The organism is Corynebacterium variabile, from assembly GCF_006539825.1.
GTDB lineage: Bacteria > Actinomycetota > Actinomycetes > Mycobacteriales > Mycobacteriaceae > Corynebacterium > Corynebacterium variabile.
Map to the genome: position 1 here is coordinate 1 of NZ_BJNT01000011.1, position 57081 is coordinate 57081.

54 protein-coding genes and 1 tRNA gene (1 of these 55 only partly in view) are annotated in these 57081 nt (G+C 67.8%); 29 read left to right on the plus strand and 26 right to left on the minus strand.

Annotated features, from left to right (window positions below; all coding sequences use genetic code 11):
* Positions 1 to 126: 126 nt before the first annotated feature.
* Complete coding sequence (locus CVA01_RS07175; RefSeq protein WP_014010082.1) at positions 127 to 471, minus strand: VOC family protein; 345 nt, start codon at positions 469 to 471, stop codon at positions 127 to 129.
* A gap of 78 nt (positions 472 to 549) precedes the next feature.
* Here CVA01_RS07175 and CVA01_RS07180 point away from each other — a divergent pair.
* The 3 genes from CVA01_RS07180 to msrB all read left to right on the plus strand — a co-directional run bounded on the left by CVA01_RS07180 (position 550) and on the right by msrB (position 2625).
* Positions 550 to 621: transfer RNA gene (locus CVA01_RS07180), tRNA-Val, on the plus strand.
* Positions 622 to 763: 142 nt separating this feature from the next.
* On the plus strand, positions 764 to 2197 hold the full coding sequence (locus CVA01_RS07185; RefSeq protein ID WP_141329663.1) for a glycosyltransferase family 87 protein: 1434 nt from the start codon (positions 764 to 766) through the stop codon (positions 2195 to 2197).
* Positions 2194 to 2625, plus strand: coding sequence for a peptide-methionine (R)-S-oxide reductase MsrB (gene msrB / locus CVA01_RS07190; protein WP_041630032.1), 432 nt, complete (start codon positions 2194 to 2196; stop codon positions 2623 to 2625). Before CVA01_RS07185 ends, msrB begins: the two co-directional genes overlap by 4 nt.
* Before the next feature lie 25 nt (positions 2626 to 2650).
* Here msrB and hemQ read toward each other — a convergent pair whose 3' ends face one another.
* From hemQ to hemE, 3 genes are read right to left on the minus strand one after another with little or no spacing between them, the layout of a single operon-like run.
* On the minus strand, positions 2651 to 3370 hold the full coding sequence (gene hemQ / locus CVA01_RS07195; RefSeq protein WP_141329665.1) for a hydrogen peroxide-dependent heme synthase: 720 nt from the start codon (positions 3368 to 3370) through the stop codon (positions 2651 to 2653).
* An 11-nt stretch (positions 3371 to 3381) separates the two neighbouring features.
* The gene (gene hemG, locus CVA01_RS07200) at positions 3382 to 4779 is read right to left on the minus strand and encodes a protoporphyrinogen oxidase (protein WP_174775620.1); all 1398 of its coding nucleotides are present in this window, start codon (positions 4777 to 4779) and stop codon (positions 3382 to 3384) included.
* Positions 4780 to 4805: 26 nt separating this feature from the next.
* A complete protein-coding gene (gene hemE, locus CVA01_RS07205) occupies positions 4806 to 5951 on the minus strand; it encodes a uroporphyrinogen decarboxylase (RefSeq protein ID WP_141329669.1) in 1146 nt (381 codons plus the stop codon).
* A gap of 100 nt (positions 5952 to 6051) precedes the next feature.
* Here hemE and CVA01_RS07210 point away from each other — a divergent pair, with 100 nt between their 5' ends.
* Positions 6052 to 6741, plus strand: coding sequence for a DUF3000 domain-containing protein (locus CVA01_RS07210; protein WP_141329671.1), 690 nt, complete (start codon positions 6052 to 6054; stop codon positions 6739 to 6741).
* A gap of 5 nt (positions 6742 to 6746) precedes the next feature.
* Complete coding sequence (locus CVA01_RS07215; RefSeq protein WP_141329673.1) at positions 6747 to 8126, plus strand: HRDC domain-containing protein; 1380 nt, start codon at positions 6747 to 6749, stop codon at positions 8124 to 8126.
* Here CVA01_RS07215 and dxs read toward each other — a convergent pair.
* From dxs to dut, 5 genes are all read right to left on the minus strand, one after another.
* Positions 8067 to 9944, minus strand: coding sequence for a 1-deoxy-D-xylulose-5-phosphate synthase (dxs, locus tag CVA01_RS07220; protein WP_141329675.1), 1878 nt, complete (start codon positions 9942 to 9944; stop codon positions 8067 to 8069). The two genes, CVA01_RS07215 and dxs, sit on opposite strands and share 60 nt — an antisense overlap.
* A gap of 19 nt (positions 9945 to 9963) precedes the next feature.
* The gene (locus CVA01_RS07225) at positions 9964 to 11304 is read right to left on the minus strand and encodes a class I SAM-dependent RNA methyltransferase (protein WP_141329677.1); all 1341 of its coding nucleotides are present in this window, start codon (positions 11302 to 11304) and stop codon (positions 9964 to 9966) included.
* On the minus strand, positions 11301 to 12002 hold the full coding sequence (locus CVA01_RS07230) for a DUF3159 domain-containing protein (RefSeq protein ID WP_244938192.1): 702 nt from the start codon (positions 12000 to 12002) through the stop codon (positions 11301 to 11303). Before CVA01_RS07230 ends, CVA01_RS07225 begins: the two co-directional genes overlap by 4 nt.
* On the minus strand, positions 11999 to 12895 hold the full coding sequence (locus CVA01_RS07235; protein ID WP_141329679.1) for a DUF3710 domain-containing protein: 897 nt from the start codon (positions 12893 to 12895) through the stop codon (positions 11999 to 12001). Before CVA01_RS07235 ends, CVA01_RS07230 begins: the two co-directional genes overlap by 4 nt.
* A 67-nt stretch (positions 12896 to 12962) precedes the next feature.
* Complete coding sequence (gene dut / locus CVA01_RS07240; protein ID WP_014010094.1) at positions 12963 to 13421, minus strand: dUTP diphosphatase; 459 nt, start codon at positions 13419 to 13421, stop codon at positions 12963 to 12965.
* Between the two features lie 23 nt (positions 13422 to 13444).
* On the opposite strand from dut, the gene CVA01_RS07245 reads away from it, so the two are divergent.
* On the plus strand, positions 13445 to 14053 hold the full coding sequence (locus tag CVA01_RS07245) for a DUF3093 domain-containing protein (RefSeq protein ID WP_014010095.1): 609 nt from the start codon (positions 13445 to 13447) through the stop codon (positions 14051 to 14053).
* Positions 14054 to 14166: 113 nt separating this feature from the next.
* On the opposite strand, the gene CVA01_RS07250 is transcribed toward CVA01_RS07245, so the two are convergent.
* Positions 14167 to 14466 carry a DUF4193 domain-containing protein gene (locus CVA01_RS07250; RefSeq protein WP_014010096.1) on the minus strand — a complete coding sequence of 100 codons (300 nt, stop codon included), beginning with the start codon at positions 14464 to 14466 and terminating at the stop codon, positions 14167 to 14169.
* A gap of 171 nt (positions 14467 to 14637) precedes the next feature.
* On the minus strand, positions 14638 to 15591 hold the full coding sequence (locus tag CVA01_RS07255; RefSeq protein ID WP_141329681.1) for an inositol monophosphatase family protein: 954 nt from the start codon (positions 15589 to 15591) through the stop codon (positions 14638 to 14640).
* Positions 15592 to 15656: 65 nt separating this feature from the next.
* Between CVA01_RS07255 and ppgK the strand changes: the two genes are divergently transcribed.
* Together ppgK and CVA01_RS07265 are read left to right on the plus strand one after the other, a co-directional pair.
* Positions 15657 to 16436: a polyphosphate--glucose phosphotransferase gene (gene ppgK / locus CVA01_RS07260; protein WP_014010098.1), complete on the plus strand. Its 780-nt coding sequence runs from the start codon at positions 15657 to 15659 to the stop codon at positions 16434 to 16436.
* Positions 16437 to 16616: 180 nt separating this feature from the next.
* Positions 16617 to 18215 carry an RNA polymerase sigma factor gene (locus tag CVA01_RS07265; protein WP_141329683.1) on the plus strand — a complete coding sequence of 533 codons (1599 nt, stop codon included), beginning with the start codon at positions 16617 to 16619 and terminating at the stop codon, positions 18213 to 18215.
* 66 nt (positions 18216 to 18281) lie between these two features.
* Here CVA01_RS07265 and CVA01_RS07270 read toward each other — a convergent pair whose 3' ends face one another.
* Genes CVA01_RS07270 through CVA01_RS07280 form a run of 3 tightly spaced genes read right to left on the minus strand, consistent with a single transcriptional unit; the run spans position 18282 to position 20663 of the window.
* On the minus strand, positions 18282 to 18623 hold the full coding sequence (locus tag CVA01_RS07270) for a hypothetical protein (protein ID WP_014010100.1): 342 nt from the start codon (positions 18621 to 18623) through the stop codon (positions 18282 to 18284).
* Between the two features lie 28 nt (positions 18624 to 18651).
* Positions 18652 to 20391, minus strand: a complete 1740-nt coding sequence (locus CVA01_RS07275; protein ID WP_141329789.1) for a DEAD/DEAH box helicase — start codon at positions 20389 to 20391, stop codon at positions 18652 to 18654.
* A 17-nt stretch (positions 20392 to 20408) separates the two neighbouring features.
* On the minus strand, positions 20409 to 20663 hold the full coding sequence (locus CVA01_RS07280) for a DUF3039 domain-containing protein (protein ID WP_014010102.1): 255 nt from the start codon (positions 20661 to 20663) through the stop codon (positions 20409 to 20411).
* Between the two features lie 133 nt (positions 20664 to 20796).
* Here CVA01_RS07280 and CVA01_RS15445 point away from each other — a divergent pair, with 133 nt between their 5' ends.
* The 6 genes from CVA01_RS15445 (at position 20797) to galE (ending at position 26646) form a co-directional block, all read left to right on the plus strand.
* Complete coding sequence (locus CVA01_RS15445) at positions 20797 to 21291, plus strand: DUF3099 domain-containing protein (RefSeq protein WP_280528065.1); 495 nt, start codon at positions 20797 to 20799, stop codon at positions 21289 to 21291.
* Positions 21288 to 22937: a DUF7782 domain-containing protein gene (locus CVA01_RS07290; RefSeq protein ID WP_244938193.1), complete on the plus strand. Its 1650-nt coding sequence runs from the start codon at positions 21288 to 21290 to the stop codon at positions 22935 to 22937. Before CVA01_RS15445 ends, CVA01_RS07290 begins: the two co-directional genes overlap by 4 nt.
* Positions 22934 to 23407: a D-aminoacyl-tRNA deacylase gene (gene dtd / locus CVA01_RS07295; protein ID WP_041630036.1), complete on the plus strand. Its 474-nt coding sequence runs from the start codon at positions 22934 to 22936 to the stop codon at positions 23405 to 23407. Before CVA01_RS07290 ends, dtd begins: the two co-directional genes overlap by 4 nt.
* A gap of 250 nt (positions 23408 to 23657) precedes the next feature.
* On the plus strand, positions 23658 to 24851 hold the full coding sequence (locus tag CVA01_RS07300) for a sigma-70 family RNA polymerase sigma factor (RefSeq protein ID WP_014010106.1): 1194 nt from the start codon (positions 23658 to 23660) through the stop codon (positions 24849 to 24851).
* Positions 24852 to 24954: 103 nt separating this feature from the next.
* The gene (locus tag CVA01_RS07305) at positions 24955 to 25641 is read left to right on the plus strand and encodes an iron-dependent transcriptional repressor DtxR (RefSeq protein WP_014010107.1); all 687 of its coding nucleotides are present in this window, start codon (positions 24955 to 24957) and stop codon (positions 25639 to 25641) included.
* Between the two features lie 6 nt (positions 25642 to 25647).
* The gene (gene galE, locus CVA01_RS07310; RefSeq protein WP_141329687.1) at positions 25648 to 26646 is read left to right on the plus strand and encodes a UDP-glucose 4-epimerase GalE; all 999 of its coding nucleotides are present in this window, start codon (positions 25648 to 25650) and stop codon (positions 26644 to 26646) included.
* Here the strand turns inward: galE and CVA01_RS07315 are convergent.
* A complete protein-coding gene (locus CVA01_RS07315; RefSeq protein ID WP_141329689.1) occupies positions 26603 to 27931 on the minus strand; it encodes a DUF4192 family protein in 1329 nt (442 codons plus the stop codon). The two genes, galE and CVA01_RS07315, sit on opposite strands and share 44 nt — an antisense overlap.
* A gap of 144 nt (positions 27932 to 28075) precedes the next feature.
* Here CVA01_RS07315 and CVA01_RS07320 point away from each other — a divergent pair, with 144 nt between their 5' ends.
* Positions 28076 to 29080: a PAC2 family protein gene (locus CVA01_RS07320; protein ID WP_141329691.1), complete on the plus strand. Its 1005-nt coding sequence runs from the start codon at positions 28076 to 28078 to the stop codon at positions 29078 to 29080.
* A 36-nt stretch (positions 29081 to 29116) separates the two neighbouring features.
* Entirely contained in the window at positions 29117 to 31699 is a 2583-nt protein-coding gene (locus CVA01_RS07325; RefSeq protein WP_141329693.1) for a DEAD/DEAH box helicase, read from the plus strand.
* Here the strand turns inward: CVA01_RS07325 and CVA01_RS07330 are convergent.
* Positions 31686 to 32657 carry a hydrogen peroxide-inducible genes activator gene (locus CVA01_RS07330; RefSeq protein WP_141329695.1) on the minus strand — a complete coding sequence of 324 codons (972 nt, stop codon included), beginning with the start codon at positions 32655 to 32657 and terminating at the stop codon, positions 31686 to 31688. The genes CVA01_RS07325 and CVA01_RS07330 overlap by 14 nt on opposite strands.
* 173 nt (positions 32658 to 32830) lie before the next feature.
* On the opposite strand from CVA01_RS07330, the gene CVA01_RS07335 reads away from it, so the two are divergent.
* The 3 genes from CVA01_RS07335 (at position 32831) to hrpA (ending at position 38149) form a co-directional block, all read left to right on the plus strand.
* Entirely contained in the window at positions 32831 to 33427 is a 597-nt protein-coding gene (locus tag CVA01_RS07335) for a peroxiredoxin (RefSeq protein WP_141329697.1), read from the plus strand.
* Positions 33427 to 33951 (plus strand): alkylhydroperoxidase, AhpD family, encoded by a 525-nt coding sequence (gene ahpD / locus CVA01_RS07340; RefSeq protein WP_141329699.1) that lies wholly within the window; start codon positions 33427 to 33429, stop codon positions 33949 to 33951. The genes CVA01_RS07335 and ahpD overlap by 1 nt, the downstream gene beginning before the upstream one ends.
* Before the next feature lie 121 nt (positions 33952 to 34072).
* Positions 34073 to 38149 (plus strand): ATP-dependent RNA helicase HrpA, encoded by a 4077-nt coding sequence (gene hrpA / locus CVA01_RS07345; protein WP_141329701.1) that lies wholly within the window; start codon positions 34073 to 34075, stop codon positions 38147 to 38149.
* Here the strand turns inward: hrpA and nrdR are convergent.
* Together nrdR and CVA01_RS07355 are read right to left on the minus strand one after the other, a co-directional pair.
* Positions 38142 to 38615, minus strand: a complete 474-nt coding sequence (gene nrdR / locus CVA01_RS07350) for a transcriptional regulator NrdR (protein WP_014010116.1) — start codon at positions 38613 to 38615, stop codon at positions 38142 to 38144. The genes hrpA and nrdR overlap by 8 nt on opposite strands.
* A 58-nt stretch (positions 38616 to 38673) precedes the next feature.
* Entirely contained in the window at positions 38674 to 39111 is a 438-nt protein-coding gene (locus CVA01_RS07355; protein ID WP_014010117.1) for a hypothetical protein, read from the minus strand.
* A 269-nt stretch (positions 39112 to 39380) separates the two neighbouring features.
* Here CVA01_RS07355 and lexA point away from each other — a divergent pair, with 269 nt between their 5' ends.
* Positions 39381 to 40142: a transcriptional repressor LexA gene (gene lexA, locus CVA01_RS07360; RefSeq protein ID WP_014010118.1), complete on the plus strand. Its 762-nt coding sequence runs from the start codon at positions 39381 to 39383 to the stop codon at positions 40140 to 40142.
* A 78-nt stretch (positions 40143 to 40220) separates the two neighbouring features.
* Here lexA and ptsP read toward each other — a convergent pair whose 3' ends face one another.
* Positions 40221 to 41951, minus strand: a complete 1731-nt coding sequence (ptsP, locus tag CVA01_RS07365; protein ID WP_082796398.1) for a phosphoenolpyruvate--protein phosphotransferase — start codon at positions 41949 to 41951, stop codon at positions 40221 to 40223.
* A 226-nt stretch (positions 41952 to 42177) separates the two neighbouring features.
* Between ptsP and CVA01_RS07370 the strand changes: the two genes are divergently transcribed.
* Both CVA01_RS07370 and CVA01_RS07375 read left to right on the plus strand, forming a co-directional pair.
* The gene (locus CVA01_RS07370) at positions 42178 to 42954 is read left to right on the plus strand and encodes a DeoR/GlpR family DNA-binding transcription regulator (protein WP_014010120.1); all 777 of its coding nucleotides are present in this window, start codon (positions 42178 to 42180) and stop codon (positions 42952 to 42954) included.
* A gap of 116 nt (positions 42955 to 43070) precedes the next feature.
* On the plus strand, positions 43071 to 43343 hold the full coding sequence (locus CVA01_RS07375) for an HPr family phosphocarrier protein (RefSeq protein ID WP_041630594.1): 273 nt from the start codon (positions 43071 to 43073) through the stop codon (positions 43341 to 43343).
* Positions 43344 to 43376: 33 nt separating this feature from the next.
* Here CVA01_RS07375 and CVA01_RS07380 read toward each other — a convergent pair whose 3' ends face one another.
* Together CVA01_RS07380 and hflX are read right to left on the minus strand one after the other, a co-directional pair.
* On the minus strand, positions 43377 to 44717 hold the full coding sequence (locus CVA01_RS07380) for a uracil-xanthine permease family protein (protein WP_014010122.1): 1341 nt from the start codon (positions 44715 to 44717) through the stop codon (positions 43377 to 43379).
* Positions 44718 to 44727: 10 nt separating this feature from the next.
* A complete protein-coding gene (hflX, locus tag CVA01_RS07385; protein ID WP_141329703.1) occupies positions 44728 to 46179 on the minus strand; it encodes a GTPase HflX in 1452 nt (483 codons plus the stop codon).
* A gap of 94 nt (positions 46180 to 46273) precedes the next feature.
* On the opposite strand from hflX, the gene CVA01_RS07390 reads away from it, so the two are divergent.
* Together CVA01_RS07390 and CVA01_RS07395 are read left to right on the plus strand one after the other, a co-directional pair.
* Positions 46274 to 47059, plus strand: a complete 786-nt coding sequence (locus CVA01_RS07390; protein WP_014010124.1) for a hypothetical protein — start codon at positions 46274 to 46276, stop codon at positions 47057 to 47059.
* A complete protein-coding gene (locus tag CVA01_RS07395) occupies positions 47052 to 47561 on the plus strand; it encodes a hypothetical protein (protein WP_141329705.1) in 510 nt (169 codons plus the stop codon). The genes CVA01_RS07390 and CVA01_RS07395 overlap by 8 nt, the downstream gene beginning before the upstream one ends.
* On the opposite strand, the gene dapF is transcribed toward CVA01_RS07395, so the two are convergent.
* Together dapF and miaA are read right to left on the minus strand one after the other, a co-directional pair.
* On the minus strand, positions 47554 to 48432 hold the full coding sequence (gene dapF / locus CVA01_RS07400) for a diaminopimelate epimerase (protein WP_073883655.1): 879 nt from the start codon (positions 48430 to 48432) through the stop codon (positions 47554 to 47556). The genes CVA01_RS07395 and dapF overlap by 8 nt on opposite strands.
* An 11-nt stretch (positions 48433 to 48443) precedes the next feature.
* Entirely contained in the window at positions 48444 to 49403 is a 960-nt protein-coding gene (gene miaA, locus CVA01_RS07405) for a tRNA (adenosine(37)-N6)-dimethylallyltransferase MiaA (RefSeq protein ID WP_073883654.1), read from the minus strand.
* A gap of 121 nt (positions 49404 to 49524) precedes the next feature.
* On the opposite strand from miaA, the gene CVA01_RS07410 reads away from it, so the two are divergent.
* Complete coding sequence (locus CVA01_RS07410) at positions 49525 to 50859, plus strand: DUF349 domain-containing protein (protein ID WP_041630039.1); 1335 nt, start codon at positions 49525 to 49527, stop codon at positions 50857 to 50859.
* A 29-nt stretch (positions 50860 to 50888) separates the two neighbouring features.
* Here the strand turns inward: CVA01_RS07410 and CVA01_RS07415 are convergent, their stop codons facing one another.
* Positions 50889 to 51656 carry an Rv2732c family membrane protein gene (locus CVA01_RS07415; protein ID WP_141329708.1) on the minus strand — a complete coding sequence of 256 codons (768 nt, stop codon included), beginning with the start codon at positions 51654 to 51656 and terminating at the stop codon, positions 50889 to 50891.
* Positions 51649 to 53139, minus strand: coding sequence for a tRNA (N6-isopentenyl adenosine(37)-C2)-methylthiotransferase MiaB (gene miaB, locus CVA01_RS07420; protein WP_244938198.1), 1491 nt, complete (start codon positions 53137 to 53139; stop codon positions 51649 to 51651). The genes CVA01_RS07415 and miaB overlap by 8 nt, the downstream gene beginning before the upstream one ends.
* A gap of 298 nt (positions 53140 to 53437) precedes the next feature.
* On the opposite strand from miaB, the gene CVA01_RS07425 reads away from it, so the two are divergent.
* From CVA01_RS07425 to CVA01_RS07440, 4 genes are read left to right on the plus strand one after another with little or no spacing between them, the layout of a single operon-like run.
* The gene (locus tag CVA01_RS07425; RefSeq protein WP_073883653.1) at positions 53438 to 54166 is read left to right on the plus strand and encodes an amino acid ABC transporter ATP-binding protein; all 729 of its coding nucleotides are present in this window, start codon (positions 53438 to 53440) and stop codon (positions 54164 to 54166) included.
* Positions 54167 to 54177: 11 nt separating this feature from the next.
* Complete coding sequence (locus CVA01_RS07430) at positions 54178 to 55071, plus strand: glutamate ABC transporter substrate-binding protein (RefSeq protein ID WP_014010132.1); 894 nt, start codon at positions 54178 to 54180, stop codon at positions 55069 to 55071.
* A 20-nt stretch (positions 55072 to 55091) separates the two neighbouring features.
* Positions 55092 to 55781, plus strand: a complete 690-nt coding sequence (locus CVA01_RS07435) for an amino acid ABC transporter permease (RefSeq protein WP_014010133.1) — start codon at positions 55092 to 55094, stop codon at positions 55779 to 55781.
* The gene (locus CVA01_RS07440) at positions 55781 to 56722 is read left to right on the plus strand and encodes an amino acid ABC transporter permease (RefSeq protein WP_141329710.1); all 942 of its coding nucleotides are present in this window, start codon (positions 55781 to 55783) and stop codon (positions 56720 to 56722) included. Before CVA01_RS07435 ends, CVA01_RS07440 begins: the two co-directional genes overlap by 1 nt.
* Before the next feature lie 11 nt (positions 56723 to 56733).
* Here CVA01_RS07440 and CVA01_RS07445 read toward each other — a convergent pair whose 3' ends face one another.
* A protein-coding gene (locus CVA01_RS07445; RefSeq protein ID WP_141329712.1) for a regulatory protein RecX crosses the window boundary here: on the minus strand, positions 56734 to 57081 show its 3' portion. Its footprint extends 270 nt past the window's final position; only the last 348 of its 618 coding nucleotides appear in the window; its start codon lies off the right edge, out of view — the gene reads right to left on this strand; it ends in the stop codon at positions 56734 to 56736.

The following is a 57081-nucleotide window of genomic DNA, read 5'->3' on the forward strand; positions in this document are numbered from 1 at the left end:
ATGCACCGTCTGTGCGGTGCGGGAATGAACTATAGCGGTTCCTCGCATTGGCCACAAACATGCAGGTCACCGGAACTACCGGGGCTCGGTGGCCACACCGGAATCATCCCCTGGATGACATCTCTGTCATTCTGTCTGCCATCCTGTGGCGCGATCACGGTCCCGTCCCGTGCCGGACGACGACTCGGCGACGATCTCCGCCTTGAACCCGGCCGAGTTCTCCAACCATCCTGCGTAGTGGTCCGGCCCACCCACCCAGGGATAGCGCTCCTGATAGAGGGGACGCCATCCGTGTCGGCGGGCCGCACCCACGATCTCATCGACCCTCGCCGGCGATCCCACCCCGAAGGCAAGGTGGTTCAGTCCCGGCGCCCGGCGGTCATGGTCCGGTCCGGAGATATTCGGGGACGTGGTCAGCGTGAGATACGGTCCACCGGCCGTCCACGACTCGACATGATGAAATCCACTCATGGGCCCCATTCTTCCTCTGTGACGTGGGAGTTTGCACAGATGGGTAGGTGAGGTGCTACATTTACTGCCGTTCCCGAGAGTCCCATAGCTCAGTGGAAGAGCGTTCCGTTCACACCGGAAAGGTCGCTGGTTCGAACCCAGTTGGGACTACAGTTCAGACGCCGTTGCCGGCCTACCGGCAACGGCGTTTTCTGTATGCACACACCCAGCACGTACCCCCGTTTCCCGGGTAATACCGACGAAGTCGACCGGGTTGCCCTCCCCAGGGTGATACCCCGATAACATTCACGGCGTGACTGCCTCGACGACGACACCTTCCACAGAGCCCGCGACCGCCCACCCCGCCCCCGTCAGTGGCGGCAAGGCATGCCGGATCCTGACCCGCGCCGCCTGGCCGCTGGCGATCATGACGCTCATCCACCGCGTCGTCATCTCGCCACGCAACGATCGCCCGACCGATGACTTCACCACCGTCTGGTCCGCACTGAACAGGTTCGTCAACGGCACGGCCGTCTACGTCGAGGATTACCACGCCAGCGACGACCCCCACTACCTCTACTCTCCCGGTGGCACTCTCCTGCTCAGCCCGATAGGCATGTTCTCCCAGAGCATGGGCCGCAATCTGCTCATCCTGGCGGACGCAGCCTGCATTCTCCTGGCACTGGCTCTGCTCACTCTCCTGGTGGGACGCCGCCTCACCGGCCCGGTGCTTCCTGTCGCTGTCTTCCTGGTCTTCGCCACCGAGTCCGTGACGAACACCCTGCTGTTCTCGAACATCAACGGTGTCCTCTTCCTGCTCGAGGTCATCTTCCTCTGGCTGCTGCTCGTCGACCGCGGCCAGGCGTCCTGGAACATCCTGCGGGGACGCGGCGACCGCGCGGGTACCTCACCGGGTGCCCCGGGAATCCCCTGGGCAGGCATCATCGCCGGTGTCGCGCTCGGGCTGGCGATCACCGTGAAGCCGCAGTTCATCGTCGTGCTGTTCCTGCCGCTGGTGCGTCGTCAGTGGAGCATCCTGGTCTCCGGCATCATCGTCCCGGTGGTCTTCACCGGTGTCGGCTGGCTTCTGGTGCCGGACACCGACACCTACGTCGACACCCTGCTGCCCTATCTCGGTGAGGTGCGCGATTACGCGAACTCGGCGATCGCCGGCGTCGGCGCCCACTACGGGTGGCCCGGTGCGCTGGTCCTGGTCTGCCAGGCCCTGGCCGCCCTGTGCGTCGCCGTGGCCGTCCTCGGACTGCTGTGGTGGCGCAACTCCGACCCGTTCATGTGGGCGGCGACCTCCACCGCGGTACTGCTGGCCGGGGTCTTCCTCGTCAGCTCACTGGGCCAGATGTACTACTCCATGCTGCTGGTGCCGATGATCTTCACGGTGCTCTGCCGTCGCTCGGTGATGCACAGCGCCCTGATCTGGTTCGGTGTCTACTGCTGCCTGACCTGGGATTCCTGGAAGTCCGACCGTTGGCCGAAGCTCGGCGAGATCCTCCATTACAGCTACGGGACTGTGGGGTGGAGCATCATCGTCGCAGCCTCCGCGGTCACCGTCACCGGCTGGCTGGTCGCCCGCCGGAAAGTGGGTGATCCGGTTGGTGCCGGCGCCCTGGTCCGCGATCTGCTGGGCTCCGGGGCCACGGACGGGGACGCCGGGAACAACTCGGCGTCCGACGGTGCTACACCTGGTAGTGACCAGACCACCGATCAGACTGCGAGGCACCGCCGATGAGTGATTTCAACCTGTCAGACGGAGAGTTCACGGACTTCTCCGCCCTGTCCGACGAGCAGTGGCGACAGCGACTGGAGCCGGACTCCTACCAGGTGCTGCGTCATGCGGCCACGGAGCGGCCCTTCAGTCACGAGTACACGGACGCCGAGACCGAGGGGGTCTACGTCTGCCGCGGCTGTGGCACGGAGCTGTTCCGCTCCACGGAGAAGTTCCACTCCCACTGCGGGTGGCCGTCCTTCTTCGACCCGGCGGACTCCGACGCCGTCATCGAGAAGGTCGACGATTCCCTGGGTGTGAGAAGGACCGAGGTGCTCTGCGCCACCTGTGGCGGGCACCTCGGCCATGTGTTCTCCGGTGAGGGCTACGAGACCCCCACCGACCTGCGCTACTGCATCAACGGGCTCGCACTCGAGCTCCGGGAGAAGTAGCCCGGGACGATTCCGGTCACCGGGCTCAGGGGAGCTCGGTGATGAAGGTGGTGAGGTCCTCCGGGTCACCGTTGACGCGGCGTCCGGTGAAGAAGGGGATCTCCTCACGGACGTGGCGGCGGGCCTCGGTGTAGCGCATCTGGTACATCAGGTCCACGATGCGGTCGAGGGTCGGCGACTCGAAGGCGAGGATCCACTCGTAGTCACCGAGGGCGAAGGCGGGGACGGTGTTCGCCCGGACCTCGTCGAAACCGCGGGCGGCCATGCCGTGCTCGGCGAGGATGGTGCGCCGCTCCTTGTCGGGCAACAGGTACCAGTCGTAGGACCGCACGAAGGGGTACACGGCGATCCAGTCACCGGGCTCCTCCCCCATGATGAACGACGGCAGGTGGGACTTGTTGAACTCCGCCGGTCGGTGCAGGGCGGAGTTCGACCAGTACCCGTCGCAGACCTGGCCGAGGCGGGTCTCCTTGAGGAACCGGCGGTAGGCGCGCTGCAGGTCGTCAAACTTCTCGGCGTGCCACCAGATCATCAGGTCGGCCTCGGCGCGCTGGGCGGTGAGGTCGTAGACACCACGGACGGTGAGTTCCTCGTCGTCGTAGGACGCCAGGAACTCGGCGAACTCCGCGGCGATCTCGGCACGGGCGGCGTCCTCGACGGGCAGTTCACCCTTGCGGACCGTGAACACGGACCACATGGTGTACTGCAGCTTCTCATTGAGTGCCTTGAAATTCAGCTTGGACATGTTTCTCCTGGTCAGGATTGTGAAAGGTCGTCGATGATCTTGAGTGCGGCGTCGCGCCCGGAGTCGGCGCAGGCGGGGACACCCACGCCCTGCAGTACCGATCCGGCCAGTGCCACCCGGGGACTGTCGGCGAGGACGTCGCGCACCGCGGTGATCCGGTCGAGGTGGCCCTCGCCGTAGCTGGGCAGGCCGCCCCACCAGCGCTGGACGAAGGTCTCCACCGGCCGGGCGGTGAATCCGGTGACGGTGGCGAGGTCCTCCACGGCGTAGCCGATGAGGGTCCGGTCGTCGGCGTCGACGAGGCTGGCGTCGGCCAGGGTGCCGAAGCTCGCCCGCACGAACGCCCCACCCCGTTCGGCCAGGTGCGGCCATTTGCGGGAGGAGAAAGTGAACGCCTTGGCGTGGACGCCCGGGGCATCCGTCCCGAGCAGGACACCACTGTTCTGCGGCAGTCCGTCGTCGGTGTCGAAACGCATGCCCACGACCACCGAACTCGCCAGGTCGATACCGCCGAGCAGGGTACCGGCTTCCGGGGCAACGTCACCCAGCAGGACGGCGGCCGTGGGGGCCGGGGTGGCGACGACGACGGCGTCGACTTCCCCGACGGGCTCCAGCCAGAACCGTCCGCGCCACCGGCTCACCGACTCGACCTGGGTGTTGAGACGGATATCGGCGTCGGCGTCCTCGGCCAGGGCGCGGATCAGTGCGCGGTAGCCGTGGACGAAACTGTTGAACACCGGTGCGGGCTTCTCACCGGTCGCGGCGAGGGAGCGCGCGGCGTCCTCCCGCTCAGCCAGCAGTCGGGATACCGCGGTGGACAGCCGTACCGGTTCCCCGGCGGACGCCAGGTCATCGAAGACCGCGGCGAGGGCGGGGACGGTGGCCCGCAGCCCGAGGGAGTCGGCGGACGCCGAGTAGACACCGCCCAGCATCGGTGAGACAAGCCGGGCGACGGCGTCCCCCCCGTAGCGTGACCGCACCAGTGTGCCGACGTTGACGTCGTCACCGACGGACCAGGCGAGCGGCTCGGCGGTGGCTTCGGCGTCGATGCGTGCGGCGGTCTCCGCGGAGACGATGCCGGCGACATCGGCGCCCCGCGCGGGGATGCCCATGATGGTACGGGCCGGGGCGTCCACCATCTGCCCGTCGACGTAGAAACAGCTGTGCAGTCCGGAGGGGACGCGCAGTTCCGCGGAGAGCCCGAGCTCGTCGACGAGTGCGGCGAGCCCGGTCCGGCGGGTGAGGAAGGCCTCGGCGCCCATGTCGACGGGACCGTCGGCGAAGTCCACGGTCTTGAGCTTGCCGCCGAGCCGGTCATAGGCCTCGAGGACGAGGATGTCGGCGTCCGCACCGAGCTGCCGCCGCAGGGTCCGGGCGGCGGTGAGACCGGAGACGCCGCCCCCGATCACGGCGATGGTCGGCGCAGTCGGGGAAGTCACAGCGCATGCACCTCCGCGAAGGCGCGGGTGATGGCGTCCGGGTCAGTTTCCGGCAGTACGCCGTGACCCAGATTGAAGATGTGGCCGGTGGCGTTGCCTGCCGCGATGGCGGCATCGCCCTCAGCGCAGATCCGACGCACATGCCCGGCGATGACCTCGGGGCCGGCGAGCAGGACTGCCGGGTCCAGGTTGCCCTGGATCGCACGCGGGACACGCAGGCCACGGTCACGCAGATCCGCGGTCACCCGGGCGGCGGCGACGTCCAGCGGGGTCTTCCAGTCGACTCCGATGATGTCCGGGCCGACGGCGGCCATCTCGCCGAGCAGTTCGGCGGTGTTGACCCCGAAGTGGATCATCGGCACACCGTAGGGTCGCACGGCGTCGAAGATGCGCTGCGAGTACGGGGCCACGAACTCCCGGTAGTCCTTCAGTGAGAGGAACCCGGCCCAGGAGTCGAAGAGCTGGAGGGCGTCGATGCCGGCCTCGAGCTGGGTGCGCAGGAAGGTGATGACCGTGGGGGTCAGCTTCTCCATCAGTGCGTGCCATGTCTGCGGCTCGGAGTACATCAGCGACTTGGTGATGCCGTGGTTCTTTGAGGGGCCTCCCTCGATGAGGTAGGACGCCAGGGTGAACGGGGCACCGGCGAAACCGATGAGCACCTGGTCGTCCCGCAGCTCGTCGAGCACTCCCCCGATGCCCTCGACCACCGACTCCAGCTGACCGGGCTCCACGGTGGGCAGCGCGGCGATATCAGCCGGGGTGCGCACCGGATGCTCCAGCACCGGGCCACGGCCGGGGACGATGTCGACGGCGACACCGGCGGCCTTGAGCGGGACGACAATGTCGGAGAAGAGGATCGCGGCGTCGGCGTCATGGCGGCGGACCGGCTGCAGGGTGATCTCGGAGAGGAGATCGGGGCGGAAGCAGGAGTCGAGCATCTCCACCCCGGCGCGCAGTTCGCGGTACTCGGGGAGTGAGCGTCCTGCCTGGCGCATCATCCACACGGGTCGCCGGGAGGGGGTTCCTCCGGCGGCTGCGACAAGGAAGGGAGCGTCCGGTGCGGCACGGCGTGCGGCGGTAGCGGCGGCGAGGCCGGCGTCGGTCGGGTTCGCGTCTGGGCTGGCTGAAGTCGGCAGAGTCACAGTCTCCGATTATGCCCCCGGACGGCGGTGTGGGTGTACCCGTCACCGACTCCGGGGGGTTCGGCGCGCCTACCCCTGTTTGGCGACCTGCACCGATAGTGTGCCGGTTGTGAGTCCAGACAGTTCAGCAGACACCGTCACCACTGACACCACTGACACCACTGACACCACTGACACCACTGACACCCCTTCCACCGATGCCCCCGTGAGCTTCCGGGAGGCCGTGGAGTCGATGGCCGCTGCGGATCTCCGGGCGGGGATATCGCTGACGGACATCAGGGCACCCCAGCGGCTTGCCCCGTACAGCCACGCCGTCGGCCTGGAGGTCGACCGGATCACCGCGGCACAGCAGGCCGACGGTTGGGTCGGTGACGGGGACGGGGACGCGTTCGGCCGCCTGATCCTGCTGCATGACCCGGCCGGCGACGAGGGCCCGGGACTGATGCGTCTGGTGGCCTACATCCAGGCGGACATGGATGCGGCGACGGTCGGGGACCCGTTGCTGCCGGACGTCGCGTGGGAGTGGCTGACCGACGGCCTCGACGGCCAGCTGTCCGGCCCGGGGGTGGGCTACAAGGACCTGGGGGGAACGGTGACGTCGACGACCTCGGTGCGCCACGGGGACATCGGGGGTCCACCACGGGCACACCAGCTGGAGATGCGGGCGTCCTGGAGTGCGACGGGAACGGACCTGTCCGGACATGTGGCGGCGTTCTCCGAGGTCCTGGCCTCGGTCGCGGGTCTCCCCCCTGCGGGAGTGGCGGCCCTGCCCTCCCGGGGTGGACACTGAATCCCGTGGAGAACACCGCAGACAACCTGACTGACACCCGCTACCTCGCCTCCCCCCGGGAAGGACTGCCCCCACTCGCCGACACCTCTGATGCCGTCGCCGACGTGGCCGAGGTGCTGGCCACCGGATCGGGCCCGGTCGCGGTGGACACCGAGCGCGCCTCCGGCTTCCGGTTCGACGACCGCGCCTGGCTGGTGCAGCTGCGGCGTGCGGGGGCGGGGACACACCTGGTGGACCCGGCGGTGGTGCCGGACGCCGGGGAGCTGCTGGCGCCGGTGTTGAACGACCTGCCGTGGGTACTGCATGCCGCGCACACGGACCTGCCGGCGTTGACGACGCTGGGGTGGCACACTCCCCTGCTGCATGACACGCAGATCGCCGGCCGGCTGCTCGGCTTCGGGCAGATCGGCCTGGCCGGGATGCTGGAGGAACTGCTGGGGGTGACGGTGGCCAAGGACAAGGGCCGTGAGGACTGGTCCGCCCGACCGTTGCCGACAGACATGCTGACCTACGCCGCGCTGGACGTGGAACTGCTCGTCGAACTGCTGGCCACGGCCATGTCCCGGCTGCGGCGTCGTAGTGAGGCCGAGGGGCTTGACCGTGTCGGCTGGTACCGGCAGGAATGTGACCACGTCAGTGCGGACTGGTCCCGGCCGGTGCAGGCCCAGGACTGGACACGACTGCGGGGCATCGGCGCCGTGCGTGACCCCCGCGGACTGGAGATGGCCCGTCGGCTCACCGATATCCGTACCGAGGTGGCGCGACGCCGCGACACTCCCCCGGAGAAGGTGCTGAGGTCCTCGGTGATCGTGGACATGGCCCGCGCACCGTACCAGGCCGAGGACATGCTCCGTTCGGGACGCGGTGACTCCCGCCGCGGCGTCCGCCACGGCGGACGGGGACGGTCCGGTGGACGCCAGGGCCCGCAGATGTCCCGAGAACTGCAGGCCCGCCTGGTGGCCGGGGTGCGCGATGCACTGTCGGTGGATGCTGCGGTGCTGCCGGACCGGCCTCGGAGCCCCAGAGGACGCCCGGACCACCGCACCTGGGCGAAGGACTACCCGGTGGCGGGTCGGCTGGCCTCCGGTTTCCGGACCGCGGTCGACGACCTCGCCGAACGGCTGGACCTGCACCCGTCGGAACTCGTCGTCTCAGCCTCGGTGCGTTCGGTGGCCTGGGACGCCGCCCAGCTGCTCGAGACGCTGGACGCCGGGCAGGCGTCCGGCTACGCCGAGGACCCCGTCGGATGGGCCGAGGACGCCATGGGCAGTCTTCTTACCGCGCAGGACGCCCGGGCATGGCAGTCAGACCTGCTGATCCCGGCGCTACTTCCCGTGATCGCCGAAGAGATGCCCTGCCCAGTCGAGGACGCGACGGACGACTGACGCCTCGTCAAGGCCGTAGTCGCCCAGCACCTCGTCACGGGTGCCGTGGGTGGGGAAGGTCTGGTCCTCGGCGAGGTAACGCACGGGAGTGTCTACCTCGGCGGTGGCCAGTGCCCGGTGCAGCTGCTGACCGGCACCACCGTGGACTCCGTTGTCCTCGACGGTGATGACCAGGTCGGCGTCGGCCGCGAGGTCCACGACCGGGTCGGCGACCGGCGTCACCCACACCGGGTCGATGAGGGTGACGACGTAGCCGGCGTCGGTGAGGGCCTCAGCCGCCGCGAAAGCCTGTTCAGTCAATGCACCGTAGTTGACCACGAGGATGCTGCGGGCGACTGTGTCCCCGGCGTCCCCGTCTGGTTCGGCGAGGACGTCGTAGTCCGCGGTCTCCCGCAGCGCCGGCACAGCCGGAGGCAGCGTCCCCTTGGGGAAGCGCAGCACCGTCGGCCCGGTGACGCTGGTACAGCGGTCCAGAGCCGCAGTGAGGCGCACACCGTCGCGGGGTGTGGCGATCCTGATTCCCGGCACCACCGCGGTGAGGGACAGATCCCACATGCCGTTGTGACTGGGCCCGTCCGGCCCCGTGATCCCTGCCCGGTCCAGGACGAAGGTCACGGGCAGATGCAGCAGGCCGACGTCCATGAGCAACTGGTCGAAGGCCCGGTTGAGGAAGGTGGAGTACAGCGCGACGACCGGGTGCAGCCCCCCGAGGGCCAGACCGGCCGCGGAGGTGACCGCGTGCTGTTCCGCGATGCCGACGTCGAAGAGTCGGTCGGGGAAGCGCTCAGCGAACTTGGTGAGCCCGGTCGGGTCGGTCATCGCCGCAGTGACCGCGACAATGTCCTTCCGTTCCTCCGCCAGACGCACGAGCTTCCCGGCGAAGACATCGGTCCAGTGGCGGGTCTGCTGCGCCCGGCTCTCCCCGGTGACCGGGTCTGTGACGCCGATGCAGTGCATCCGGTCGGTGTCATCGGCCAGCGCCGGGGCGTAGCCGTGCCCCTTCTCCGTCACAGCGTGGACGATGACGGGTCCACCGTGGTCCCGCGCCCGGCGCAGGGCGTCCTCCAGCGCGTGAAGGTCATGGCCGTCAACGGGGCCGAGATAGGTCAGTCCCAGGTCACTGAACAGGGTCCGTGGACTGACCTCGCCGGCGGGTTGGTGGCGTAGCCCGTGGATCAGGCGTCGGGGGTGCCCGGACGCCGTGCCACGTCCGACACCCCGGTCGCGCAGAGCGGCGAGGGTGTGGGCGAGCCCGCCGACGGTGGGCCGGTAGGACCGTCCGTTGTCGTTGACGACGATGACCACCGGCCGGTCGACACCCTCGGCGATGCTCTCCAGCGCCTCCCAGGCCATGCCACCGGTCAGTGCCCCGTCCCCGATGACCGCGACGACCCGTCGGTCGGTCTGTCCGGTGACGGCGAACGCCTTCGCCAGACCATCAGCGTAGGACAGGGACGCCGACCCGTGGGAGGACTCCGTCCAGTCGTGCGGACTCTCGTCACGGGCCGGATATCCCGACAGTCCGTCACGCTGTCGCAGGGTGTCGAAGAGGTCGCGGCGACCGGTGACGATCTTGTGGACGTAGGCCTGGTGGCCGGTGTCGAAGATGACCGGGTCCGACGGGGAAGTGAAGACGCGGTGGACGGCCAGGGTCAGTTCGACGACTCCGAGGTTGGGACCAAGGTGACCGCCGGTGGTCGAGACCTCTGCCACGAGGAAACTGCGGATCTCCGCCGCCAGCCGCACCATCGTCGGCTCGTCGAGGGAACGCAGATCCGCCGGCGAGGACACGGTCGACAGGATCGGCAGATCGGTCATGGCAGCATCACCTGGACCATCACTCGGTGGCACGGACGTAGTGGCTGAGGACCTCGACATGGTGGGTCAGACCGAAGGCGTCCACCGCGGTCAGGGACACCGGACGGTACCCGGCAGAGGCCAGGGTCGCGGCGTCACGGGCGGCGGTCGCCGGGTCACAGCCGATGTGCAGTACGTGGGCGGGGCGGTGGGCCGCGACCTCCTCGAGGACCCGGTCACCGGCTCCGGTACGCGGCGGATCGAGCACCACTGCCGCCAGTCCCCTGCCGCCGCGCAATTCGGCGATGTGGCTGGCGACATCCCCGGCGACGAAGCGCACGTCCCGGTCAGCGAGTGCCTGCTCCCCGGCGGCGGTGGCCTCGGAGGCGACGTCGACACAGTCGACCTGCGCGCCGGGCAGGGCGGCCGTGAGTGCGGCGGAGAAGACACCGGAACCGCCGTAGAGGTCCCAGGCGGCCGGAGATCCGTCGCCGGGCACTGCGTCTGCTACGCCAGCGTCACCTGCCAGCGTCGAGGTGATCCAGTCACTGTAGAGCTCCGGGGAGGCTACATGAGCCTGCCAGAAGGCTTCCACCGGGACGGTCCAGGTCACACCGTTGACCGCGTGGGTGACGGTGCCGTCACCGCTGAGCACGGTCCGGCGGGTCCGCCGCCGCACCGCCCCGTTACGGCGGCGGTGGTCGCGGCGTCCCCGGGTGGTCTTCCGCCCGGTGGATTCCTTGACCAGCTCCACGACAGACCGCGCCCCGTCCGTACCGACGGCCACGCAGACCTCCGCACCAGGGGTGAGGGTGAAGGACACCAGTTCCTCGGCGAGACCGTCCACAAGCGCCGGGGCCCACTGGGCACAGACCGCCTCGGCGACCGGGATGATCCCGTGACTGCCGGAGCTACGGAGACCGGCCCTGCCCTCGGCATCGACCCCCAGTCGGACCCGGGTGCGGTACCCGGTGAACGGGGCCGGGGACGTGGCGCTCACTGTCACATCCGTGAGGTCGAGGTGCCCGATCCTGGCGAACTGGTCGACGACGACCTGACGCTTCCACTCCAATGACCCCTCGGCGTCCACGAAGTCGAGGTCACAGCAGCCGGCTCCGGCCGCGGCCGCGGCACAGACCGGGGCGACGCGGTGAGCGGAGGGGCCGCCGATCTGTGCGACGTCAGCGAGACGGCCGGTGAGGAACCTCCGCTTGCCGGAGGTCTTCTCGTCCAGGACGACGGGGACGCCGGTCTCGCCGGGCAGTGCCCCACGGACGAAGACGACCTGTCCGGAGCGCTCCCCGGCGTCCTCGCCACACCGTGCAACGGCTGCTCCACCATGGGCGGGACCGGTGATGTCCAGGGTCAGTTGATCGGTCACAGTGATTCCTCGTCCGTTGAGTCTGATTCGGGTGCCACGTGGCGTCCGGTGGATACCGCGGTGGTGTCTTCGCCGCGTTCGGCACGTCCGGCGGTCCGGACCGCCCACACGGTGACCAGGACAACCACCGCGGTGAGGGGAAGTCCCATGAGAATACGGGTGACTCCGAGCGCGCCGACCGCGTCATCCTGGTTGTAAAGCCACTGCTGGACGATGAACCGGGCGAAGAAGACGATCGCCCAGGCGAGGGTGGCCACGGTATAGGCACGCACGGCGGTGCGGTTGGTCCGCCACCGCTGTGTCTCGCCGTTGATGCCGTGCCAGATCAGTCCGACCAGCGGCCAGCGGACCAGGGTGGAGACGGTGAAGACGATGCCGGCGACCAGGGAGTACCAGATGCCGTAGGCGAAATAGCCCTTGGCGTCACCGGTCAGCCAGGCGATGACCGCACACAGGCCCACCCCCATCAGACCGGAGACCGCGGGCATGAGCGTCTCGTGTCGGGCGAGCCGCCACAGGAAGACGGCGATCGACACGGCCACGGCGGCGATGAGGGCAGGGCCCAGACCCCACTTCGCGTTGACCGGGACGAGAACGAGTACCGGGATGACGGTGGAGACCATCCCGGACGTGCCGCCGAGCTGTTCGAGGATGCTCGGTCCGTCGCGGTCGCTGCGTTCCTCGAGTTCTCCGGTCACTCGGAGTCACCCATCTGCCGGGACGCGGTGCCCCCGGTGCGGCGGCGGGCCTGTTCCGGCTGCACCGGTGCATTCCGGGTGGCGTCCCCGGTGGCCTCCGGAGACGCAGCCGGGGCTGACTTCTGCGCCTTCTGTGCCTGGGCCTGCTGCTGCTGGGCGAGGGTGCGCTTGAGCTCGTCGGCCATCGCCTGCGGGATCGCCACCGGCAGGGAGCGACCCGCCGGTGCAGGCTCGGACCCACGGTTGACGAATGTCCGGGAGATGACCTCGTAGGACAGCTCGGCCAACTCCTCAGCCGACGTCGCCGGACCCGCCAGCGTCATCCGCAGCATCCAGCGCGGACCGTCGACACCGATGACGCGGACCACTCCGTCGCCGACGGTGCCGACCAGTTCGACACCCCAGTCATTGTCACGTCGGGTGACCTCCAGTCCGTCGCCCGCCATGCTCTCGGCGAAACCGTCGATGTCCGAGGCCCACTGACCGCCACTGCGGGGAGCCGCGAAGGCCGCCGGGGTGATCCGGCCGAAGGGGGTGAGGATGTGGATCTGGCGGGGGCCTTCCTTACCCATCTCCACCTGGACCTCACCCTTGTGAGGCACCGGGATGAGCATCGAGCCCAGGTCAAGGCCGCCCTTGGCGAAATCGGAGAAGTCGAAGTCCCTGTAGTTGACGGAGTCACCGTCGAAGGGGCCGAAGCTCCCGTTGACCGGGTCGTAGGAGGAGGACGCCGTGCCCTGTGCCGCGTCCTGTGCCCTGCCCTGTGCTCCCGCATCCGCGGCGGGCGCACCGGTCTCCGGAGTGGCGTCGGCGACCGCGCCGGAGTGCGGTGACTCCACCGTCTCGTTCTCGGGGCGGGCGGAGGAGTTCCTGCTCTTACCGAATGGCCACATGGTGGTCGGTCCTTTCCTCGGTACTGCTGTGCGTGCTTGGTGTGCGTCGGTGACTGTGCCGGGCGTGTCAGAGGCCGGTGGAACCGTGACCGCCGGTGCCACGGACCGTGTCTCCGAGCTCCACGGGGCCGGTGACCTCCACGACATCGCAGAGGCTGACCTGCTGGACGAGCAGCTGGGCTATCCGGTCTCCCCTGGTGATCTCCACGGGCTCACGCGGGTCCAGGTTGATCAGACACACCTTGATCTCTCCACGGTAGTCCGCGTCGACGGTCCCTGGGGCGTTGACGATCGACAGACCCTTCTTCCACGCCAGGCCACTGCGGGGGTGCACCAGCCCCACTGTTCCCACGGGAAGCGCGACGGCCAGGCCGGTCCCGACCAGGGCGCGCTCGCCGGGGTCCAGTGTCAGGGTCTCCGCACTGCAGAGGTCGATTCCGGCGTCGGTCGGATGTGCCCGCTGCGGCAGCGGAAGCTCCGGGTCGAGCCGGTGGACACGCAAGGGTTCATCGGGGGTCTCGGTCATGGGCCGTAGTCTACCGTCCAGCTATGTCACCCCTTACGGGCCGTCTATGGTCCGCGTCCCCCGGCGGGCTACACTGTGTGGTTGTGAACGTCCCCGACCAGACAGGACATGACGTGGCCCCGGAACCAGCACAGGAGCCGTCCGGCACCAGTTCCCCCGGATCCGGGCCCGCGGTCCTCTATTCCGAGCGCCAACCGGTCCCGCTGTCGTGGTGGCTCATAGGTATCGGCGTTGCCGCGCTCCTCGCCTGGCAGGGTCAGATGAAGCGGGAATGGTACTGGGGTGCCGTCGTCGGCATCATCGCCCTCGCCGCCGTGATCTGGAGCCTGGTGTACGCCTCCCGCAACCGCGTCATCGTCGAACGTGACGAGACCGGTGAGACCTGGCTACGGGTCGGGGACGCCGCCCTGCCACGCTCGGCGGTGTCCCGGACGGTCCCGGTGCCCCCGACCGCACGTCGTGCCGCAATGGGGCGCCAGCTCGATCCGGCAGCCTATGTCGCCCACCGGACATGGATCCCGGCGATGGCGATGTTCGTCCTCGACGACCCGGACGACCCCACCCCCTACTGGTTGGTGTCCACCGCGGAACCCGAGGAACTCCTCAAGGCGTTCGGCGCCCCGGTCTCCTGATCGGCCCTGATCCGCCGGCACCCCGGTACACAGAGGCCCCTCCACCGTGCGGTGGAGGGGCCTTTCCCGTCCCCCGGGAGATCCGGCACCAGTGTCCGGCGGTGTCGGCAGTGTCAGGCGCAGTCGACGCAGATGTACTCGCCGTTACCCTCGTCCTCCGCGATACGGTTGCGGTGCTGGACCAGGAAGCACACCGAGCAGGTGAACTCGTCGGTCTGGCGGGGGATCACCTCACCGCTGAGCTCCTCCCCGGACAGGTCGGACATCGGAATGTCCAGCGGCTCGACGACCTCCCCGTCGTCGGTGTCGTCGATCTCCGGTTCCGCTTTTTCCGCGGCCTTGAGCCCTTCCAGGGAGTCGGTCTCGATCTCATCTTCCGGACGGGTGCGTGGAGCGTCGTAGTCGGTCGCCATGGTGCTGCCTCCTGAATCCCCGAAAAGGGCATCGTGCATGTGCTGTTGTCGTGGAGTGACTCCCGGAGCAGCGCCGGTCAGAACGCGTTCACCGGGGGTTGTCCCGCGCATACTAAATCAGGCGCGGCCGGTTGTCACTTCACTCCTTGACCACCCCCGCTCCACTCCCCCTCACGCGTTGTCGACCATCCGCACAGAAACCGTGTGACCTGCCAGTTCGCCGGCCACCGACGCAGCAGCAGCAAGCACCCCCACACCGTCGTCGTAGCCGGCGGTGAGTACGGGCATGTGCACCTGGGCACCTGCCCGTGCCGCGATCAGTGCTCCGGCCGCGTGGTCCCACGGGCCGAGACCGTGTTCGTAGAAACCGTCCAGTGCTCCGGCGGCCACCGCGCACAGGTCGAGCGCGGCGGACCCGAGCCGACGGATGTCACGGATATGCGGCAGCAGCTCAACCAGCAGGGCAGCCTGCTGCGCGCGACGCGCGGACGAATAGGAGAACCCGGTGCCCACCAGGGCCTCCGACAGACCGGCGGGTCCGGTGACCGGACCGAGGATCCGGGACCGGGGGTGGACGTCACCACCCGCGGCGCTCTCGGAACCGACCTGCGCGGGTCCACCGACACACGCGGAGAACACCCGGTGGCGGGCGATGTCCGCCCCCGCCACCGGCACGCCGTTGACCGTCGCCGCGACGCTCACCGAACTGGCGGGGACGCCGTAGATGAAGTTCACGGTGCCGTCGATCGGGTCGACGACCCAGGTCACCGCGTCCTCCCGGAGCACCCCGCCGTCCTCCTCCCCCAGGATCGCGTCACCCGGGGCCCGGTCGGCGAGAAACCCCCGGATCAGTTCCTCGCTGGACCGGTCGACGGCGGTGACCGGGTCGACGTCCGAGCTCTTCGTCGCGGCGACGGGCACCCGACCATCGGGACCGACGATGTGGCGCCGTGCCTCACGGACATGGCCGGCAGCCGCCGCAGCGACCGTGACCGCCAGTTGACGCAGGTCTTCCGGGGTACGGTCCCCGATAACGGAGACGACGTCCCGACCGGGGACCTCCGTATCGTCGGCGGTGAGCAGGACATGGGCAGGGGAATTCTCTGGGGTAGACACGCTCCCCATGGTGCCAGCCCCCGCCCCCGGCGTCACCGGATGCGCCGGCTGAGACTCCGGTAGCATCGCAGACCATGACGACAGAGACGGCAGGCACAACCGGTTTCGGCATCGACATCGGCGGCAGCGGCATCAAGGGGGCCCGCGTCGACATGGACTCCGGTGAGTTCATCGGAGAGCGCATCAAGATCCTCACTCCCAGGCCCGCCACTCCGGAGGCCGTCGCCGACGTCGTCGCCGAGCTTCTCGAGCAGGCGGAGTGGGACGGACCGGTCGGCATCACCGTCCCCGCCGTGGTCCAGAACCAGACGGCACTGACCGCCGCGAATATCGACCACTCCTGGATCGGCACCGACTGCGCCGAGCTGTTCTCCCGACACCTCGCGGTCGACGGCAAACCCCGAGAGGTGGCCGTCCTCAACGACGCGGACGCCGCCGGACTCGCCGAGGCCCGCTACGGCGACCCGCGTGCCCGTGAAGGCGCCGTACTGCTGCTGACCTTCGGCACCGGCATCGGTTCGGCGCTGCTGGTCAACGGCACCCTTTACCCGAACACCGAGCTCGGTCACCTCATCTTCCCGGCCATGGACGCCGAGAAATGGGCGTCGTCCGCGGTCAAGGAGCGTGAGGAACTCAGCTACCGCGAATGGGCCCGCCGGGTCGACCGTGTCCTGGAGGAGTACCGGAGGATCCTCAACCCGCAGCGCATCATCGTCGGCGGCGGCGTCTCCCGGAAATTCGAGAAATGGGGGCCGCACCTGGCCGTCGACGCCGAGATCTTCCCTGCCGTACTGCGCAACCGGGCCGGCATCGTCGGTGCTGCCGGTGCGGTACGCGACGGTATCCGTCCCTGATCCACCCTGCATCACCGCCCCCGTAGCGGTCCCCCCCGTTGCGTTTTCCCGCTCTGGGTTATAATAGGGGGTCGATTGCGGTTACATCAGCACTCCGCATCGCGCGACGGTATCTGCCCGGCGCCGCTGAAGTGCAACCACGTCATTTTTCTGTCCCCGTCCCCGTAAGAAAGGTCTTCCGTGGCGGTCAACACCTCCCCCACCCCCGGCTCCGACAGCGGTTCCTCACCGGTACGCAAGGTAGCCAAGAAGACGGCAGCCCGGAAGACTGCCCGGACCAGTGCCCGGAAGGCCGCCACCCCGGCCGTCAACGAGGCACCGACGTCGACGGACGCCGGCACAGAAGCCTCCACCGCAGCCGAACCGGCGCGCAAGACCACCGCGAAGAAGACCACCGCGAAGAAGGCCACGGCCAAGAAGACGGCGGCAAAGAAGACCACCGCCCGGAAGGCCGCCACGAAGAAGTCCGCTTCAGGGGCCGTGGAGGCCGAGCAGACCCGTCGGGGTGCGAAGAAGAAGGACGCGGAAGGTTCCGGTGACGTCGATGACGACGACATCGACGATCCCGATCATCCCGGTGACTTTGACGACGTCGAGGAAGACTTCGACGACATCGACGACAACGAAGACCTCGCGGCCGACGATGACCTGGACCCCGACGATGACGACGATGACGACGCGGGTACTCCCGCCGTCGCTGTCGCCGCGGACGCGGACGACGAACACACCGACGACGCCGATGAAGATGCGCCCACCACCGGTGCAGCCGCAGTGAAGGCAGCCACCGACGGCAGCTTCGTCTGGGACGAGGACGAATCCGCCGCCCTCCGTCAGGCACGCAAGGACGCCGAGCTCACCGCGTCGGCGGACTCGGTCCGCGCCTACCTCAAGCAGATCGGCAAGGTGGCGCTGCTCAACGCCGAGCAGGAGGTGTCCCTGGCCAAGCGAATCGAGGCCGGCCTGTACGCCACCTACAAGATGGAACAGATCAAGGAGTCCGGTGAGAAGGTCTCACCGATCCAGAAGCGCGACCTCCGCGAGATCGACCGGGACGGGCGCAAGGCGAAGAATCACCTGCTCGAGGCGAACCTGCGTCTGGTGGTCTCCCTGGCCAAGCGGTACACGGGCCGTGGTATGGCCTTCCTGGACCTGATCCAGGAGGGAAACCTGGGCCTGATCCGCGCAGTCGAGAAGTTCGACTACACTAAGGGCTACAAGTTCTCCACCTACGCCACCTGGTGGATCCGCCAGGCCATCACCCGCGCGATGGCCGACCAGGCCCGCACCATCCGCATCCCGGTGCACATGGTCGAGGTCATCAACAAGCTCGGCCGTATACAGCGCGAGCTGCTCCAGGACCTGGGCCGCGAGCCCACCCCGGAAGAGCTCGCCAAGGAGATGGACATCACCGAGGACAAGGTCCTCGAGATCCAGCAGTACGCCCGTGAGCCGATCTCCCTGGACCAGACCATCGGTGACGAGGGTGACAGCCAGCTCGGTGACTTCATCGAGGACTCCGAGGCCGTCATCGCGGTCGACGCGGTGAGCTTCACCCTCCTCCAGGACCAGCTGCAGGATGTCCTGCACACCCTCTCCGAGCGTGAGGCGGGTGTGGTCAAGCTGCGGTTCGGTCTGACCGACGGTATGCCCCGTACCCTCGACGAGATCGGACAGGTCTACGGGGTGACGCGTGAGCGTATCCGCCAGATCGAGTCGAAGACCATGTCGAAGCTGCGCCACCCGTCGCGCTCCCAGGTGCTGCGCGACTACCTGGACTAGAGTTCCCCGGTCAGACAGACGACCCCCGGCCATGGTGGCCGGGGGTCGTCGTCTGTGCTGTGGGGGTCAGTTGCCGTCGCGCAGGCAGTCGTCGGCCTGGTCGACGGTGGTGGCGCCGCAGTCCTTGATCTTGTCGTCGGCGGCGCTGGTCACCAGGCTCGCGGCAGCGAGGGCGAGTACCGCGATGACCACGGCGATTCCTGGATAGGTCCAGCTGATCTCCGGCACCCGGACGGCGCGGACCAGGGCGACGAGCCCCACGATGAGCACCACCACGGCGATGATGATCCCGAGCACGGGCATGAGTGCCGCGGGAAGAGCCATCACACCGAGCAGCAACGCTGCCAGCCCCAGCCGACTCTGTCGCTGCGGGGGCCGGGACGGGTTCTTCGGACGCTGCTGTGCCATGGTGTCCAGCGTAGCCGACGACCCTGCCTCACCAGTCCCGGAGGTAGGCGATCCGGTCCTGCAGCTGCTGCGCCGAGCACAGGGCGGTGGGCGGGCCGCCGCAGTTGCGCCGGACGTCGTTGTGGATGGCTCCGTGGGGCCGTCCGGTCCGTGCCGATTTCGCGGCGACGAGGGTGTTGAGTTTCTTGCGCAGGGCGGGCAGTTCCTCACTGGCCACCCGCTCGCGGTGGTTGCCGGCACCGTCGGTGCCGGAGAGGCCCTCGCCCCGGCGTCGCGCCTCACGTTCCTGTTCCTTGCGGGCGACCTCCTCGCGGGCCCGGGCGTCGAGCTGCTCGGACTGACGCGCGCGTAGCAGGGTCTTCATCTGGTCTGCGTCGAGCAGTCCGGGAAGCCCCAGGTAGTCCTGTTCCTCCTCGGACCCGGCCATCGTCGCCGTGCCGTAGGTCGAGCCGTCGAAAATGAGACTGTCGAGCTCGGCTTCGGCACCGATGGACTCGTAGCTCTTCTGCTCGTCCGGTTCGGTCTCCTCCCGGTTCGCCTGGACCAGCAGCTCATCGTCCCATCCCTCGTTCGGGCGGTCCGGCTGGCCCAGCACGTGGTTGCGCTGCCGTTCCATGTTGGACGCCAGGTCCAGGAGCACCGGCACGCTGGGCAGGAAGACACTGGCGGACTCACCCCTGCGCCGGGACCGGACGAAACGTCCCACGGCCTGGGCGAAGAACAGTGGAGTCGAGGCGGAGGTCGCATAGACACCGACGGCCAGGCGGGGCACGTCCACCCCTTCGGACACCATGCGCACGGCGACCATCCAGAGATCGGTGCTGTCCGAGAAGTGCCGGATCCGGTCGCTCGACCCTGCCTCGTCGGAGAGCACGACGGTCACCGTGGTGCCGCTGATACGTTCCAGGATCTTCGCGTAGGCACGTGCGGTGGTCGTGTCGGTGGCGATGACCAGCCCGCCGGCGTCCGGAATGGACTGCCGCAGCTGGAGCAGACGGGTGTGCGCTCCGGCGAGGACCGCGGGGATCCACTCCCCCTTCGGGTCCAGGGCTGTCTTCCACGCCCGGGCGGTCTGTTCGGCATTGAGCGGCTCGCCGAGACGTGCCTCGTATTCCTCGCCCGCCGAATCCCGCCACCGGGTGTTGCCGGAGTAGGACATGAAGACCACGGGACGCACCACACCGTCAGACAGTGCCTCGGAGTATCCGTAGGTGTAGTCGGCCTGGGAGACCAGGGCCCCGTCAATCTCCTTGTAGAGGATGAACGGGATCGGTGAGTCATCGGACCGGAACGGGGTACCGGTCAGCGCCAGGCGTCGTTCCGCCTGGTCGTAGGCGAATCGGACACCCTCTCCCCAGCTCTTGGCATCGCCGGCATGGTGGATCTCGTCGAGGATGACCAGCGTCTTGCGTGCTGTGGCGACCTGGTAGTGCTTGGTCGGCTTCATGCCGACCTGGGCGTAGGTCACCACCACGCCGTTGTGGGAGGGGTTGACGGCCGAGGAGTTCGTGAATTCGGCGTCCAGTGAGATGCCGAGACGTGCCGCCGACGCCGCCCACTGGCTCTTGAGGTGCTCGGTGGGCACGACGATGACGATGCGTTCGACGACGCGCTGGTCCAGCAGGACACGCGCCACGGTGAGTGCAAAGGTCGTCTTACCTGCACCGGGGGTCGCCACCGCGAGGTAGTCGCGCGGCGAGGTCTCGAGGTATTTCTTCAGTGCCTCCTGCTGCCAGAGACGGAGCCCGGCGGGCAGGACAGCCGACATGCCGGAAGGGGCGGAGGTCACTTCTTCCGGAGCCCCTGGTAGATCTGCTCGCAGTCGGGGCAGACCGGGGAGCCCGGCTTGGCCTGCTTGGTCACCGGAAATGTCTCACCGCACAGGGCCACGACCATGCGGCCGTTGACTGCGGAGTCCACGATCTGGTTCTTCTTGACGTAGTGGAAGAACTTCGGGGTGTCGTCGGAGGTCTGGTCGTCCGTCCGGACGTCGGGGCGCTCAATCGTTGATGTTCCGGGAGTAGTCACGGGGTCAATCATGCCCCTGCCGCCCGCTCATTTCCACCCGTTCGCCCCACCTGCCCGTCGAACTGCGGAAGGCGGCACCGGTGAGTGACGGTCATCCTGCTGTCCCGTGTGAAGTCGACGGGGTGCAGGGACTACGGTGGGCCCCATGGCAGACGAGGAACAGGACGCGACGCGCCGGCAGAACCCGCGTGCAGGACGCAGACTGTTCGGGCGCCGCCGCGGTTCCGGCGAGACGGTCCTCATCACCTCGGCGAAGAAGTCGCGTCTGACCGACTGGCGTCACCGGCGCCACGTCTACGCCGCCCTCCAGCTCTCCCGGATCCCACTGTTCATCATCGCGGTGATGATCTACGGCTGGCTGCACAATCCCGCACTCGCGGCCTTCGTGGCGGTGATCTCGCTACCGCTGCCGTGGGTGGCGGTCCTGCTGGCCAATGACCCGGGCGAGGCACAGGAGAAGGGCGTGCCGAAGGTGTACAAGCCCGCCCTGGTCCGTGAACAACGCGCCCGGGAAATGCAGGCGCTGGCGGCCCGGTCGTCACGCGCCGCACTCGGCAGTGCCCCGGATTCACCGCAGACCGGTACCCACCGTGACACCCCCGAGATCATCAACGCCGACGAGGAGAACCCCCACCGATGACCACGCAGGACGCCACCGATGCCCCGCGCACCGCAGATCCCCGCCCTGATGCCCTCGGTGACCTCGTCACCGCACTGACCGCCCTGAACTACGGCCGCGACACCGTCACCGGCGTCCTCGGCACGGTGGGATGGCGCGAGGCACTGCAGGGCAACCCGGGTGCCGCCCTGCGCCGGCTCACCCCCGCCGACCGTGACAGCCGTGACAGCCGTGACAGCCGTGACAGTAGGGACAGTAGGGACAGTAGGGACACGGTGATGACCGGCTGCTTCTTCCTGCGGGACGCCACCTCCCGGACTGACCTGTGTGCGCTGTTGGGTGAGGATCTCGTCGACCGCCTCCGCGATGCGGGTGTACTCCTCCCCGGTTCCGGGGACAGCCTGGTCAGCACCGTCGACATCCGTCCGGTCGATGACCCGCACCACGGCACCGACGGGCTGCTCATCGTCTCCGACCCGGACGCGTCCCTCGACGTCCGTGTCCCGGGCCCTGACCATGTCCCCGGTGTCGGACAGGCCCCACTGACCCTGCTCAACCAGGTGCCCGCAGGACGCCCCGGCCGACTGCTCGACCTGGGCACCGGGTCCGGAGTCCTGGCTCTCTCGCTGGATGCCGACGAGGTCGTCGCCACCGACATCCACGGCCGTGCCCTGGACTTCGCCCGGGCCTCCGAACGGAGCGTCCTACGGACCTCCGGGGAGCGTCGTCCGGTCGACTGGCGTGAGGGCAACTGGTTCGGGCCGGTAGACGGCGAATACTTCGACCGGATCGTCTCGAACCCGCCGTTCGTCGTCGGTGTCGGGGAGGTCGGTCACGTCTACCGGGACTCCGGCCTCGAGCTCGACGGTGCGAGCCGGCTCGTCGCCGCCGGAGCTGCCGGGCACCTCTCCCCCGGTGGCACCGCCCACCTGCTCGGTGCCTGGGCGACCGGTTTCACCGAGTCTCCGGCGTCCCGCGTCGCGTCCTGGCTCCCGGAGACCGGGATCCGCGCCTGGGTGGTCCAGCGCGATGAGGTGGACCCCGAGACCTATGTCCGGACCTGGCTGACCGACGAGTCCGTGGATATCCGCACCACTGAGGGCCGCGACCGGACCCGCCGCTGGCTCGACATGTTCGCCGACCACGGCGTCACCCGGATCGGGATGGGTTACCTGCACATGCAACGGATCGACGGCCCGTCGGAAGTGACCTTCGAGGAGATCACCACTCCGGACCTCGGCTTCTTCGGCGACGAGGTCGCCGAGTGGTTCCTGCGTAACGGGTGGCTGTCCGACCGGGACGCCGGGGACATCCTGGACACCTCCTTCGCAGTACGACCGACGGTGGCGAGGGAATCTGTGGAGCTGCCGGACCCGACCGGGATCGGTTTCCGCGGCACCGTGCTGCGCCTGACCCGGACCGACGGACCCCGGTTCAGCCACGAGATCGACACCCCGCTGTCAGCGGTCGTCGCCGGACTAAACCCGAACGGGCTGAGCCTGCGGGACACCGCGGGGCTCTACTGCGCGGTCAACGACCTCGACGACGAGGCGTTCACCAGTGCCCTGGTGCCGCTGGTGGTCGATCTGGTGCGCCACGGCCTGCTGCTGCCTGCAGACCTCCTCGACGGCGACTCCGTGGCCGGCTACGGAGAGGGTCTGCGGTGAAGGCTGTCGTCAGTACCGTGTCTTCGGCACAGGTCACCGTGGCAGGTGACGTCGTCGGCGCCGTCGACGGGAACCGGGACGGTGCCGGCCGCGGGGCACTGCTCGCGCTCGTGGGCGTCGGACGTGAAGATGCACCGGACGCCTGGCGCACGGTGGCACGCAAGATCGCCGACCTCCGGATCCTGCCTGCCCCGGGTGAGCCGTGGGACGGGGTCCGTGGCTCCGGAGCCGCGGACAACGGCGCCGAGATCCTCGTCGTCAGTCAGTTCACGCTGATGGGGGCGACGGCGAAGGGACGGCGGCCGTCGTGGTCCGCCGCAGCTCCCGGGCAGGACGCGGAAAAGGTCATCGACCTGCTGGTGGACGATCTCCGCGGCCGGGGACTGACCGTCGCCACGGGCCGTTTCGGCGCGATGATGGAGGTCTCTTCCGTCAACCAGGGTCCGTTCACCGTCATCGTCGAGACCTGAGTTCGGTGACCGCACCGTCTGGACCCCCGACCGGGGGTAAGCTTCCCCTGTCGAAATAAATCAGTTCGCGATAGGCTTTCCCAAATCAATCATCGCTGGATATGGACGGACCACAGCAATCCGCGGGTCATCGCCGACAGCACCCGAACAACCGCAGAAGCGTCGCCGAAACCACCCCCGGGAACAATTCCCGGGATCCACCCGTTGGATCAGTGAGTGCTTCGGACAACAAACCCGGGAGGTCACCCGCATGAGCAACAGCAACACCAGCAGGACCGCTACCACGGTCGACTCGGACACCCTGGACGTCACATCAGTGGACGGCACCGACGCGGTCGAGACCCTCAACGAGGTCGATGAACTCGACGAGGGTGCCGCGGTCGATGCGCAGGAGACCACCGACGCCGGTGACACGGGTGACAATGCTGACGGCGACAACGCTGACGACTCCACAGATTCCGACGACTCCGACGGGGGCACCGCCGCCGAGGACCGCCCCAAGGACAAGGGACGCCGCCGAGGCAACAACGAGAACCCGTCGGCGGACCTGGTGCGTGTGTACCTCAACGGGATCGGCAAGACCGCGCTGCTCACCGCCGCCGACGAGGTGGAGCTTTCCCAGCGCATCGAGGCCGGCCTCTACGCGGAGCACCTGCTGGAGACCGGTGAGAAGCTGACCCGTGCCCGTAAGCGTGACCTGAAGATCCTCGCCCGTGAGGGCCGCGCCGCCCGTACCCACCTGCTCGAGGCGAACCTCCGCCTGGTGGTCTCACTGGCCAAGCGCTACACCGGTCGCGGAATGCCGCTGCTCGATCTCATCCAGGAGGGCAACCTCGGCCTGATCCGTGCGATGGAGAAATTCGACTACGCCAAGGGCTTCAAGTTCTCCACCTACGCCACCTGGTGGATCCGGCAGGCCATCACCCGGGGCATGGCGGACCAGTCACGCACCATCAGGCTGCCTGTCCATCTCGTCGAGCAGGTCAACAAGCTCTCCCGTATCAAGCGTGAGATGTACCAGCACCTCGGCCGTGAGGCCACGAACGAAGAGCTCGCCGAGGAATCCGGCATCGACGAGTCGAAGATCGAGACGCTGCTCAAGCAGTCCCGCGACCCGGTGAGCCTCGACATGCCGGTCGGCTCCGACGAGGAGGCGCCGCTGGGCGACTTCATCGAGGACTCGGACTCCACCGATGCTGAGGCCGCTGTCGTGGCATCACTGCGTCACTCCGATGTCCGTGCTGTCCTCGACACCCTGGAGGAGCGGGAGCAGGACGTCATCAAGCTGCGGTACGGCCTCGATGACGGCATGCCTCGCACCCTCGACCAGATCGGCCGGAGCTTCGGCCTGTCGCGCGAGCGGGTCCGTCAGATCGAGCGGGAGGTCATGGCGAAGCTGCGTGAGGGAGAACGTGCCGAGAAGCTGCGTGAATACGCCGTCTGACGGGTGCGCAGGACCGGTCCTCCCCGCGCGGCACCGAAACGTGTAGTTTATAAGTCATTGGCACGTTTAGTCAGAACGACTATCAGAGAAAGGCCGTTGTCGAGTGAAGGATCTCGTCGATACCACAGAGATGTACCTCCGGACGATCTTCGAACTGGAGGAGGAAGGCATCCCGCCGCTGCGCGCGCGCATCGCAGAGCGGCTCGAGCAGTCCGGTCCGACCGTCAGTCAGACCGTGGCCCGTATGGAGCGTGACGGTCTGCTCTGGATCGCCGATGACCGCTCCCTCAAGCTCACCGAGGAGGGTCGCTCGCACGCCACCGCGGTGATGCGTAAGCACCGCCTGGCCGAGCGCCTGTTGGTCGATGTCATCGGTCTCCCCTGGGAATCCGTCCATGACGAGGCCTGCCGCTGGGAGCACGTCATGGGTGATGAGGTGGAGAAGCGTCTGCTCGCGGTCCTCAGCGAGCATGACACCTCCCCGTTCGGCAACCCGGTGCCCGGGCTGGACAAGCTGGGGTCGGAGTCCGTCCCCAACCCGGCCGATTCCCACCGCGCTTCCGATCTCGACCTGAGCACCCCGACGAGGGTGCGCATCGTCAGCTTCAACGAGATCGTCCAGGTCGAGCACAAGGTCATCACCCGTCTCGGTCAGTACGACATCCGCCCCGGTTCGGTCGTCACCGCCCAGGACACCCCCGACGGTCTGTCGCTGACCACGGACGCCGGCACCGTCACCGTCCCCGACGAACTGGGACACGCCATCCGCGTCATCGTCGAGGAGGCCTGACCGTACATGTCGCTGAGCAAGGGAGCACATGTCCTCGTCACCGGCGGTGCAGGGTACGTCGGCAGTGTCTGTGCCACCGTCCTGGTGGAGCAGGGCTACCGGGTGACCGTCATCGACGACCTGTCCACCGGTAACCGGGAGGCCGTCCCCTCCGACGCGACCTTCGTCGAGGGAGATGTCCTGGACGCCGCTCCCGGTGTCCTCGCCGACGACTGCGCGGCGGTCTTCCACTTCGCGGCCAAGTCACTGGTGGGCGAGTCCGTGGTCTCCCCCGCCAAGTACTGGTCCGGCAATGTGGTCACCAGTCTGCGGCTCCTCGATCTCATGCGTGCCGCGGGCGTCGACAACCTCGTCTTCTCCTCGACGGCCGCCTGCTACGGCGAGCCGGAGACGGTGCCGATCACGGAGGATCTGCCGACCGCCCCGACGAACCCCTACGGGGCCTCGAAGCTGGCGATCGACAACATCATCACCTCCTATGCCGCGGCCTACGGTCTCGGCGCGACGAGCCTGCGTTACTTCAATGTGGCGGGTGCCTACGGCAGCGTCGGTGAGAACCGCGCCGTCGAGACCCATCTCATTCCCCTGGTGCTGCAGGTGGCGGCCGGTGCCCGTGACAAGATCATGATCTTCGGTGACGACTGGCCCACCGTCGACGGCACCTGCGTCCGCGACTACATCCACATCCGGGATCTCGCGGACGCACACCTGCTCGCCGCGTCCTCCAACGAGCCCGGTGTGCACCGGATCTTCAACCTGGGTTCCGGCGACGGGTTCAGTGTCCGTCAGGTCGTCGACACCTGTCGCGAGGTCACCGGTCACCCGATCCCCGCCGAGGTCGCGCCGCGACGTGGTGGAGACCCCGCGACCCTCATCGCCTCCTCGGACCGTGCGGTGGCCGATCTCGGCTGGACACCGACCCGCTCCGACCTGACCACGATCGTCAGCGACGCGTGGGCCTTCACCTCCGGGCTCGGCGACCGAGCTCATTTCGCACGACACTGACGCTGTCGCGGTCCACGACCCGACCCAGCAATTCCCCGACACCCTCGTCCCCCGCCCGGACGAGGGTGTCGTCTATGTCGCGGACTCCCCCGTCGATCATCCTGGCGATCACTCCCGCCGGACGGCCCTGCTCCGCGGTCGCCACCAGTTCGCGGGCCAGCTGGAGCGTCCCCCCGGTCACCTGTCCCGCCGGGACCCCCGGCGAGCCCGGCCTGTCCGACTCCACGAGGACGCGGTGGGCGGCCCGGTGGGCCAGGACTCCCCCGGAGCCACACCACGCGGCCATCGACAGCAGTACCAGGGCCCGGTAACGCAACGGCCCCCGGGCGATGCGGGCGGTCCCGGCAAGCAGATTCTGCACCGTCTTACCGAAAGGGCCGGTGGACAGGACCACGAGGACGCGGGCCAGAGGTTCCCGGCAGCAGACCCTGGTGATGAATCGCGCCGCGTCCTCATCCCCCAGCAGCGTCCGGAGGGTCGCGTCCTGGTCGTCCACGGTCGCCAGGTGGTCTATGAATCCGCAGAGTGCGACGATGTCCTGTGACGTCTCCCCCACATCCCCGTCTTCCCCTGCCACCCCGTAGTCCCCTGCCACCCCGTAGTCCCCTGCCACCCCATGGTCGCGACCCGTCCAACAGGCCGGGAGCAGTCCCCTGAGATGCTGCGGAACCGGTTCTTTGTCCAGCAGCCTGTCGAACGCCGCCTGGTCCGGGATCTCCCCCGGGTCCCGCCCGGCAGTGTGCCCCGCCGCCGGACTGGACGCGGGATCCGGAAGGGCTCCGATCGGCCAGTCCCGGTTCCCTGCCCCCTGCCCCGACCCGTCGAGTGGAATCTCCCACCAGGAAGCTCCTGCGCACAGGTCCGTCGCCAGGAACGCCGCAGCCGGCAGGTGGCCCGCCGACCGGAAGAGCCGCACGGCCGTGTCCACCAGAGGCCCTGCGTCGCCACCCACGACGAGGATGATCACCGACCTGTCCGTGCGGTGGCTGTTCGCCCGGATCAGGGCCTTCGCCGCTCCGGTCACCGCCCCCTCGACCAGGTCAGCCCGTACCACCGGCCCCACCTCCGACGACGTGGGGCGGATCCCCGAGGGAGTGGCCCGATCGTCGGCGGGCCGGCTGAGCCCCAGGAAGACCATGGAATTCTCCGGGCGGAAGCCCAGCATGGCGGGGACGGCGGCGATGAGTGCGGCGGTGTCTTCACCCAGATCGACGTTCGTGCGTCCCTGCGGAGCGCCGGAGGGAATAGGCGGGGAGGAGTTCCTGTTGTCAGATGTGTACGTCATGGGGTAATCATCCCCTACCGCGAAAGTTCCACCGTCCGCTCCGAGCGCATTTCCGCAGGAGCCTGTGGATAACTCGGGGGTTGTGGACAAAATTGGTACTCTTGGCGGACCGTCAGTCTGTCGGAGTGGAAGGAGCAGCGGACAATGTCCGAGAATGACCGCATGTACGAACTCGAGTACCCCGCTCCCGGTATCGGCGACGGGATCGGTGGAGTACCCCTGGTCATCGCGCTCCAGGGTTACGCTGACGCAGGTCAGGGCGTCCAACAGGCGTCGCAGCACCTGCTGCAGGCGCTGGAGCACAACCCTGTCGCCACCTTCGACGTCGACGCCCTCATCGACTACCGGTCACGCCGTCCCGGCGTGACCATCGACCGCAGCCGTCTGACCGGCAGTGAGGATCTGTCCCTGACCCTGCACCGGTTGGAGGACTCCGCCGGCCATCCTTTCCTGCTGTTGGAGGGCCCGGAGCCGGATCTGCGGTGGAATGCCTTCAGCCGTGCGGTCACGGAACTGTCGACGAGCCTCAGGGTGGACCGGTCGGTGGCGCTGTACGCGGCGCCGATGACCGTGCCGCACACCCGTCCGCTGGTGGTCTCCGCCCACGCCTCCGACCCAACCCTGGTCGCTGACCTGCAGCGGTGGGAGTCCAGGATGATCATCCCGGGGTCCGCGGCACTGCGGACCGAGCTCTCCCTGTCCAGCGCCGGGGTGGACACCGTCGGTCTGACCGCCCACGTCCCCCACTACATCGCCGCCTCGGATTACCCGGAGGCCGCCTACGGGCTGCTGCACGCCGTGGAGCAGGTCGGTGACCTGGAGCTTCCACTGCGCGCCCTGCAGACTGATATGGAGAAGGTCCGCAACCAGCTGGCCGAACAGGTCGAGGAGTCCGGGGAGATCGGCACAGTGGTCGCCGCCCTGGAACGGCAGTACGACGAGGAGATGGCGCGGATGCGCCGTCGCCGGGAGAACAGTCTGCTCGCCCCCGGTGAGAACGTGCCTTCCGGTGAGGAGCTCGGCGCGGAATTCGAGCGCTTCCTCGCCGGCATGTCCGGTGACAGTGACAGCGAGGGTTCCGACGGCGACGCCGGGACCGACCCCTCCACCGGTACCGGGGATCCCACGGACGGGGACAGGGACGCCTGACCGGGCCGGTGGGCCGCTGACGGTACGGTGGAGTGCGTGAATCCCGCGCACCCTGACTCCCCCGTCCAGCCCACGCTCGCTGATCAGCTCCCGGACCTGGCCGAGGTCCCGGAGTTCCTGCTGGATGACGCGGTCCTCGAGTCCTTCCTGGCCTGGGCCCGGGGCCGGGGTATCACCCCGTACCCGGCACAGGAGGAGGCCGCGACCGCACTGGCCGCCGGGGACAATGTCATCCTCGCCACCCCCACCGGTTCCGGGAAGTCGCTGGTCGCCACGGCCGCCCACTTCATCGCACTGGCACACGGTCAGCGGACCTTCTACACCGCACCGATCAAGGCACTCGTCAGCGAGAAGTTCTTCGCCCTCTGCGAGATCTTCGGCCCTGAGAAGGTCGGCATGATGACGGGCGACGCCACCGTCAACGGCCGGGCCCCGATCATCTGCGCGACCGCGGAGATCGTCGCCAATATCGCGCTCCGCGACGGCGCTGCCGCCGACATCGACCAGGTCGTCATGGACGAGTTCCACTACTACTCTGAGCCGGACCGTGGCTGGGCGTGGCAGGTACCCCTACTGGAGCTTCACCAGGCACAGTTCCTGCTCATGAGCGCGACGCTGGGCGACACCACCTGGCTGGAGAAGGACCTCGAGCAACGGACCGGGCGCACCAGTACCACGGTTTCGGGGACGACCCGCCCGGTGCCCCTGGACTTCCACTACGTCTACACCCCGGTCCACGAGACCGTCGAGGAGCTGCTCGACACCGGCAGGGCCCCGATCTACCTCGTACACTTCTCCCAGCGTGAGGCCGCCGAGCGCGCCCAGGCGCTGACCAGCGTCCATCTGCTGGGCGACAAGGCGCAGACCGCCGAACGCAAGGCCGCCATCGCTGAGGCGATCAGTTCCTTCCGTTTCTCCTCCGCTTTCGGCAGAACCCTCTCGGGCCTGCTGCGCAAGGGCATCGGCGTCCACCACGCCGGAATGCTGCCGAAGTACCGGCGACTGGTGGAGAAACTCGCCCAGCAGGGTCTGCTCACGGTGATCTGCGGGACCGACACCCTCGGGGTGGGTATCAACGTGCCTATCCGCACGGTGGTGCTCACCGGGCTGGCGAAATACGACGGGATCCGGCACCGCGTCCTGAAGTCCCGGGAGTTCCACCAGATCGCCGGCCGTGCCGGGCGCGCGGGCTACGACACCGAGGGCACGGTCATCGTCGAAGCCCCCGACCACGAGATCGAGAACTACCGGCTGCGGCAGAAGGCGGGCTCAGACCCGAAGAAGCTGAAGAAGATGCGCAAGAAGCACGCTCCGGAGGGCAGGGCCACCTGGTCGGAGTCCACCTTTGAGCGGCTGACCACGGCAGAGCCTGAGGAGCTGGTCAGTCAGTTCCGGATGAGCAATGCGATGCTCATCAACGTCGTGGCCCGCGACCAGTGGACCTACGCGGCGCTGAAGGGGCTGCTGCGCGGCAACCACGACACCCGGGCCAAGCAGAACCAGGAGATCCTCACCACCCTCGACCTCTACCGCGGCCTCCTCCGTGCCGGCATCGTCGAGGAAGTCGCGGCGGACACCCCCTCAGGGAAGGACGCCCGCCTGACCCGTGAGCTGCAGCGTGACTTCGCACTCAACCAGCCACTGTCTCCGTTCGCTCTCGCGGCGCTGGACCTGCTGGACCCGGAGTCCCCCACCTACACCCTGGACGTCATCAGCACCTTCGAGGCGATCCTGGATGAGCCGGGCCAGATCCTCACCGCCCAGCAGCGTGCCCGCCGGGGTGAGGAGATCGCCGCGCTCAAGGCCGAGGGTGTCGAGTACACCGAGCGTATGGCCCTGGTCGAGGAGATCACCTGGGACATGCCGCTGCACGACGAGCTCGAGCAGGCCTACGGGATCTTCTGTGAGACCAACCCATGGGCGAAAGACTTCCGGCTGTCGCCGAAGTCGGTGGTCCGGGAGATGATCGAGAAGGCGATGACCTTCTCCGACCTCGTATCGACCTACTCCCTGGCCCGTGCCGAGGGTGTCGTGCTGCGCTACCTGACCGACGCCTGGCGGACGCTGAGCCACAGTGTCCCGCCGGAGCACCGCACCGAGGAACTGGAGGACATCCTCGTCTGGCTCGGTGAGCTCATCCGGCAGGTGGACTCCTCCCTCGTCGACGAGTGGGCGGCGATGTCCGACCCTGACGTTCCGGTCACTGCCGAGCAGGTCGCCGAGCACGCCTTCGGCGTCGGGGACGCGTCCCTGCTCTCGTCGAATCCGCGGGCGTTGCGGCGGATGGTCCGCAACCATCTCTTCCGCCACGTGGAGCTCTTCGCCTTCGAACGGGAGAACCAGCTCGCGGAACTGGACTCCTCCCTGGACACCCCACCGGACTGGCCGGCGGAGATGGACGCCTACTTTGACGAGTACGACGACGTCGGCACCGACACCGCCGCACGGTCCGGGGATCTTGTCCTCATCACCGAGGACGCCGGGACCTGGACGGTCCGTCAGATCATCGACGACCCGGAGGGTGACCACGGTTGGGCGTTCGAGGGCGTGGTGGACCTGGCCGCCACCGATGACGCCGGTGAGGTCCGCCTCCGCAGCCTGCAGGTCATCCGCGGGTGAGAGCCTTCCCGAGGACCGCGCGCCCGGCGACGACGGCGTCCGCGAAGGACGTCGACAAGGTCGCTGAGATGGCCTCGAAGTCTTCGACGCGTCCGGAGCTCGACCGGTAGCACAGGTACACCGAACGGCCTGCTGTCCCGGCCCCGCCGGAGAAGGTCGCCAGGTCCAGGCCCGGGTGGTCGCATTCCGCGGCGACCGCACTGATCGGGACGAGGGTGCAGCCCAGTCCACCGATGACACACTGGACGATGGTGGTCAGGCTGGCCGCTCGTGTGACCGCCTGGGCCGCGTCCCGCCCGACGGATGCGGAGCGGCACAGGTCGAGGACCTGGTCACGCAGGCAGTGACCGTCATCGAGCAGGAGCAGGTCGAGGTCGTCGAGATTGGCGACGGTGAGGTCGCTGCGTCCTGCCAGCGGGTGCCCGGAGGGCATCACCAGAACGAATTCCTCGTCGTAGACGTGGAGGCTCTCGATCCCTGTCACGCCGGCCTGTCCGGCGATGACAGCGGCGTCGAGCCCACCGTGCTTCAGCGAGTCGATGAGGTCGTCGGTCTTCTCCTCGACGATCTGCGGCCGAAGGTCGGGGGCGACCGACGGCAGTCGGCGCAGCAGATCAGGGAGCAGGAACGGCGCGATGGTCGGGATCATGCCGAGGTTCATCGGGCCGGCGAGCCCGCCCTTGACGCCCCGGGCATGGGAGACGAAGGCGTCGAGACTGTCGAGGGTGGCCTGTGCGTAGGGCAGCAGGGCTGTCCCGACGGGGGTGACGACCACCCGTCTGGTGGATCGTTCGATGAGCTGGACGCCCAGTCCCTGTTCCAGGGCGGCGAGCGCCTGCGAGAGGGAGGGCTGGGAAATGCCGAGTCGGTGTGCAGCCGTGCCGAAGTGCCCGTTCTCTGCGATGGTCACGAAGGTGCGCAGCTGGGAGACCGTCGGACGATACTCTCTATTGGCCATACCTATAAAGGTACTCTTCAAGACCCTCAACACCCTATCTGAGGCGACATATAGGCGGACACCTATTGTAGGTTACCCTGCCTATCGCCTTTGCCTTTGCATATCCGCGGACATCGTGGCATAATCAGAAACGGTTCAAGATCAAGCGTCTTTCGCCTTAGGAGGCAAACACCGTGTCCATCCTCACCGTTGGTGACAAGTTCCCCGAGTTCGATCTCACCGCCCTCAAGGGCGGCGACCTGCACGAGGCCAACGCCCAGTCCCCGGAGGACTACTTCGAGAACGTGACCCTCGACAAGTACCAGGGCAAGTGGAAGGTCGTCTTCTTCTACCCGAAGGACTTCACCTTCGTCTGCCCGACCGAGATCGCCGCCTTCGGCAAGCTCGACGAGGACTTCCAGGATCGCGACACCCAGATCCTCGGTGGCTCCACCGACAACGAGTTCGCACACTTCAACTGGCGTGCAACCCACCCCGAGCTCAAGACCGTCCCGTTCCCGATGTTCGCTGACGTCCGCCACGACCTGATCCGCGCCCTCGGTGTCGAGAACGCTGCCGGTGTCGCCGACCGCGCCACCTACATCGTCGACCCGGACAACGTGATCCAGTTCGTCTCCGTCACCCCCGACGCCGTCGGCCGCAATGTCGACGAGGTCCTCCGTGTCCTCGACGCCCTGCAGTCCGAAGAGGTCTGCGCCTGCAACTGGAAGGCCAACGACCCGACCAAGAACATCAACAAGATGGACGTCGTGCAGGAGGCCCTGAAGTAATGTCGGTCGACAATCTGAAGGACGGTCTGCCCGGGTACGCCAAGGATCTCAAGCTGAACCTGGGCACCCTCGCCCGGTCCACCGAGCTCTCCGAGCAGCAGCTGTGGGGCACTTTCGTCGCCACCGCCGCGGCGACCCGTAACGACCAGGTCATCTCCGAGATCTCCGAGGAGGCCAAGACGCACCTGTCGGACGAGGCCTACAACGCCGCTCTCGCCGCCGCGTCCATCATGGCGATGAACAATGTGGCCTACCGCGCCCGCGGCTGGCTCGGTGACGACTACGCCCAGGTCCGCATGGGTCTGCGCATGAACGTCATCTCCAAGCCGGGTATCGAGAAGGTCGACTTCGAGCTCTACTCCCTCGCCGTATCCACCATCAACGGTTGTGAGCACTGCACCATCGCCCACGAGAAGACCGTGCGCGAGGAGGGTCTGACCAAGGAGCAGGTCTACGAGGCCGTCAAGATCGCCGCCACCGTCTCGGGCGTCGCCCAGGCGCTGCAGATCGCGGACGCCAGCTAGACCCACCGGTTCCACCGGTCCCCCGCACCTCGTGCGGGAGGTCCGCCGGGCACCGTTCCCCCCATCAAGGGGGCACGGTGCCCGGCGTTTTCCGTCTGCGGCCCGGTGGTAGAATCGCCGGGTGGATTCCGAGGACAGAAAGCCGACACACCAGGCACGACAAGGCTCCGGGCGGCGCCGGAAGCGGCGTCCTGCCGGGCAGGGGCGTTCACGGACGAAGGGACCGCTGCGTCAGAACCTCGACCGTAACCTCCACTTCCCCGAGGGGCTGCCCGTCTCCGCCCGCCGTGACGAGATCATGGAGGCGATCCGGGAAAACCAGGTCGTCATCGTCGCCGGCGAGACCGGCTCGGGCAAGACCACCCAGCTGCCCAAGATGTGCCTGGCGCTGGGCCGCGGCGCACGTGGCCGTATCGGGCACACCCAGCCCCGCCGCATCGCCGCCCGCTCCGTCGCCGACCGCATCGCCGATGAGCTCGGTGAGAAGGTCGGCGAGCCCACAGGACGAGTCGGCTACAAGATCCGTTTCGATGACACCGTCTCCGACTCCACCGCCGTCAAACTGATGACCGACGGCATCCTGCTCGCGGAGATCCAGCATGACCGGCTGCTGCGCGCCTACGACACGATCATCATCGACGAGGCCCACGAGCGCAGTCTGAACATCGACTTCCTGCTCGGCTACCTCCGCGAGATCCTTCCGAAGCGTCCCGACCTCAAGATCATCGTCACCTCGGCGACCATCGATCCGGAGTCCTTCGCGAAGCACTTCGCCGACGCGGACGGCAACCCTGCCCCCGTCATCGAGGTCTCCGGCCGCACCTATCCCGTCGAGATCCGCTACCGTCCGCTGGTGCAGGTCGTGGGCGCCGACGACAACGGCGAGGGCGGCAGGGAAGTTGAGACCGATCCGCTCGAGGGCCTGGTGGACGCCGTCCGCGAGCTGTCGGCCCAGGGCCCCGGCGACATCCTCTGCTTCTTCTCCGGTGAGCGGGAGATCCGGGACGCCGCGGACGCCCTCTCCGACGCGGAGCTACGCGGTGGTGTCGACATCCTCCCCCTGTTCGGGCGCCTGTCCTCGGCCGAACAGCACCGGGTGTTCTCCACCGGTCCGAAGCGTCGCATCATCCTGGCGACGAACATCGCCGAGACCTCCCTGACCGTGCCCGGCATCAAGTACGTCGTGGACACCGGCTACGCCCGCATCTCCCGGTACTCCCACCGGACCAAGGTCCAGCGGCTGCCGGTCGAGGAGATCAGTCAGGCCTCCGCCCGCCAACGGTCGGGCCGCTGCGGCCGTACCTCCGACGGTATCGCGATCCGCCTGTACTCCGAGCAGAACTTCGAGGCCCGGCCCGAGTTCACCGACCCCGAGATCCTGCGTACCCACCTGTCCAGCGTCATCCTCTCCATGGCGTCCCTGGGGCTCGGCGACATCTCCGAGTTCCCCTTCCTCCAGCCGCCGGACAAGAAGTCCGTCCGTGACGGCATCCAGCTGCTCCAGGAACTGGGAGCCTTCGCCCCGGGCAATGACGGCACCTCGGCGACCTCGACCGCCCGTCCACTGACGGAGACCGGGCGCGACATGGCGAGGATCCCCACCGATCCGCGCCTGGCCCGGATGCTGGTCGCCGCGCACGAGCGCAGCGTCCTCGAACAGATCGCGGTGATCGTCGCCGCGCTGAGCATCCAGGACGTCCGTGAACGTCCCACGGAGAAGCAGGCGCAGGCCGACCAGGCCCACGCCCGCTACAAGGCGGACTCCGACTTCACCTCCCTGCTCAAGCTGTGGAACCACCTGCAGGAGAACCGTCAGGCACTGTCCGGCAACCAGTTCCGGCAGCTGTGCAAGCGTGAGTTCATCCACTACGTGCGGGTCCGCGAGTGGATCGACCTGGTGCGTCAGTTCCTCACCGTGATCCAGGACCTGCACTGGAAGGTCCCGAACATCCGGCACGTCCGGAACCTCACCTTCGAACTCGACAAGGGCGGTGCCACGGCCCTTGCCGAGAATGACGTGCACAAGGCGCTGCTGTCCGGGCTCCTGACGAACACGGGCCTGCGCGAGGGCAACTCCCGCCAGTTCCTCGGTACCCGCGGCACCCATTTCGTCATCCACCCCTCCTCGCATCTGTCGAAGAAGCCGCCGCAGTGGGTGATGGCCGCCGAACTGGTGGAGACCTCACAGGTCTTCGCGCGGACCGTCGCCCCGCTGACCCCGGAGTGGGTCGAGGAGGTGGCCCCGCACATGGTGAAGTACACCTATGCGGAACCGCACTGGTCGTCGAAGCGCGGCGCCGCCATGATCCACGAAAAGGCCCTGCTGCTGGGACTGCCGATCGTCGCTGACCGTACGGTGGCCCTGTCGAAGGTCGATCCGACCGCGGCGCGTGAGACCTTCATCCGCTCCGCGCTGGTCGAGGGAGACTGGCACACCCGCCACAGGTTCTTCGCCCACAACCGAGAGCTTCTGGAGAACGCCACCCAGCTGGAGGAGAAGGCTCGGCGGCGCGACATCGTCGTGGACGACGACACCCTCTATGACTTCTACGATGCGAGGATCCCCTCGCAGGTTGTCTCGGCCCGGCACTTCGACTCCTGGTGGAAGAAGGCCCGCCACGATTCCCCGGACCTGCTGGACTTCACCGAGGACGCACTGATCAGCTCTGACAGTCAGGCCGCCCAGGCCAGGGAGTTCCCCGACACCTGGCGCCAGGGGTCGGTGGAGTACGACCTGGAGTACGTCTTCCGGCCCGGTGACCCCGCCGACGGCATCACCATGAGAGTGCCGCTGCCGTTGCTCGCCGGGTTGGACGACACCGACACCCGCTGGCTCGTCGCCGGTATGCGCGAAGAACTGTGCGTCGCCCTGATCCGGACGCTGCCGAAGCATCTGCGCACGTCCGTCGTCCCTGCCGGCGAGTTCGCCCGGGCCGCACTGGCGAAGATGACGCCCTACGACGGTGCCGTCGATGACGCACTGGCGGACGCCCTGCGCAGTCTCGGCGGCACCGGCATCAGCGGTTCCGACTTCGACTGGTCGAGGATCCCCGACCATCTGCGGATGGCCTTCGCTGCTGTGGACCGGCGGGGCAAGGTCGTCGCCCGGTCCCGCGACCTCGCGGGTCTGCAGCAGGAGCTCGCCGGCGAGATCACCCGGTCCATCGCCACGGTCGCCGCCCGTCAGTCCTCCGGTAAGGACGGCTCCCCTGCCCCGTCGGACGCCGCGAATCACCGCGGCCAGCACGGTCAGCACGGTCAGCGCAGGCGACAAGGGCAGAAGGGGAAGGAGGGACAGCCAGCGAAGGGCAACGGTTCCTCCGGTGGCGACACCGGCATCCTCGCCCGCGACACCGAGTGGAGTGTCGAGGGAATCGGCGTGATCCCGGAAACCGTCGAATCGGTGGTCGACGGCCAGCCGGTGACCGCCTACCCCGCCCTGGTCATCGACGATTCGGGGGTGGTACTACGCGCCTTTCCGTCCCTGGCGGCCGCGGCCGGAGCACAGTTCACCGCGGTCCTCAACCTCATGCTCGATGTCTGTCGCGTGCAGCCGAAGCAGATGATCAAGGGCCTTCCGCTACGTCAGCGTGTGGCGGTGGAGAACTACCCCTACGGTGGTCCGGAAGCACTGGTCGAAGACTGCAGGGTACTGGCCTGCCGCGATCTGCTTGCTGAGTTCGGCCCGGTGATCAGGGATCCCGACCGGTGTGCCGAGGCTATCGCCGCGGCACGTGACCGTGGGCCGGGCATGGTCCGCCAGACGGTCGTGACTGTCGCACCCGCCGCTCTGGCGGTGGCTGACATGTCTGCTGAGCTGGAGAACTGGGACGGTGAATCGATCACCGAGATGCGTGAGCAGCTCAAGTTCTACCTGGGTCCCCACCAGATCACCCGTCACGGTGCGACGCATCTGCGCCATGTTCCCCGGTATGTCGCGGCAATGCAGGCCCGGTTGACGATGATGGAGCAGGATCCGGACCGTGAGGAGGATCTGGCCGACCAGATCCGGGAGTGTCTCGATGCGGTGCAGGCGACCCGGGACCGGCTACCGAAGAGCCGTGCCGCGTCACCGCAGATCAAGGATGTGGAGTGGCTCATCGAGGAACTGCGCGTCGCCCTGTTCGCGCAGAACCTGGGTACCACCCGGACGGCCAGTGTGCAGCGGGTGCACAAGGCCCTCCGGAAGATCAGCTGACCGTGTCCGGCTGGACAGTCTGCCCCGCATCGCGGAGCAGCCGGATCTCACTCTCGAAGTCCTCGGCGCTGCGGAAGGACTTGTAGACGGAGGCGAACCGGAGATAGGCGACCTCGTGGAGATTGCGCAGTGGTTCGAGAATCGCCAGACCGATGTCGTTGGCGTCCACCTGGGACCCGTGGGTCGCGCGGATGGACTGCTCGACCTCGTGGGCGAGGACCTTGAGGGCGTCGTCCGGGACCTCCAGTCCCTGACAGGCCCGGCTGACACCACGGATGACCTTGTCCCGGCTGAACTCCTCGGTGACCCCGTTGCGCTTGGTCACCAGGAGAATGGACCGCTCCAGTGTGGTGAAGCGGGTGCCGCAGTTGCTGCACTCCCTCCGGCGCCGGATCGCCGAACCGGATTCCACGGTGCGTGAGTCAAGGACCCTGGACTGTTCGGACCGACACGAGGGGCAGAGCATGGTGGATCCTCCTGGGGCTTACCGGGGCTCGGATGCCGTCCATCGTAGTCCTTCGCTACTACTGCCCCGGCTGGGCAGTACCCGGGACTGCCGCTCCCGCACCACCGGTATCCATCGCGTCTCCCGCGGTCGCGGGGCCGGAGATCACCGGCACCGGGGGCTGTTCCACCTGCCCGGGATCAGTGAGCAGCGGGCTCAGCCCGATCATCAGCAGACAGCTCAGTCCTCCCAGCATCACGACGCCCGGGGAGCGGAGCACCATGGCCGTACGGCGGCGGGTCCGCCACCACCAGCCACGGGCCTCGAACGCCCGTTCCGGACCGCGCGCGATCCTCTCCCTGGACTCCAGGGTCCGTGCGGGAGGCAGGAACGCCACTCCGGCACCTGCGGTGTTCGAACCCTTCCCGGCAGGAAGGGCGGACCAGTCAGGTCGGCGGACCTGCTCCCGGCAGCTGCGGTCCCGGTCGGGGCGGGTGGTGATCACTGGTGTGGACATGGCGTGCGCTCCTCTCGACGTTGATGCCCGGGAATCCTGTCTCCCGGACATGGACGACAGTTCAGCATCCGGACCGGACAGTGGCCCGTGATTCCTTATCGAACATCGCCCGTACGTTCGAAATCTCTCGTTCACCCGTGAAGATATCACGGATGTTCGAGACCGTCCAGATCTCTCCCGAAGTTTTCGAACATGTTGGTAGGGAAACCGCCCGCTTTCATGTATGGTCGAGGGAAAGTACGCCGGACAAGCCAGGGAGCGGAAGAACGATGGCACAGACCACACAGCCGGAGGACGCCACGGGCGGAGGGGTCCGTCGCGGACGTCCCAAGGGATCAGTGACGGCCAAGGGCACGGATGCGGCGGACGGCAAGGGGCGCGAAAAACTCTCCGAGCGGCAGCGCCGGATCCTCGACGTCATCAAGGACGGCATCCAGTTCCGTGGCTACCCGCCGAGCATCCGCGAGATCTGCGACGCGGTGGGCCTCAATTCCACCTCCTCGGTCTCGTACCACCTCAAGGAGCTGGAACGAAAGGGCTATCTGCGTCGCGAGGGAAACAAGCCCCGCGCCGTGGACATCCGCGGCCTCGATCCGGCGGACTCGACCTCCAAGCCCGGTCCGAAGCCGGCGTCCGTACTCCCCAAGGGCATGCCGGAGCCCTCCTTCGTCCCGGTCCTCGGCCAGATCGCGGCGGGGAGCCCCATCCTCGCCGAGCAGCACGTCGACGGTCACTTCCCGCTACCCCAGGAGCTCGTCGGTGGCGGAGAACTCTTCCTTCTCCAGGTGGTCGGCGAGTCCATGCAGGATGCCGGTATCCTCAACGGAGACTGGGTGGTCGTCCGTTCCCAGCAGACCGCCGAGCTCGGCGAGTTCGTCGCGGCAATGATCGACGGTGAGGCCACCGTCAAGGAGTTCCATCCCAGCGACGGCACCGTGTGGCTCCTCCCCCACAATCCCCTGTTCGAGCCGATCCGTGGCGACGAAGCCCAGATCCTCGGCCGCGTGGTCGCGGTCCTGCGTAAGATCTGACGCCACCCCGTACAGATCCGGTAAGGCCCCGGTGACTTTCCTTGTAGAAGGTGGTCACCGGGGTCTTCGCGATCCGGGTCAGCGACCGATGACCGCCGCCGCGGCGGCCCGCGCTTCCTCCGCACCTTCGGCATTGAGCGCGGCAGCGGCCATTTCCCGGCAGGTCACGAAATCGACGTCACCGAGCTGTGCGCCCACAGCCGCCAGTGCCGGGGTCGCCGCCGACAGGGAGTTCACCCCGAGACCGGTGAGCACACAGGCCAGCAGCGGGTCCGCCGCCGCCTCACCGCAGACACCGACCGCAGTCCGCGTCACCGACCCTGCGCGGCACGTCGTATGCACCAGATGCAGTACCGCAGGCTGCCACGGATCGGTGAGGTACGCCAGCGAGGACGACAGCCTGTCCGCCGCCATCGTGTACTGGGTCAGGTCATTGGTGCCGATCGACACGAAGTCCAGATAGGACATCATCTTCTCCGCCATCAGTGCGGCAGCGGGCACCTCGATCATCGCACCGGCGGTGAGGCCCCGTTCATGGCACAGTCCGGCGAACCACTTCGCCTCGTAGACCGTCGCCACCATCGGAGCCATCACCCAGGTGTGCGCCGAAGGCTCCGTACGGCCCGCCAGCTTCAGCGCCGCGGCGATACCGTCGAGCTGACGCACCAGCAGTTCGGAGTTACCGCGGGCGATACGCAGGCCACGCACACCCAGCGCCGGGTTCTCCTCGTCCTCGGCGTTGACGAAGGGCACCGGTTTGTCGGAACCTGCGTCCAGTGTCCGTACCACGACCTTGCCCTCCGGGAACGCCCGGAACACGGCCGCATACTTCTCCGCCTGCTGCTCCACCGTCGGTTCCTCGGTCTCACTGAGGAAGCACAGCTCGGTACGGAACAGCCCGATCCCCTCCGCCACTGACGCCGCAGCCTGCTCGGCGGTGGCACCGTCCTGCACATTCGCCAGCAGCTGGACGCGCTGTCCGTCACTGGTCTGCGCCGGTCCCCTCCAGCTGCGGACCTTGTCCGCGTACTCTGCGGCCTCGGCGACCCGACGGGCCGCGTCCTGCGGGTCCACGCCGGGCTCCACCGTGCCCTCGCCACCGTCGACAAGCAGCTGCTCACCGTCGGACAGGTTCCGCAGCGATCGTCCGGTGGCCACCACACAGGGGATGTCGAGCTGTCGGGCGATGATGGCGGTGTGGCTCGTCGCTCCACCCTTCTCGGTCACCACCGCCACGATCAGTGACGGGTCCAGGGTCGCGGTGTCCGCCGGGGCAAGGTCATCGGCGAGAAGCACGTGCGGCGACGTGACCTGGGGAATACCGGGCTCGGGCTCACCACGGAGCTCCGCGATGACACGGTCCCGCACATCGGCGAGATCGGTGACGCGCTCTGCCATCACACCGCCGGCCTTGAGAAACATGTCGATGAAGAAGTCCGTGGCCTGACGTACGGCATAGAGATTCGTCTGCCCCGCGGCGACGGACTTCTTCACCTTCTTCGCCCAGGCGCGGTCGCGGGCGATGACCACGGTCGCCTCCAGGACCTGCCGGGCATGGCCCTCGACCTGCTCCGCACGCTCGGTCAGACGACCGGCGACCGTGTCCACCGCCTCAGTGAAGGCCTCGTACTCGGCGTCCCGCTGATCTTCTGCCACCGTCGCCGTCGGTTCGGGGAGTTCCGGCCGGGCGGTCACCCAGGTGGCCGGTGCGAAAACCACACCGGGAACCACGGGCTTCCCCCTCACCACCCCCGCGTCCTCCACGGGACCGGATTCACCGACGGCGGACGTGCTGTCTGACTTGCTCACGGAAGGCTCCCACTGTTGTCTCGGCGACTCGTTGTCAGCACCACGATACGCGCGACAGGGGACCCCGGGGCGCCCCGACAATCACCCTGTCCGCTGCCCCCGGTTCCACCCGACCACTCCACCCGGGGACTCCACCCGTATCCCCCATCCGTGTACCCCGTGTTCCCACCCACCTATGATCGTGGCATACCTCCCCACCCACCCCCCGGCCTGTGAAACGAGCACCGTGAATTCCGAAGAACGTCGCCGACAGATCGCGTCCCTCACCGCCGTCCACGGCCGGGTGACCGTGGTCGAACTCGCCGACCGCTTCGATGTCACCCCCGAGACCATCCGCCGGGACCTCACCGTCCTCGATGACGAGGGGGCCCTGCACCGCGTCCACGGCGGTGCGGTGCCGACCAACACCTTCCAGACGCGGGAGACCGCGATCGAGGAACGTCGCGGGGCAGCCCCGGAGGCCAAGGTGCGCATCGGCCGGGCGGCGGCCACCCTGCTGCCGGAGACCGGGACCGTGTTCCTCGACGCGGGAACCACCACCGCGATGCTCGCCCACTCCATCGCCGAGGACCCCACCAAGGGACGCAACCTCACCTTCATCACCAACTGCCTGCCCATCGCCGTCCGGCTGGGGGCGGCCGGAATCAGCGACGTCCAACTGCTCGGTGGTCACATCCGGGCGATCACCCAGGCCGTCGTCGGTGACATCACACTGCGCGCCATCGGCATCAACCACGCCGACATCGCCTTCATCGGCACCAACGCGCTCTCCCTCGACCACGGACTGTCCACCGCGGACGCCCGGGAGGCCGCGGTGAAGCGGGCGATGATCGCCAACGCCGACCGCGTGGTCACCATGTGCGACTCCACGAAGTTCGGCCGGGACTACCTGGTGAGCTTCGCCCCGGTCTCCGAGGTGGATGCCGTGGTCACCGACACCGGTATCCCCTCCCAGTACCTCGAGGCTCTCGAGCGCGAGGAGATCGACGTTCTCCGGGCATGACCGGCCCTCTCAGGCCGCCCCACCCCTGTCAGCCGGAACGATATACGCTGGGGCACGGACGCGACCGTCCACCCTCATATCCCTCCGGAACCACAGTTAGGACCGTGAACATCATCATGGCTTCGACCACCGTCACCGTCGGCTCGACCGTCGGCCTTCACGCCCGCCCGGCCACCGTCATCGCAGAGGCTGCCGCCAACTACGACGACGAGATCCTCATCGCTCTCGTCGACGCCGACGAGGACGATGAGCCGGCGGATGCCACGTCCTCACTGATGATCATGGCGCTCGGCGCCGAGCACGGTGATCAGGTCACCGTCTCCTCGGACAACGCCGACGCTGTCACCGAGATCGCCGGCCTGGTCGAGAAGAACCTCGACGAGGAGTAGTCCCCCACCCCCCGGGTGTCGCCCCCTCCGGCGTCACCCCTCCAGGGTGTAACCCCGGACCCGGGTGTCCCGGCCCTCGCCCACATGCTCGAAGAGCCAGCGCAGCAGCGGGTATCCGACGATCATGCCGACAGAACCCCAGGCGATGCCCTCGAGGGTCAGGTCACCGAAGGTGAGCGTCAGGTTTCCGATACCGGCGATCATCGCCACCGAGGCAGTGGTGAGGTTCAGCGGATGGGCGAGATTGACCTTGTTCTCCTGCCAGATCCGCACGCCGAGCAGTCCGATCATGCCGTAGAGCACCATGGCCGCACCGCCCAGGACACCGGTCGGGATGGTCTGGATGACCGCACCGAACTTGGGGACGAAGGCGAGGGCGGCGGCGGTGAACGCAGCGACCCAGTAGGCCGCCGTCGAGTACACACGGGTCGCCGCCATGACACCGATGTTCTCTGCGTAGGTCGTTGTACCGGAACCACCGAAGCCGCCGGCGAGGGCGGTCACCACGCCGTCGGCCATGAGGGCCGCGCCCTGCCTGTCGTCCAGGTTCCGCCCGGTCATCCCGGCCACCGCCTTGACATGACCCACGTTCTCCGCGATGAGCACCACGATGACCGGGAGAGTCAGCAGGATCGCGTTGAGCTGGAACTCCGGCGTCTCGAAGTGCGGCAGGCCGACCCAGTCAGCTTCCCGGATCATGTCGGACGCGCCGTCCGCGAGGTTGCCGGAGACGGCCGCGAATGCCCAGCCGATGACGACGCCGAACAGGATGCCCAGGCGGCCGATCATGCCACGTCCGGCGACCGTGAACAGCAGTACCGCGGCCAGCGTGACCGCGGCGACCAGCGGCTGCTCACCGAAGTTTCCGGCGGCGTTCGGGGCCAGGTTCAGACCGATCATCGCGACGATCGCGCCGGTGACGGCCGGTGGCATCACCGCGTCGATGATGCGACGGCCCGCTGCCTGCACGGCCAGACCGACGAGGAAAAGGATCACACCGACGACGACGATGCCGCCGAGCTGTGCGGCGAAGCCGTCGGCCTGGGACGCCGCCAGCGGGGCGATGAAGGCGAAGGAGCTTCCCAGGTAGGAGGGAACCTTGTTGCGGGTGAGCAGCAGGAAGACCATCGTGCCCACACCGGAGAACAGCAGGGTGGTGTTCACCGGGAATCCGGTGATGGTCGGCACCAGCAGTGTCGAGCCGAACATGGCGATGACATGCTGCATGCCGATGCCGACGGTGCGCGGCCAGCTCAGCCGTTCATCGGGGGCGACGACGGCTCCCGGGCGGACATGGCGTCCGTCCCCGTGGAGTTTCCAGACCTGCGTCCGGACAGGGGCGTCCCCCGTGGAATTCTCTCTTGATTCAGTCACGCACGACAGTCTAGGGCTGCACCACGAAAGCGGCGAGTTCAGCCGCCAGCACCTTCGGCAGCCGGACGTCGAGCACCGTGCCGTCGGAGGTGTACTCCTCACTGAGCACCGTGCCCAGCTCGTGGACGCGGGAGACCACCTCCCCGCGGGAGAACGGCACCGACAGGGTGACCCGGGCGTCCATCGAGTTGAGGAACAGCTCGAGCCGGCTCTCCAGTTCGGCGATGCCCTCACCGGTGGAGGCGGAGACGAAGATCACATCATCGAGCCGGTTGCGCAGGTCGGCGAGAACCAGCGGGTCAGCGGCGTCGACCTTGTTGACCACCAGGATCTCCGGCGGGGCGTCCTCCCCGGTCTCCTCGGCGATCTCACCGATCACCTTGTTGACCGCGGCGATCTGCTCCATCGGGAAGGGATCGGACCCGTCGACGACGTGGAGCACCACGTCTGCCGCCATGACCTCTTCCAGCGTGGAGCGGAACGCCTCGACCAGCTGGGTCGGCAGGAAGCGGATGAAACCGACGGTGTCGGAGAAGACGACGGTGCGCCCGTCGGCGAGTTCCGCCCGACGCGTCGTCGGATCCAGGGTCGCGAACAGGGCGTCCTCCACGAGGACGCCGGCCCCGGTCAAGGCGTTGAGCAGCGAGGATTTGCCGGCGTTGGTGTAGCCGGCGATGGCGACCTGGGCGACGGCCGAGGAATCACGCTGGCGGCGCTTGATGTCACGGGCCTTCTTCATCCCCGTGATCTCCCGGCGCAGCTTCGCCATGTCGTTGCGGATGCGCTGACGGTCCGCCTCGATCTTCGTCTCACCGGGACCACGCAGTCCCACGCCACCGTTGGACCCTGCCCGACCGCCGGCCTGACGGGACAGTGCGCCACCCCAGCCACGCACCCGGGTGATGAGGTACTCGAGCTGGGCGAGCTGGACCTGTGCCTTACCCTCCCGGGACTTGGCGTGCTGGGCGAAGATGTCGAGGATGAGCATGGTCCGGTCGATGACCTTGACGTCGAGGAGTTTCTCCAGGGCGATCATCTGACCGGGACTGAGCTCACCGTCGGCGACGACGGTGTCCGCTCCGGTCTCGACGACCACCTGGCGCAGTTCCTCGACCTTGCCGGAACCGATGTAGGTGCCGGAATCGGGCTTGTCACGACGCTGGTAGAGCATGTCGACAACCTCGGAGCCGGCGGTCTCGGCCAGGGCGGAGAGCTCCGCGAGCCGGGCCTCGACCTGCTCGACGGTTCCCTCGGTCCACACACCGACGAGAACGACCCGTTCCAGGCGTAGCCGCCGGTACTCGACGTCGTAGCCGTCGGACTGCTCGGTGGAGTGGTCGGCCGACCCTCGGGTGAGGCGGCGCAGACTTGAGCGCTGTTCCAGGTCAAGGTCACCGACTGTCGGGGTTCCGGTCGGCGCGGGTGTGGGTTCGGTACCGTCTGTGCGGTTGATGTCGTTCATTACCCTCTATCTTGGCACGGAACGTCCGGGCGTGGCGCCGGGTGTGACCCGGCCCGGTCGTCGATCACCCGCGCGCGGGGATAGAATGTGACCCATGATTCCGGAACTGAGAAGTGTGGGGCTGGACTTCGCCCGTTGGCAGGACGCGCTGGAGGCCGCCTACGGCTCGGGAGCCCTGAGGGTGACCGGCGAAATCCGCGACGGTCAGGTGCTCCAGTACGACGATCCGAGCGGTGCCCGCCTGGTGATTCTCGCGGTGCCGCCGTACGGCTCCTTCGCCAGCTTCAGCGGCGGCAGCCAGACCAGCGCCCACCTGACGATGGTCAACGACATCATCGGGCTCGTCGACGTCGTCGCCGACTCCCCCCTCCTGCAGATCGGCGCCCAGGAGGCTCCGGTGCTGTCCACCCTCACCGCGACCGTCGCCCAGGGTGCGATGCTCGCCGATGAGGATGAACTGCGCTACCAGCCGGTCGAGCTCACCGCCCTCGCCGCCCAGGTCGGCGTCTACCGCACCCGTGACGAGGCCGCCCGCGCCGGCATTCTCTCGGTCGGACAGGTCGAGTCCACCGGTGCGCAGTCCCTGAACTCCGGTTCCGTGACTCCGCACGCCGGCGCCCGCATCACCGTCGAGGTCACCGCCGCGGAACGTCGGACCACCGCCCTGACCGGTCAGCCCTTCTGGGCCTGCACGGTCAGCGCCCCCTTCGACTTCACCGTCGTGGTCCCCGCCGACCCGGACTCCACCGAGGCCGACACCCCCGCCCCCGGGACCATCCTCTCCGGGGACGTCCAGTTCACCCTGACTGCCGTGGACCCTGCGTCCTGCGGTGGCGGCTGCGGTGACGACGGCTGCGGTTGTGGAGGTTCATGTGGCTAGAGGTGGCCTCACAGCCACCGTTCTCGTCTCCGTCGGGTCGGTGGTCACGGCACTGCTGCTCGCCTACGGATTCGGATATCCCGGCGCCCTCACCGGCGTCGCCCTCGTCTCGGTGACCGCGATCGCCGTCTTCCGTCGCGACTCGGACCGGGAACTCCACGCCCTGCGCCGCTCCATCGAGCACTCGGCCTCCGACATCTCCGGGGTGCTGCACCAGTGGCATGAGTTCCACCATTCCGGTGCCCCCGAACATGTCCGCGACCGGACACGGCACCGCCCCCGACTGCTCAACCCCGACTGCGGGGTGGACAGTGTCCGCCGGTTCCACGACGCCGCCCGGTCCTCGGAGACGTTCCTCCACGGTCTGCAGCCGAAGATCCACGCCACGACCACCGTGGCCGCATTGACGTCACTGCTCCACGACACGGACCGTCATGCCGCCCGTCTGGATTCCCTCTGGCAGCGGGCCCGCCGGGAGTCCTGCACCCCCGATATCAGCTGAGGACCGGCAGATCCGCGGTCTCGACCGTGCCGCGGAACAGCAGCTGGGACGGTCCCCGCAGTTCAGAGCTCTCAGAGCTGACCGTCACCTGCACTTCTCCACCGGGAATGCGCACGCGCACCTGCCCGGTCTCCTCCCCGGTCGAGCGCAGCGCCGCCACCGCGGCGGCGACGGTCCCGGTCCCGCAGGACAGCGTCTCCCCCACACCCCGCTCATGGACCCGCATGTGCACCACCCCGTCGACCGGAGCGGTGACGAGCTCCAGGTTCACCCCGGCGGGGAAGAAGGCGGGGTCCCACTCCGGGAGCAGCCCGACCGGCAGCGTCGCCAGTTTCTCCGGGCTCAGCCCCGGAACCACGCAGGCCAGGTGCGGGTTCCCCATGTCCACGCCGGTGCCGTGGTAGGTCTCACCAGCCAGTGTGGCGGAGGATTCCCCCAGCACCACCGGAGCGCCCATGTCCACACTCACGTCGGCGGTGGATCCGGCGACGGCGTGGACGGTGAGTTCGCGGCGTCCGGCCCGGGTCCCGATGACGGCATGGTTCCCCTCCAGGAGACCGAGGTCATGGAGCACGTGGCCGAAGACCCGCACCCCGTTGCCGCACATCTCGGCCAGGGACCCGTCGGCATTGCGGTAGTCCATGAACCAGTCATCGTCCGCCACCCCCTCCGGGGCCTCGTCGATGACGCCGGCGTCCACGAGGGCCCCGGTGGTGGCGATCCGGATCACGCCGTCGCCCCCGATCCCCCGGTGACGGTCGGCGAGACCGCGGACGAGCTCCGGGGTGAGGTCCACATCCACACCCGTGTCCGGGAGGATGACGAAGTCGTTGCCGGTGCCGTGTCCCTTGAGGAATTCGAGTGTGCTCATGGCGTCCGAGTCTACTGTGCAGTCCCCCGGGAGGCCCGCACAGTCTCCATGACCGTCCGCAGTGCCTCACCGGCCGGATCAGTGCCGGACGCGGCGACCCACCGGATCCGCGGATCACGGCGGAACCATGCCCGCTGGCGTCTCGCGTAACGCCGGGTGCCGGTGACCGTGGCCTCCACCGCCTCGTCGAAGCTCAGGTGACCGGACAGATGGTCGAGCATCTGGGCGTAGCCGATGGCCTGGCCGGCGGTCGAGTCACGACGCAGCCCCGTCTCCACCAGTCCACGGACCTCGTCGAGCAGGCCGGCGTCCACCATCGTCGCCACCCGCTGTTCGAGCCGGGGGTTGAGCCAGTCCGCGTCCGCCTGCAGGCCGAGCAGCAGGGCATCCCACCGGGTGGGCCTGTCCTTCGGTGGCTGTGAGGCGGCGAAGGGTTTCCCGGTCAGTTCGATGACCTCCAGGGCCCGGACGGTGCGGCGGGGGTCACGACGTTCGATGATCTGCGCCGCCACCGGATCCTGCCGGGCGAGTTCGTCATGCAGGGCCTCCACCCCGATGCGCTCCAGTTCGGCCTCCCACCGCGCCCGGACCTGCGGGTCGGTCGGTGGCAGGTCCCAGGCATCGAACAGCGCCTGGACGTACATCATCGACCCGCCGACGACGACGGGGGTGCGTCCCCGGTCACGGATGTCGTCGACCACGGCGACGGCAGCGTCCCGGTAGGCGGCGACAGAGGCGGTGTCCGTGACGTCCAGGACGTCGAAGAGATGGTGCGGGATACCGCGGCGCCGGGCCACCGGCAGCTTCGCGGTACCGATGTCCATGCCGCGGTAGAGCTGCATCGAATCGATGTTGACGACCTCACCGTCGAGCGCCCCGGCCAGGGCGAGGGAGATCTCGGACTTACCGGACCCGGTGGGGCCGACGACCGCGACCGGGCGGGGCAGATGTGCTGGGACGGGTGAGGTCATGGCACCGACTGTACAAAGCGGAGGGCCAAACCCTGTCCGCAGGGTGGTTTCGGTGCTCTGACATAATCGGTGGAGGTATTCCTGCCGTCCCAGACAACTCTCCCCGTGGAGGTTCTTCACCATGACCACTCCGAAACCCGGACCCCGACCGACCCCCGGCGCCATGCCCGGTGCCCAGGCCGGATCCGTCAGTCGGACACCCGCCGTGACCCCGGCGGCCACTGCCCCGGTCGAGCCGACCGATCCCACGCGCTTCGGCCGGATCGACGCCGACAATGTGGTGTGGGTGACGACCGCCGACGGTGAGCGTCGTGTCGGTGAGTGGCAGGCCGGTTCCCCCGAGGAAGGTCTCGCCCACTTCGGACGCCGCTTCGACGACCTCGCCGGCGAAGTCGCGCTGCTGACGGCCCGGCTCGAGAGCCATCCCGCTGAGGCGGTGCGCATCGGGCAGGACGCCACCGCCCTGCGTGAGTCCCTGCCGACCGCCGCCGTCGTCGGTGATCTCGACGACCTCGACCGGCGGCTGGGCGACCTCGTCGGCCGCGCCGGTGTCGTCGCTGCCGAGGAGGCGGAGAAAGCCCAGGCCCGCAAGGCCGCGGCCGGGGACCGCAAGGAGGAACTGATCGCCGAGGTCGAACTCCTGGGCTCAGCGGCGGACACCGACTGGCGCACCGCCGGTGACCGGCTGCACGCCGTCCTCGACGAGTGGAAGGCACTGCCGCGGACCTCCCGGTCGGTCGACGACGCCCTGTGGGAGCGGTTCCGTACCGCCCGCAACGCCTTCCACGACCGCCGCACCGCCCACTTCGACGACCTCGACCGTGTCCGTGACCGGGTCCGTCGCGTCAAGGAGGACATCGTCGCCCGTGCCGAGGCCATCCAGCACTCCACGGACTGGGGTACCACGGCCCGCGCCTACCGCGACCTCATGACCGAGTGGAAGGCTGCCGGACGTGCCCACCGTGCCGAGGACGATCGGCTGTGGGCGCAATTCCGCGCCGCACAGGACGTCTTCTTCAACGCCCGCAACGCGGACAATGAACGCAAGGACGCGGAATTCGAGGAGAACGCCACCGCCAAGCAGGCCCTGCTCGACGAGTACGATGCCCGCATCGATCCGGCAGCCGACCTGGACCGCGCCCGCAGCCTGCTGCGCGAGCTCGAGGACAGGTGGGATGCGATCGGTTTCGTGCCGCGTGGCCGCGTCGCCGAGTTCGACGCGAAGATCGGTGCCCTGGAGTCCCGGGTGACCGACTACGCCGACGCGCAGTGGAAGGCCACCGATCCTGAGGTGCAGGCCCGCATCGACCAGTTCCGGGCCAAGGTCACCGACCTCACCGAGGCCGCCGAGGCGGCCGAGAAGGCGGGGAAGGCCGCAAAGGCCGCCGAGCTCAAGGCTCAGGCGGCGCAGTGGTCGGAGTGGGCCGACGCCGCAGCCGGCGCCGTGGAGGGCTGACCTCTTCCGAAGGCCCGGCCCCCCGGGGGTCACTCCGTGTCGGACCCCTGGTCCGGCTCCCCCGGCTGGTCCTCGCGCTCCTCACGGGCACGTCGGCGTGCGGCAACCCGGGCACGACGGTCATCGACGTCAGTGGTGTGCGGCACGGCCGGCATGCCGACCCGGAGCCGCTGCTGGGCGGCCAGTGATTCCTCGTCCTTGTCCGCGGCCTCACGTCGCCGGGTGTTGATGGCCGACTGGACCGCGGTCCGCCGGAAGACCCGGGTGGACAGGGCGATGACGATGATCAGCAGGCCGAGACCGGTGAGCCAGAGACCGATGCCCGGGCCGGAGCCCGGCTCCTCCGGACCGCGGGTGTTGCGCATGCCCACCGCGAGGAAGCAGTAGAACACGCCGATCCCGCAGACCACCCAGTTCACCCAACCGACGATCGTCGCCTTGGAGATCAGGGTGGCGGCGGTCAGCAGAATGCCGCCGACGAACGCCAGCCAGACGAAGATCCGCTCCGGCATGGTGGTGAGGAACTGGTCGGAACGGTCGCTGAACAGCAGAACATCGTAGCCGCGGACCTCGCCGGAGTGCGGCAGGAAAAAGGCGGTGACCACGAGCAGGATGCCGATGATCAGGGGGACTGTGGCGCTGCCGAGGATGATCGTCCCGGCGGCGCGGCGTTCAGCACGGGCGAGATCACCGCCGGCTTCCTCGGCCAGAGAATCCACCCGGGCGTTGATCGCCTCGGTACGGCGACGCTGCCGCTCCTCCAGGGACGGGGTCCCTTCCTTGGTCACGTCACTCACAGCCGCAGGCTCCTTCGTTGGTTGAACAGCAGGCGTCCCCGACGGTACCCGTGACCGTGACGGAGGACGCTCCGATTGTCGGCAGGCCGAGTCCCACGCCTACCGGGGCGGTGGTCGGGGTGTTCCCGACCTCCGACATGTCACCGGCACGGGTGCGCCGGTGGGACAGGACACCGTCGTCGGCGGTGAGGAAGTGCGGGGCGGCACCGGTGACGGCGACCTCCACGACGTCACCGGGACGGATCTGGTCCGCCAGGGTGCCGGGGGCGAAGTGCACCAGGCGTCCGTCGCGGGCACGGCCGGTCATCCGCCGGGTGCGGTCGTTCTTGCGTCCGCCACCGGCCTGGACGAGCAGCTCGACGGTGCGCCCGATCTGTTTCGCGTTCTCCTCGCCGCTGATCCGCTCCTGGAGTTCCTCGAGTCGCTCGTAGCGGTCCTGGACGACAGCCTTGGGCACCTGGTTGTCCAGCTCGGCGGCCGGGGTCCCGGGACGCGGCGAGTACTGGAACGTGTAGGCGCTCGTGAAACGGGACTCCTCGACGACCCGCAGGGTCTCCTGGAAATCCTCCTCGGTCTCTCCAGGGAAGCCGACGATGATGTCGGTGGTGATCGCGGCGTCCGGCAGCCGGTCCCGGACCTTGTCGAGGATGCCGAGGAACTTCGTCGAGCGGTAGGACCGGCGCATGTCCTTGAGCACCTTGTCGGATCCGGACTGCAGCGGCATGTGCAGCTGGGGGCAGACCACCGGGGTCTCTGCCATGGCGTCGATGACGTCGTCGGTGAACTCGGCGGGGTGCGGGCTGGTGAACCGGAGACGTTCGAGGCCCTCGATCTCACCGCAGGCGCGCAGCAGCTTCGAGAAGGCGCTGCGGTCGCGCTCCAGCGACGGGTCGGAGAAGTGCACACCGTAGGCGTTGACGTTCTGGCCGAGCAGGGTCACTTCGGTGACGCCCTGGTCGACGAGGGCCTTGACCTCGGCGAGGATGTCGCCGGGGCGACGGTCCTGCTCCTTCCCCCGCAGCGAGGGAACGATACAGAAGGTGCAGGTGTTGTTGCAGCCCACGGACACGCTCACCCACCCGGCGTAGGCGGACTCGCGCTTGGCGGGCAGGACCGAAGGGAACTGCTCGAGGGCGTCGACGATCTCGACCTCGGCCCGGGAGTTGTGCGCGCTGCGCGACAGCAGGGTCGGCAGGGAGCCCATGTTGTGGGTGCCGAAGACGACGTCGACCCACGGGGCGCGGGAGACGACAGTGTCCTTGTCCTTCTGGGCCATGCAGCCGCCCACGGCGATCTGCATGCCGGGGTGCGAGTCCTTGACCTTCTTGAGCTGACCGAGGGTGCCGTAGAGACGGTTGTCGGCGTTCTCGCGGACGGCACAGGTGTTGAAGACGATCACGTCCGGGGTGTCGCCCTCCCCCACGGGCACGTAGTCACTGTCCTCCAGCAGGCCGGAGAGCCGCTCGGAGTCGTGGACGTTCATCTGGCAGCCGAAGGTGCGGACCTCGTAGGTCCGGGCCGGGGTCTCCAGGGTCGGGACCGCCGGAGTCGCCGGCGCAGGAGTGTTCTGGGAGTCAACCACGTCAGCACATTCTAGTGCAGTGGGACGCAGGTACCGAACGGCGAGCCGGTGGCGGCGCGGGGGTGACGCACCGGTGAACGGTACTGCCTGTCGCCGCCGGTTACGGTGTTTCACCACCGTTAAATCTGGTGCCCTGAATCACATTCCATCCCGATAGCAGTACGCTGCAACTATGACAGCAACAGAGAATGCCAACAGCATGATCCGCCTCACCGGGGTGAACAAGTATTTCGGCGACTATCACGCGTTGACGGACATCAACCTGGATATCCCCGCCGGTCAGGTCGTCGTCCTCCTCGGCCCCTCAGGTTCCGGTAAATCCACCCTGTGCCGCACGATCAACCGCCTGGAGACCATCGACTCGGGCGAGATCTACATCGACGGTGTACTCCTGCCGGAGGAGGGCAAGGATCTCGCCGCTCTGCGTTCCGAGGTCGGAATGTGTTTCCAGCAGTTCAACCTCTTCAGCCACATGACGATCCTCGACAACGTCACCCTGGCACCGATGAAGGTCCGCGGCATGTCCAGGAAGGACGCTGAAGAAGAGGCCCACGCGCTGCTCCGACGGGTCGGCATCGACGCCCAGGCCGACAAGTACCCCGCGCAGCTGTCCGGTGGTCAGCAGCAGCGTGTCGCCATCGCCCGGTCCCTGGCGATGCGTCCGAAGGTCATGCTGTTCGACGAGCCGACCTCCGCGCTCGACCCGGAGATGATCAACGAGGTCCTCGACGTCATGGCCTCCCTGGCCGCCGAGGGCATGACCATGGTGTGTGTCACCCACGAGATGGGCTTCGCGAAGAAGGTCGCCAACCGCGTGCTCTTCCTCGCCGACGGCAAGATCGTCGAGGACTCCACCCCGGACAAGTTCTTCTCGGACCCCGAAAGCGACCGGGCGAAGGACTTCCTCGCCAAGATCCTCGGCCACTAGGAGAGGCGCAGATGAGTACACGCAGATTCCTCCGCAGAGTGACCGCCGCGGTCGTTGCGACGGCCGGTGCCCTGGCACTGGCGTCCTGCGGCTCCACGGAACCCCGGTCGCTGCTCGACGACATCGAGAACGGCCACGTCACCCTCGGCACCAAATTCGACCAGCCGGGTCTCGGTGAGCGCACCCCTGACAAGGACTTCGTCGGACTCGACACCGATGTCTCCCGTTACGTCGTCAACTACATCGCCGACAAGAACGGCTGGAACGAGCCTGACATCACCTGGCGTGAGACCCCGTCCGCCCAGCGTGAGACGCTGATCAACAATGGCGAGGTCAACATGATCGCGGCGACCTACTCGATCAACGCCGGACGCTACAAGGCCGTCGACTTCGGCGGCCCCTACCTGGTCACCCACCAGGCCCTGCTGGTCCGCGGCGACGCCGGTATCAGCAGCCTGCAGGACATCGCCGACGGCACCCGGCTCTGTTCGGTCTCCGGTTCCACACCGGCACAGAAAGTCAAGGAGGCACTGCCGAAGGTGCAGCTCCAGGAGTTCGACACCTACGCCGCCTGCGCCGAAGGCGTGAAGCAGGGCGTGGTGGACGCGCTCACCACGGACGCCACCATCCTCGCCGGCTTCGCCGAGCGCTACAAGGAGCGCTACGGCGACGACTTCAAGGTCGTGGAGCTGAAGAACGAGGACGGCTCCTACTGGACCGACGAGAACTACGGCATCGGCCTCCCCAAGGGCGACGGAGCCGACCGGGACGCGGTCAACGAGGCTCTCACCGAGATGTGGGAGTCCGGCGAATTCCGCAAGATCATCGACGAGTACCTCGGCGAGGACTTCGATCCCGGTGACATGCCGGACATCGGCGACCTCTCGTTCCTGGACGAAAGCTAGAAAGGGAGGTGGCGTTACCAATGAGTTCCGAACTCTGGGCCGATATGGGCCCCCAGCTGTGGTCGGTGTTCTGGATGACGATCAAACTGACCGTCGTCTCCGGTATCGGTGCCCTGATCCTGGGCACCATCCTCACCGCCATGCGCGTCTGCCCGGTGGGCATCCTGCGCACCGTGGCCACGGTCTACATCAACACGATCCGTAATACCCCGCTGACACTGCTCATCCTGATCGTGTCACTGGGTCTCTACTACAACCTGAACCTGCTCCTCGCGAACGACTCGAGCACCTCGTTCATCGTCGACCAGAACTTCCGTCTGGCAGTCGTGGCTTTCGTCGCGTACACCTCGACCTTCGTGGCAGAGTCGCTGCGCTCGGGTATCAACACGATCCCCTTCGGCCAGGCCGAGGCAGCCCGGTCACTGGGACTGACCTTCATGCAGAACTTCCGGTACGTGATCTTCCCGCAGGCACTGCGCGGTTCGATCGTGCCGCTGGGCAACACCCTCATCGCACTGACGAAGAACACCACCATCGCCTCGGTGATCGGTGTGTCCGAGGCTTCCCTGCTGATGAAGACCATGACCGAGAACTACGCCAGTGACATCCTGTGGATCTTCGGGATCATCGCTGTCGGGTTCATGATTCTCACCCTGCCCACCGGACTCTTCTTCGGCTGGGCGGGCAAGCGTTGGGCGGTGAAGCGCTGATGTCTACACGCGCGACAGTTCTCTATGATGCTCCCGGCCCGAGGGCCGTCCGGATCAACCGGATCCTCACGGTCATCGTCTCCCTGGCGCTGATTGCCCTGCTGGTCTCCGTGCTCTGGGCACTGGGTAACAAGGGACAGCTCGACGGTGACAAGTGGAACATCTTCACCAAGGGGTCGTCCTGGACGACCTACATCATCCCCGGACTCTGGGCGACGGTGAAGGCCGCTGTCCTGTCCATCATCCTCGCCCTCATCGTCGGCGCCGTTCTCGGCATCGGCCGTCTGTCCACCCACCGGTCGATCCGGTGGATCTGCTCCATCATCGTCGAGGTCTTCCGCTCCATCCCGGTGCTGGTCCTCATGCTCTTCGCGTACACCATCTTCGGCGAATGGGGCCTATTCCCTTCCACCCAGCTGGGCTTCGCCGCCGTGGTCTTCGGTCTGACGATGTACAACGGCTCGGTCATCGCCGAGACGCTGCGCTCCGGCATCGAGTCCCTGCCGAAGGGACAGTCCGAGGCCGCCTACGCCCTGGGCCTGTCCTGGGGCCAGACGATGCGTAAGATCCTGCTGCCGCAGGCGGTGGCCGCGATGATGCCGGCCATCGTCTCGCAGATGGTCATCGCCCTGAAGGACTCCGCACTCGGTTACATGATCGGTTTCGTCGAGGTCGTCCGTTCCGGCCGTCAGCTCGGTGAGTACTACGGTTCCATGCTGCCCTCGCTGCTGGTGGTCGCCGCCATCATGATCATCATCAACTTCGGTCTGACGAGGCTGGCGGAGCGTATCGAACGCCAGCTCCGGGCTGGCCGGGCCCGTCGTAACCCGGTCGCCAAGGTCCCCCACCAGCCGGCCCACCAGGGACTGGAGACCAAGGACGAGGCGATGGTCGACTGGCATGATCCGGCGCACAAGGATCTGCGCGGCACCTTCGAGTAAAGGGTCGCCGGTCAGCCTTCCAGTTCGGAGATCCTGGCGTCCAGGGCGGCACGGGCGGCGTCCATGCCGGCACCGGCGGGAAAACCCCGCCGGGCGGCGACGCCGACAATGCGTCGCAGTGCCTTGTCATACTCCGCACGGTCAGCGGGAACGGTCTTCACCGTTCCCGCTTTCTTCGTCACCAGGGCCTGCAGGATGTCCTGCTGGTCCTCCTCGGTGACCTGACCGAGAGCATCCTCGATGACCGAGGACGCCACCCCCTTGTCCCGCAGTTCACGACGCAGCACGGAGACCGACTTCTTCTGGTTGTGCAGACGCTGCCGGACCCATTCGTGGGCGAAGCGTTCGTCATCCAGCAT

Coding starts and splice junctions, on each gene's coding strand:
- CVA01_RS07175 (WP_014010082.1), bottom strand. CDS start 471: ATGAGTGGATTTCATCATGTCGAGTCGTGGACGGCCGGTGGACCGTAT.
- msrB (WP_041630032.1), top strand. CDS start 2,194: ATGAGTGATTTCAACCTGTCAGACGGAGAGTTCACGGACTTCTCCGCC.
- hemQ (WP_141329665.1), bottom strand. CDS start 3,370: ATGTCCAAGCTGAATTTCAAGGCACTCAATGAGAAGCTGCAGTACACC.
- dxs (WP_141329675.1), bottom strand. CDS start 9,944: ATGACCGATCTGCCGATCCTGTCGACCGTGTCCTCGCCGGCGGATCTG.
- CVA01_RS07235 (WP_141329679.1), bottom strand. CDS start 12,895: ATGTGGCCATTCGGTAAGAGCAGGAACTCCTCCGCCCGCCCCGAGAAC.
- dut (WP_014010094.1), bottom strand. CDS start 13,421: ATGACCGAGACCCCCGATGAACCCTTGCGTGTCCACCGGCTCGACCCG.
- CVA01_RS07245 (WP_014010095.1), top strand. CDS start 13,445: ATGTCACCCCTTACGGGCCGTCTATGGTCCGCGTCCCCCGGCGGGCTA.
- CVA01_RS07250 (WP_014010096.1), bottom strand. CDS start 14,466: ATGGCGACCGACTACGACGCTCCACGCACCCGTCCGGAAGATGAGATC.
- CVA01_RS07255 (WP_141329681.1), bottom strand. CDS start 15,591: ATGGGGAGCGTGTCTACCCCAGAGAATTCCCCTGCCCATGTCCTGCTC.
- ppgK (WP_014010098.1), top strand. CDS start 15,657: ATGACGACAGAGACGGCAGGCACAACCGGTTTCGGCATCGACATCGGC.
- CVA01_RS07270 (WP_014010100.1), bottom strand. CDS start 18,623: ATGGCACAGCAGCGTCCGAAGAACCCGTCCCGGCCCCCGCAGCGACAG.
- CVA01_RS07275 (WP_141329789.1), bottom strand. CDS start 20,391: ATGTCGGCTGTCCTGCCCGCCGGGCTCCGTCTCTGGCAGCAGGAGGCA.
- CVA01_RS07280 (WP_014010102.1), bottom strand. CDS start 20,663: ATGATTGACCCCGTGACTACTCCCGGAACATCAACGATTGAGCGCCCC.
- CVA01_RS15445 (WP_280528065.1), top strand. CDS start 20,797: ATGGCAGACGAGGAACAGGACGCGACGCGCCGGCAGAACCCGCGTGCA.
- CVA01_RS07290 (WP_244938193.1), top strand. CDS start 21,288: ATGACCACGCAGGACGCCACCGATGCCCCGCGCACCGCAGATCCCCGC.
- CVA01_RS07300 (WP_014010106.1), top strand. CDS start 23,658: ATGAGCAACAGCAACACCAGCAGGACCGCTACCACGGTCGACTCGGAC.
- galE (WP_141329687.1), top strand. CDS start 25,648: ATGTCGCTGAGCAAGGGAGCACATGTCCTCGTCACCGGCGGTGCAGGG.
- CVA01_RS07315 (WP_141329689.1), bottom strand. CDS start 27,931: ATGACGTACACATCTGACAACAGGAACTCCTCCCCGCCTATTCCCTCC.
- CVA01_RS07320 (WP_141329691.1), top strand. CDS start 28,076: ATGTCCGAGAATGACCGCATGTACGAACTCGAGTACCCCGCTCCCGGT.
- CVA01_RS07330 (WP_141329695.1), bottom strand. CDS start 32,657: ATGGCCAATAGAGAGTATCGTCCGACGGTCTCCCAGCTGCGCACCTTC.
- ahpD (WP_141329699.1), top strand. CDS start 33,427: ATGTCGGTCGACAATCTGAAGGACGGTCTGCCCGGGTACGCCAAGGAT.
- nrdR (WP_014010116.1), bottom strand. CDS start 38,615: ATGCTCTGCCCCTCGTGTCGGTCCGAACAGTCCAGGGTCCTTGACTCA.
- CVA01_RS07355 (WP_014010117.1), bottom strand. CDS start 39,111: ATGTCCACACCAGTGATCACCACCCGCCCCGACCGGGACCGCAGCTGC.
- lexA (WP_014010118.1), top strand. CDS start 39,381: ATGGCACAGACCACACAGCCGGAGGACGCCACGGGCGGAGGGGTCCGT.
- CVA01_RS07375 (WP_041630594.1), top strand. CDS start 43,071: ATGGCTTCGACCACCGTCACCGTCGGCTCGACCGTCGGCCTTCACGCC.
- hflX (WP_141329703.1), bottom strand. CDS start 46,179: ATGAACGACATCAACCGCACAGACGGTACCGAACCCACACCCGCGCCG.
- CVA01_RS07390 (WP_014010124.1), top strand. CDS start 46,274: ATGATTCCGGAACTGAGAAGTGTGGGGCTGGACTTCGCCCGTTGGCAG.
- dapF (WP_073883655.1), bottom strand. CDS start 48,432: ATGAGCACACTCGAATTCCTCAAGGGACACGGCACCGGCAACGACTTC.
- miaA (WP_073883654.1), bottom strand. CDS start 49,403: ATGACCTCACCCGTCCCAGCACATCTGCCCCGCCCGGTCGCGGTCGTC.
- CVA01_RS07410 (WP_041630039.1), top strand. CDS start 49,525: ATGACCACTCCGAAACCCGGACCCCGACCGACCCCCGGCGCCATGCCC.
- miaB (WP_244938198.1), bottom strand. CDS start 53,139: ATGAACGTCCACGACTCCGAGCGGCTCTCCGGCCTGCTGGAGGACAGT.
- CVA01_RS07425 (WP_073883653.1), top strand. CDS start 53,438: ATGATCCGCCTCACCGGGGTGAACAAGTATTTCGGCGACTATCACGCG.
- CVA01_RS07430 (WP_014010132.1), top strand. CDS start 54,178: ATGAGTACACGCAGATTCCTCCGCAGAGTGACCGCCGCGGTCGTTGCG.
- CVA01_RS07435 (WP_014010133.1), top strand. CDS start 55,092: ATGAGTTCCGAACTCTGGGCCGATATGGGCCCCCAGCTGTGGTCGGTG.
- CVA01_RS07440 (WP_141329710.1), top strand. CDS start 55,781: ATGTCTACACGCGCGACAGTTCTCTATGATGCTCCCGGCCCGAGGGCC.